Here is a 53,996-nt window from a genome sequence, read left to right on the forward strand (position 1 = left end):
GGTTTCTTCTAACCAAAGAGAATCATCAATTTCGTAGAGAGTTTTTAAGTCGGGAATAACAGTCATTTTTTATCTCCTTTATTCGTAAGGTGGTAGCCAATTAGGATCGAGAAGTTCTGCTAAACTGTAGGGACAAGTATCAGGGAAAGTAACTTTATTCTTTGTCTTTTTCCGCACAAAGAAAACTGCATCTTCATAAATGCTAGTTAATTCATTTTGTAAATAATTACGGAGATTGGTGGTTAAGCCTCTTTTTAGCTGAATTTGAAAGTTGACTATTTCTAACTCCCAGTGATCCTGATTATATTCTCTTTCCCTTGTCCAAAATTGTAATAATAAACAATGTCTGATTATTTGCTGTAAAAAACTAGCAGCACGAAACTTTTTCTCGTTTCCCAAGTCTTCTAACTCCTCGATTAAGTTTTCTAAATCTAAAGCGTCAAATCTTTTCGCTTTTAAGAGTTCGATGGTTTCTTCTAACCAGAGAGAATCATCAATTTCGTAGAGAGTTTTTAAGTCGGGAATAACAGTCATTTTTTATCTCCTTTATTCGTAAGATGGTAGCCAATTAGGATCGAGAAGTTCTTCTAAACTGTAGGGACAAGTATCGGGAAAGTTGACTTGATTATCAGTTTTTTTACGAACGTATTGCCGGGACTCAAAGTAAATTTGCTCAAATTCCTGTTCTAGATATTTGCGAAGATTTGTGGTTAAATAGCGCTGTAACTGATATTGAAAACTTATTATCTCTGCTTGCCAATGAGCCTGATTATATTCTCTTTCCCTTGTCCAAAATTGCAGTAACAAAGCATGACGAATAATTTGCTGTAAAAAACTAGCAACACGAAACTTCTTCTCGTTTCCCAAGTCCTCTAACTCCTCGATTAAATTGTCTAAATCTAAAGCGTCAAATCTTTTCGCTTTTAAGAGTTCGATGGTTTCTTCTAACCAGAGGGAATCATCAATTTCGTAGAGAGTTTTTAAGTCGGGAATAACAGTCATTTTTTATTTCCCCTAGAATTGGCAATAGTGACCAGTTAAACCGATCACTACAGCTTTTATATACTAGATAATTTTAGCGGAGCGCAGACCGAAAAAGAGACCGAGGGCAATTCCGGTAAAAACGATCAGATAACCCGCTAAAGCAGCAACAGCTAACACAGACATGGTGAAAATCTCCCAAGTAATTTAATCTTTTTTAGCATTGTACCGTTATTCTTGCCCTTCCCCTTCCTCGTCTTCCAGATCTTCCCCAAAGCGCTGCTGGGGGGGAATTGCGGCGACAATTGCCTCGATTACCTTACCGACTGGAACAATTTCTAAGCCCACATCTTCGGGATAAACTTGACCTCTGGGGACAATTGCCCGTTTAAAGCCTAATTTCGCCGCTTCTTTTAATCTTAGTTCCATTTGCGACACTAAGCGCACTTGTCCGCCTAATCCCACTTCCCCGATTAAGACTGTGCGCGGATCCACGACTCGATCGCGAAAACTAGCGACAACAGCGATCGCAACTCCCAAATCCGCCGCTGGTTCTTCCACTCCCAACCCTCCCGCGGAGGCAACATAGGCATCTAATTTCGATAAGGGAATGCCGACGCGCTTTTCTAAAACGGCGAGAATTTGCTGTAATCGGTTGTATTCTATGCCAGTAGTCGATCTTCGGGGGGAAGCATAACTGGTAGGGCTAACTAATGCCTGTAACTCCACCACAATCGGGCGTGTACCTTCACAGGCTACCACCGTCGCCGTACCCGGGGAAAATTCGTCGCGATTGCCTAAAAACAATTCTGAGGGGTTTTCCACTTCCACCAAACCGTGATCCACCATCTCGAAAATACCGATCTCATGGGTTGCTCCAAAACGGTTTTTCACGGATCTTAAGAGACGATGGGAGGCATAGCGATCGCCTTCAAAATATAACACCGTATCGACCAAATGTTCCAAAACTCGCGGACCTGCGATCGCCCCTTCTTTAGTCACATGACCGACAATTAATAAAGTAATATTCTCCCGTTTTGCCACCTGCATCAAGGCGGAGGTACATTCGCGAACTTGGGCGACGGATCCCGGTGCGGAAGTTAACGCCCCAAAATAAAGAGTTTGAATACTGTCAATTACCGCCACCTGTGGGCGTAGAGATTCTAATTCCCGCAAAATTTCCTCTAAATCGGTTTCTGGCAGAACATAGAGATGATTATCGAGTTCTGCGGTTGATTCAGAGGCTTTGTTCTCCTTGCCATTGCCATTATTTTCCGACTCCACGGGAACCACTCCCACCCCCAAACGGGCAGCCCGCAGTTTAATCTGTTGTCCCGATTCTTCGGCGGAAACGTAGAGGATGCGCGGTAATCTTTGGGCGAGTTGGTTGGTAACTTGCAGTAAAAGCGTCGATTTGCCGATACCCGGATCGCCGCCGATTAGTACAAGAGAACCGGGGACGATGCCACCACCGAGAACGCGATCGAATTCCCCGTAACCAGAGGGAAAACGTTCCTGTTCATACTGGGTAATTTCCGAGAAGCGCACCGAGATGCGCGGTTGCGGGTTGCGTTGCCCTTTGCCGTTATTTGGGCGACTATTTTGCCATCCTGGGCGATTTCCCGCCGGATTATTGCCACCAGCCATCACTTGTTCTTCTAGCGTCCCGTAGGTGTCACAACTGGGGCATTTTCCCAACCATTGGGGAGATTCCGCCCCACAAGCGCTACAGATATATATTGTTCGCGATTTCGCCATGTTTTTTAAGAAAAGTTGAAGAAAAGTGGTTTGAGGATCAATTCTCTTGTCAAATTTAATTAAGTATGATAGAGGGGAAGGAAGATCCTAAAGTTATTGATAATTGCCATAAAAGAAATAAAATAAGAAATTTAGGCTTAATGATAACGGCCAAAGGATATTCTATAAACAGGAACGCTCGTTATTTAACTTTAAAATTCATCACACTATTTAACTAAGGAGTGTTAATTCAGTTGGAGAACCAGAAGGAAAAAATTCTCGTTGTTGATGATGAAGCCAGCATCCGTCGTATCTTAGAGACTCGTTTGTCGATGATTGGTTATGAAGTCGTCACCGCCGCCGACGGAGAGGAAGCTTTAGAAACCTTCCGCACCGCCGAACCCGATTTAGTGGTTTTGGATGTGATGATGCCGAAATTAGACGGTTACGGTGTCTGTCAGGAACTCCGCAAAGAATCGGATATTCCTATCATTATGTTAACCGCTTTGGGGGATGTGGCCGATCGAATTACCGGGCTAGAATTGGGCGCGGATGACTATGTAGTTAAACCTTTTTCTCCCAAAGAACTCGAGGCGCGGATTCGTTCGGTGTTGCGTCGGGTAGAGAAAAATGGCGCACCGGGAATTCCCAGTTCTGGTGTGATTCATATCGGTTCCATTAAAATCGATACCAATAAACGCCAAGTTTATAAGGGGGATGAACGCATCCGTCTGACCGGTATGGAATTTAGTTTACTGGAATTATTGGTTAGTCGATCGGGAGAAGCTTTTTCCCGCTCGGAAATCCTTCAGGAAGTTTGGGGTTATACCCCCGAACGTCATGTGGATACGCGGGTGGTAGATGTGCATATTTCCCGTTTACGAGCCAAATTAGAAGATGATCCCAGCAATCCTGAGTTAATTCTCACCGCTAGAGGTACAGGCTATCTTTTCCAGCGGATTTTAGAACTAGACGAGGAATAGTTTTCAGCTATGGCACCAGCTGATCCCAATCGTATTTTAAGACTGTTACCCCTGTTCGCCGGCATCGTCGGGGGTACGGTATTAATGTTTAATCGTTTTGCCACTGCCGATTTAACCCCATCGCAAGCGCGTTCCGATGTGATGGGAGTGATTTTGAGTGGGGTTTTAATTTTGGTGGGTTTAATCTGGCAAAGAGTTCAACCCCGCTTACCGGATGCTGTGGAATTAATCGGGCGCGAAGGTCTGGAATTTGCCCCAGATTTGCCAGAACCGGTTAAAATTGAGCTTGCTTGGGCTTCCCATTTACTTTTAACTAACACCGTGACAAAATCTCTGATCGTTTATTATCGGGGAGAAGTTTTATTACGTCGCGGTATCTTAAGGGAGAATTCTGAAGTTAAAGTTAGTAATATTATCAAAAGAGTTTTAGAAACCGGTAAAGCCGTTTATTTAGTTAATTTAAATTTATATCCCGCTAAAATCGAGTTTGACTATTTGCCAGAAAACACCCAAGGCTTAATCTGTCAACCCATCGGTAAGGAAGGGGTGTTAATTTTGGCGGCAAATTCACCCCGCAGTTATACTAAACAAGATGAAATTTGGATCGAGGGAATTGCTGATAAATTAGCCAACACTTTCAGTCAGTTTTAGACGATTTCAGTTGAGTAGGGAAAAAATACACCCAGAATCCAGTTTAGCGATCATGATATCTGGTTGTAGGGTGATTTTGTCCAAAATTGGCACAAAGTAAGAGAATTGCTTGAGTATCGGCGGCTAACATCTAAGAATCTCCCCAGGAATTCATCTACTTTTGATCGCTTGATTACCCACGGGGAAAATCTCGAGGCGGTATTAGCGATCGCCATAGTAACCACTTCTATTCAGATTCTACCAGTTTATTTTCGCTTGATCGCTCCAGCATTTATGCTAAATTTACTGGTAGAATACTGGGGATTTGCCCCGCCCACTTCAGTCTGTTAAACTCAACTGTTCATAGCTCTGAAAATTTCACGAACAGAGATTTTTTCGAGCCAACAACCTATAAAAAAGTTGTCTAGCCGTAATTCCTATAATTCAATTACACCTGCTATTAATTTCCAGCAGGGAGCTTCTCCTTCCCAATTTGCCGAAGATATCCAAGGCAGACTAAGACTGACGGTAACAAAACAGTTTTGCTGAGGTTGATAGCCTGTATTTAATTTCTCGACAAATACGGGATCAGTTATCTTTGCTTCTGTCAAACTGTTACCATTCGCTGTTGTAATTGTGCCACGCCACTCAAAATTTCCTTTTGATTTTTCTTTTTGATATACTCTAAAACTCTGCACATGAATCAACTGGAGAGTATAACGTTGATTGAAATTAAGGTTTTTCAAATAAGAAGGATTAACATATTTAATTGAATTGTGCAGTATTTTTGTTGGGGTTCTACAATACTTTCCCAAATCATTGATATTGAATCTACCTACACATTTCCATTCACCGGGTAAAACGGAAAGATTTTCCGATTCAAACCCAAAATCATTGCCAGTATCAGCAAGGGGAATTTCGAGAATATCTAAAACTTTTGGTTCTTTACCAGAAATTAGTCTAACTGCTCGTGGAACCCTGCCATCTTCTGGATAAAGAGAATCACACACAGGACGAACCCAATTTCCTGAACTAATATCAATTCCAGCGATACAGCGTTCATTTAATTTCCATGAATTAGCAAGACAGACAATTTTTTTCAGAGATGACATATATTGACATTCCCCCATTTATCCTTTAAATATTCGGCCACTAAACGACGGTGACAATTATGAGGTTTTGCCTCACTACAGAGTAAACAAGCGTTATTAATTACATCTGGAGAAACTTTTGTTTCAATGCTACGGCTACTAATAAGTTGTCTAAATTTTTGTTCGTATATTGTCCAATCAACTTTTTTCTTTTTATATTCATCAAGAATATCTTGAGTTGGAGCTAAGTCTAAAACATGAACATAGTCAATTCCACCGATGACTTTTAAAAAATATTCCAGGTCAGCTTTTTTACTAAATCCTGCTAACTGGGAAACATTATTTAAACGAGTATCTATAACTCTCTTAACACCAGCTTTTTGTAAGTCATCAAAGAACTTCTGTGCAGTCTTTTGAGTAAAGCCGATTGTAAAGAGATTGATTGTCCTGTTCATCATGATTACCACTTGTTTCTATATAAGCAATTGCATCACCCTGAAGCTTATAAGCTTTCTCCAAACATTCTGCTTTTGTGAGAAGATTGCTATTTGGCTCGACAAATAAAGAAAGCTGAATTTCTTTTTGACTACTTGCTGAAAAATCGGTCAAACTATGTTTGAACAGCATTCTTTCTTCCAGATGGTCATGAGATTCCAAGTCACCATTTTTTAGAATATGATAAATATCTAAATCGCAATGACGTAGATGTTGACAAACCAGAATCGCTCTATGACATTCAATCGGGTCTTTCTCCGCACACATAAGGGCAATTCGATGTTTTTTCACTCCCTCTAAAATTCGTTCAATTCCATGATTAAAAGCTGATGTTTTAGCAATTTTTTCGTATAAAGCCTTACCATTGACATAACATTCTTCGCTGCTCGGTCTGGCTCCTAATTCCTTGCCCAAAAACACATAGTAAATGCCTTCACTTTTTAAAGCATTTGACAATATTGACTGATTAAAATGCTTGAGAAATCGGCTATAAGGATGAGAACGAACATCAGCAAGGGCAGTTATATTATGCTTCTTAAGTAGAAGCATAAATGAGGCAATTTCGTGATTAGAGTGACCGATGGTGAATAACTGCATCAATATTATTATTCCTTCGATGAAAGCCTACAATAATCATTGTAGATCAACCATTGCCTAGAGAGGGGAACACCATCGGGCTAGAAGTGACTCTATAGGCAGAATATCCCAACTTCTAACCCTGATTATCGGTCAGGGGTCGATGTTTCTCGATCAAATCGATCACTTGGGTGACACTTTCAGGGAAAATTACCACTAAACCACCCTCAGAAACCGTACTTAAAGCCTTCTCTAAAGCTTCCGTTTCATCGAGAATAACTTCTGGCCGCAAACTGGCATTTTCTTGGCTAATTCCCCGGAGAATTAAATCGGCCACTTCCCCCCGGCGGCGACCGCGAGTATCGTTATCTTCCTTAACAATAATTCGATCGAACATTTGGGCCGATAATTTCCCTAATAAAATTAAATCATCATCGCGTCGATCGCCCGGCCCCCCAACCACGCCGACTTTTTCCCCGGACCAATTGCCGACAAAACCGCCGACGGCTTCGTATCCGGCGGGATTATGGGCATAATCGATTAAAGCGTGATGGTGTCCCAAGTCAAACAGGTTCATCCTGCCGGGGGTCTGGGCCACGGAAGGTTTAAAAGTCCGCACCCCTTGGCGAATTAACTCGATATCGATACCCTGCACAAAAGTGGCTAAACAGGCGGCCAGGGCGTTAGCAATCATAAAAGGAGCCATTCCCTGCATAGTCACGGGAATATTGACTGCTTCCTCGATTCTCAGTGTCCATTCTCCCTCTAGAATCGACAGATAGCCATTCTCATAAATGGCGGCCATGCCACCGCGACGGATATGGTCGTGAATAATCGGGTTATCGGGACTCATGGAAAAATAAGCGACTCTTCCCTTGACTTTTTCGGCCATACTAACGGTCAAGGGGTCATCGGCATTTAAAACCGCGTAACCCTCGGCGCTAACCACCTCGGCCACAACGCTTTTTACCTTCGCCATTTGTTCGATGGTGTCGATATCACCGATACCCAAATGGTCGGCGGCCACATTTAACACCACCCCCACATCGCACTGATTAAAGGCTAAACCCGATCGCAGGATACCACCCCGGGCCGTTTCTAACACAGCAATCTCTACTGTGGGGTCCTTCAAAATCATACTGGCGCTGTAGGGACCGGTGTTATCGCCCTTTTCTACCAGATAATCATCGATATACACGCCGTCCGTCGTGGTAAATCCGACTACTTTCCCCGTTTGTCGGCAAATATGAGAGATTAAGCGGCTAGTGGTGGTTTTGCCGTTAGTTCCCGTAATGGCCAGAATTGGCACGCGACTGGGAGTCCCGGGGGGGAATAACATATCGATAACTGGGGCGGCGATATTGCGGGGTAAACCGCGACTGGGGGCGACGTGCATCCGAAAACCGGGAGCGGCGTTGACTTCTACGATTACCCCGTCCACTTCTTTCAGGGGTTTGCGGATATCATCTGTGACCACATCGATCCCGGCAATGTCCAAACCGATTAATTTTGCCACTCTTTGGGCGATCCAGACGTTTTCGGGGTGAATTTCGTCGGTACGATCCACAGCGATGCCGCCGGTGCTTAAATTAGCCGTGGCTCGCAGATAGGCGATCTCTCCGTGGGCTAAAATGCTGGTTAATTCATAGCCCTGTTTTCCTAGCACATTAAGGGCGGTTTTGTCAATAGTTATTTTAGTTAAAACGTTGGCATGACCGTCACCCCGGTTGGGATCTTGATTAGTAATTTCGATTAATTCTTCTATAGTTGAGCGTCCATCACCGACGACGTGAGCGGGAATCCGTTCGGCCACGGCGGCGACTTTGCCGTTTATGACTAAAATTCGGTGATCACTGCCTTTATAGTACCTTTCCACGATCACGCTGCGGGTTTTCGAGGCGGCACTGGCCAGATCATAGGCTTCCTCTGCTTCCTGTTGATTTTTGATGTCGATGCTGATGCCCCGGCCGTGGTTGCCATCGAGGGGTTTAATCACGATGGGAAACCCTCCCACTTCCTCAATTGCCGCTGACAACTCATCCAAGTATTGAATCACCGTACCCCGGGGGACGGGAATCCCACCATCCTTGAGGATAGTTTTCGTGCCTTCCTTGTCACAGGCCAACTCAACGGCTAAAATCCCCGAAAAACTGCTTAAAGTGGCTTGAATGCGCTTTTGGTGAACGCCATAGCCCAATTGCACCATGGCACGAGCGCTCAGGAGTAGCCAGGGAATATTTCTAGCTTGTGCTTCTTTGACGATGGTTTCGGTACTCGGACCGAGGGCGGCATTATTGCATAAATCGCGTAAATCGGCTAAATCCTGGGCCAATTCTTCCTTAGGATAGGTTCCCGTATCGACAATCGATTGACACAAACGCACGGCAGCCCGACCCGCATAACGTCCCGCTTGCTCCTCAACGTACTCAAATACCACGTTATAGACTCCGGGGGTGGAGGTGCTTCTAGTGCGACCAAACCCGACGGGAGTTCCCGCCAATTCCTGCAATTCTAGGGCGATATGTTCGATGATGTGGCCCATATAAGTGCCAGTGCGGACTCGTTCAAAGAAACCGCCGCGATAACCGGGCGAGCAGTAATGTTCGACTAAACTGGGGAGAACGTCGATTAATCCCTCGTAAAAGCCGGGGATTTCATTCGATGGCTTCTCTGCGAGATCCTCGAGATCCAGACGCATAACAATGAGCTTGTCGCGACGAATACTCCAGTAGTTGGGACCGCGCAGGGTTTGGGTTCTGAGAATTTTCATGATGCTGGTGTTCGCTGTTGAGAAGCACAAAGAAGCCGTTGTTTATTGTCTGGTTTTCCGAGATGGGTAAACTGTTCATCGTGAACAGTTTTTCAGGAGTTTTTTTACCCCAATTTAGCGATCACTTGCTGTTTTTTGAGATGATAGCCATCACCGTAGGAAAGAATATGCACCCGCAAATTATGCAGACTCAGGGGTTCGTTAGCGGTGACGTGATGGTGGTTGGTGTGGGACATTTCCCTAGCATCAATTACCGTCACTGTACCGCAGCCGATTACTGTCATCGTGCCATCCCGTTCAAACATAGCGCAGGTATCCTCATCGATGCCAATTCCTAAACGTTCGGGATAACCAGAGATAGCGCTCATTAGCCGGGCCATGCGGTTGCGATTGTGGAAGTGTTGATCGACAATGACTTCAGGAATGAGACCTAATCCCATGGCCATATCCACTAGAGCGCGATTGGGTGCTTCCCCGCTGCTGCCCCCAGCAATCATGTGATGACCCATAACGGCGGCCCCGGCGCTAGTTCCAGCCAAGGTCAGTTCTCCCTGTTGCACTCTTTGTCTGATCCTTTCCATCAGGGGGGTATCGGAGAGCAAACCGCATAAACGCAGCTGGTCGCCTCCGGTCATAAATACACCTGTACACTCTTCGATGTAGGCTTGGAATTGGGCATCTTCTCCCTGCACACGATCGCGAATATCGATAACTTTGACGTATTTTGCCCCCATTTCCTCGAAAATCTTCTGATAGCGATCGCCGATTAAAACCGGTTCTCTGGAAGCGGAGGGAACAATAGCGATCACTGCTTCGCTACCCCCAGCGCGATTCCAAAAGGTATGCAGTATCTCTTTACCGTGGACTTTATCCTCGGCACCTCCAATGACTAAAATCGCCGTTTTGAGAGATACGGGGGTAGGATTTTGGTGGTGTTGGGTTTCTAGCTCGATGATCATGTCACTGAACGAATAGACATTTTTAGGGATGGAAGGTTTTTCGGGAAGATGTACAGGTATCTTGATGTTATTTTCCCTGAGCGGTTGACGGAAAAAAATGCGGTTTAGGAATATTTTTCGGGACATCAAGCAATAGTAGAGGCGATTTTAGCAATTTTCTTCGATCCACTGGCAATGACGGACTGTTAGTTAACTTTTAGTCTAGGCTAGACTTCGATCACTCAAGCTAGAGCCAGAAAAACCCCTAGACAGTACAGCATAGTCTATCATGTTATTGAGATAGACTGGCGCAAAATTAGCAAGATTTTAACTGATCGATCCGTGACACAATGATACATTAAACACTATCCCAGTCTAGGCCTTAATTTTCCCCGTGCAGTTTGACATTATTACTCTCTTTCCCGATTTTTTTACTTCACCGCTGCAGTCGGGGTTGTTGGCAAAAGCTCTCGAACGCGACATCGCTAGGGTAAATTTGGTCAATCTTCGGGATTTTGCCCACGATAAACACCGTCGTGTCGATGATGAACCCTACGGTGGTGGTGTGGGAATGTTATTAAAACCAGAGCCAATTTTTGAGGCGATCGAGTCTTTAGAGATTTTACCACCCCGGGAGATTGTGCTGATGACTCCCCAGGGGGAACCTCTCAATCAAGCTTTACTGAAAACCTGGGCCAGTAGTTATCAGCAGTTAATTCTCATCTGTGGGCATTATGAAGGAGTAGATGAGCGGGTTTGTGAGCATTTGGTGACTAGAGAGGTATCTTTAGGGGATTTTGTCCTAACTTGTGGGGAAATCCCGGCTTTAGCCATTATTAACGGGGTGACGCGGTTGTTACCCGGGACGGTAGGTAAAGCAGAATCGTTGAAATTGGAGAGTTTTGAGGCAGGTTTATTGGATTATCCCCAATATACCCGGCCGCCGGTCTTTCGCGGTTGGCAAGTGCCGCCGGTTTTGCGATCGGGTAATCATCAGGATATCGCTGATTGGCGCTATCAACAACAACTCGATCGCACGAAGGAACGTCGTCCGGATCTCTGGCAAAAATGGCTAGAGGAACAGGATTAATCGCCAAAAATGCTCCCGTGGGAAGTGGGGTGTGGGGTGTGGGGTGTGGGTACTTAAAAATCAAAATCACCGGTAAAGGAACGACGGATGGGATAGGAAACAGATTTATATTCTGTAAAATGGGAAGTATTGGTCAGTTTTTCTTCTAATCGTAATAATACCTCTTGATTATTGATATTATTCCCTTGACTGGTTAGGATAAATCTTACTGGAAATTCTCGCTCTCTTGGATTTTCCGATGGAGAATCAAAAGTCAGTTCGTGGAGATCAGAAATTAACTCTCCCATGGGTGTATAGATGCCAGCTTTTAGCCTACGAGGTTGAACTTTATCGGTGACGGGTTTTTGTTGATAAAAAGTAACAGCTAGTTGCCCTGATGTAATGGTTGAGGTAGAGTTACGAATAATTTCCACTTCCACGGTAGAAAGATCCCCTCGTCTTTTTTTATTAACTTTAACAATGGGAATAATAATTTCCTGTAAACTTGCGCCACCATGAACAAAACGACTTCCCGATCCTTGGATTCGTAAACGACTAATAGATTTGGGAATTTGGATTTCTAGTTCTCCCGTTAAACCGATCTGTTGTGCTTTAAATTTTTTGAGTCTATCGGAGTCTTCTAGTGCTTTACCGATCAGAAAACGCCTATTTTTTTTGATGATTTTATCCCCTAGTACTTCCACGGTGGAAAAATCACTATTCTCGACATCACTATGTTGGTAAATGAACCCATGATCTGCCGTAATCAATAGGTTACTGGCATTGGCTCCCGTCAGTTTTTTAATGAGCTTATCGAGTTCAGAAAAGGTGTTTTCAACCACCTGAAAAACTTGTTTTTCTGTTGCTAATTTATCTCCGATCTGATCAATTTGATTGTGATAAACATAAACCACATCGTGATCTCGAAATAGGGAACGACTTCGATCCTGGTTTAATTCTAATAGTTCTTTGGCTTGAATAACTGTTGCTTTTTTTTGTATCTTTTGAAAGGCTTTTTGGATAATTTTACGCCGATTTTCTGTTCCTTGAGAGTCTTGTTGATCTACATAAACAGAATCATCAATTATTTCTAGTGTCTGATTAGGCAAAAGGGCAGCCATTCCCAGTGCAGTATAACTGGGTAAGAGAGTGATAGCAGCTTCTAGGGTGGCTTCATAACGATCCTCTTGACGAATTAAACTGACTAACTCATCCCCGATTTCATAGCGGAGAGCGTCGGAAATAATGACACAAACTTTTTTATCTTTTTTCAAAAATGGTTCTACCCATTTGCTAAAAAATGACCTTTGTGAAGAGAATTCTATCTTGTTCCATTGGGTGACACTATCAACAAAGACTTGCCAAGAACTATTAAGGTTTAAAAGATAGGAATTTACATAACGGTTTTCAATTTCTTGACTAAGTTTTTCTGTCAGAGTAGGTTGAGCAGCCGCCACCAGATGATAAATAAATTTACGGTAGAGTTGATCAATTTTAAACCAAGATTGACAATATTTTTCTAAGCCATCTTTGAGGGATTCGATGGATAAGTTAGCTTCATCTAAGACTTGAATAAACTGTGAGGCATAGTTAACAACTTCGTACAAATGTTTAAATTTTCGATACCAGTATCCTTGTTGACGCTGACGCACAATATTAATAACTTCATGAGTCGCAATGGTTCGATTACTAACCGCTTGAATGAGATCATGAATTATTTTTAGGTCAATTAAGCTAAAATAATCTATTGAGATAAGTTCTTGATAACGTCGCTGGTTGAGTTTTTCCTTAATATTGAGAATTTCAGCACAATGATCGGATAAGCTTTCAAAAGATTTTTCAAATTGACGGCTATCTTTCCATCTGTTGAAAAAAATCAGGGCATCTTGTGTTAGTGTTTCCTGTCCTTCTAAGGCGTAATTATAACAGGATTGAAAGAGTTGTATGACAAAGTCTTTGATACTTAACTCTGAGGAACGATAACCATAAACTTGTTCCATTTGTTGCCAAAGAAATTTAGTTAAACCAGTGCGATCGCAGAGTTTAAATTTTTCGTCTTGTTGTTCGGCGTGTTCTTTTAAGAGTTGTTCTACAATGGAATCTAAACGGGGAGGTGCGGCAGTACAAACCGCCAACATTTTTAGGCGAATATTGGTTTTTGTGTCATGGGGTTGAAGTAATTGTTTTAGGGATTCTCGGCGTTTATTAGACAGAAAAAATTCACGATGAGGAGCAAGCACATCGGCAAATTCTAGCCCTATTTCTAATTCATTTAGCCAAAGAGAAACTTGATCGCTGCTGAATTTTCCCTGTGCTAACTCCACATCTAGTAACCAGTTATCTAAATATTCTGGTTCTTTGCCTTCATGGTATAAGAGGAATTTTTGTTGAGGTTGTTCTTTTAAAATTCGGTATTTTAATCCAAATTCGTTATTTTTTATCTCTATTTTTTCAATGTTTTCTAATTCTAATCTCTCGAAATCTGAGCGTAACTCTTTTTCGGTGTCATACCAAAAAACAATCCGGTGACGCTCAAAAAGTTTAGTTAAGACTTGTTTAATCTGCTGATTCAAGGGGTTAACCTCCAAAATTAATAAATTATACAAAACTCTTTAATCTTTAATCTTTAAAAATTTCTAAGTAGGGTGCATAAGAAAAAGCCCGATTTCTTTTTTGTCCCGTGATTTCTTTTAAAAGTCCTAAATAACAAAAATTTTTAACTAAAGTATTAGCATTAGGATAGGATAATTGAGTAATTTCTTGAACATGATCGATAGAAACAATCGGGCGAAAATAAAGGTTTTCAAGTAAAGCGATCGCATTACCAGATCTTCGTCCCATTTTCTCAAGTAAGAGTTGACGATGGTTTTCTTTCATAGTTACAATTGTTCTCGCTGTATTAGAGGCTTCCTGAGCAACTTCATAAATTCCTTTGAGAAAGAATTTTAGCCATATTTCCCAATTGCCAGTATCCCGAACAGCTTGAAGATAATCATAATATTGAGAGCGATGTTTTTTAAAATAATAGGAAATATAAAGTAAGGGTTGTTTTAAAATATTTTGTTCACAAAGTAGAAAAGTAATTAATAAACGTCCCACTCTACCATTACCATCAAAAAAAGGATGAATAGTCTCAAATTGAGCATGAGCTAACCCAATTTTAATTAAGATTGGCATAGGTTTTGGATCATGTAAGAATTTTTCCAAGTTATCCAAGGCGGTTTTCATGTCTGAGGGCGGTGGAGGTATGTAGGTTGCTTCTTTGAGAGAACACCCTGCAAAACCAATCCAATTTTGTTGATCTCTAAATTCTCCCGGTTTACGTTCTGAACCCCTAGCATTTTGCAGGAGTTTTTCATGAATTTCTCTAATTAATCGTAAGGAAACAGGTAAGGTTTCTAACCTTTCTAATCCATAGTTAAGGGCAGCGATATAATTGACTACTTCTGCCACATCTTGAGGATTTTCGGGTTCTAGGGTTTGAGATTCAAATTCGAGGACATCTATGAGAGATGCTTGTGTACCTTCGATTTGACTAGATAAGACAGCTTCTTTCCGCACATACATAAATACAAAGAGATCGGGGTTGGGTAGTGCATCGGTTGAACCATCTAACCGCCCCAATGCCCGATCAGCTTGGGACAAAAGTTGCCACATTTCCTGATCCATGGCGATTTCAGGAGATGGTGGCAGAGGATTAGGAATGAAAGCCTGATATCCTTCTATTTGCGTTATATATCTACCTGCTCGTGTCTGGTTCATCGTTGTTATTGTTTTCGTTAATACTGAGCCATGATTAGAGTCTTATTATCAATATACCCCTCTTTTCGTTAATAACGTGGGAAGTGGGTAGTGGGAATCTGGAGGCTCTCTTGGATTTGGTGGGTAAAATGTGTTCTAAGATACAGTCCTTTTGGCGACGGAGTGGAACAAACCACAAAGACACAAAGATTGAGCGATCATATTGTAAGTTAAACTTATCACACAGAAACTAGAAGAGCCATCTGGATAATCTTCTAAAACTTTAATAATGGCTTGTTTAAGATGAATTTTGGTTAAGTAATCCATACTTTAACCTAATCCTGTTATATTTTTCAGGGCTTTACCTAATTTAGTATAGTTGACTTTTACCCCATCATCAAGATCTATTTCCTTCTGGGCGATGGCTAAAGGATAGAGGGTTTCTTGTTCGTAGGTTTCTAATTCTCCGATCATTTTTTTGATTTGTTCGCTTTCTCGTAGGGCTTTGGTTTTTTCGGTTTTAGTTGCACTTGTACTAATTTCTATTTGTTGGAAGGTGTCTAGTTTTACTTCTAGTTTAAGCCGAAATTCCCGCAGATAGCTATTAAGGACGATATTAACGGTATCAGGGCGATAACGATGGAGATAAATTAGGGCGTTAAATGTTCCTTTTGGGCTACTAAATAACCAATATATGGGACGTTTTTTATAACGTTTAGTGTGGTCATCATAAAAGTCTTTGAGAAAGTATTTTTCTAGGGATTTCCCGATCGCTTCTTCGATAAAGTTGAGGTTTTGTTGATAGTTTTTCTCCCCAAATGTGAGCCGCAGAAATTGCCAGAATTTTTCGGTTATATCATCACTAAACCAGTCCCCCTCAAGGATGGGGATAACGTTGGTTTCTGTTGGGGGAAAGGTGGGGTTTGGAATCTGTTTAAGGTAGTCTTGCAAGGTTTCCCCTTGGTTGGCTAAAATTAAGCCTTCTTTATCAAGAGAATAACGTCCAAACATACAACCCACCGAGTAGGAGATAAATTCTTTGATAGTATCTGCTAATAATCGTTTTTCTAAGTCTTCATCTATGGGAAAGTGGGTAATATTTTCCTCTTTATTTCTCACTTCCCACTTCTCACTTCCCACTTCTTTCTTATAACGATAATGGGGGTTACAGGTTAAGGTGATTTCTTTTAAGAGAACTTCGGGGGTTAATTCGTCTTGTAGTCCATAAGCTTCGATAAATATACTGTTATTTTCCTCCTCTAGTTTCTGCATTTCTAAGGTCATTTCTTGCCATTTCTGGCGTAGGTTTTGATAGGTTTCTTTCAGGGAAGTGGAAAGTGGAAAGCGGGGATTTTGTTCTAGGTTTTCACTTCCCACTCTCAAAAGTGGAAGGGTGGTAAAATCCCACGAGGTTTCGTATGAGTTCCAGTCTTGGCGACTTAAACTAATACTTTTAAACCCCACAGTTTCTATTAAAGAGTTATTATTTTTTACAATGGGAATACTAGCAACATTTCCTACTTGAAAATTTAAGGTAGGATTCATAATTTTCATCAAATCAAAGGCAATTTTTGAACATAAAAGAGAAGTTAAAAACATCATATTTTCTTGCTCAGTAAATAATGATGATCCACCAACATCAAAAATAAAGCCTTTAGGAGAAAACCTAACACCAAAACAGGATGAACTAACAAAAGACCATGTTATACTTTCTTGAAAATAATAACTAGGATTTCTAATAACTGCTCTTGGTTTAAAATTTGCTATTTCTTGTCCATCATTTTCCCAATTGACTAAATACTCTTGATTACCATACCATTTTCTAAACTCACCACCTTTGTTATAGGGAAACCATTTTTTCTGAGACTCTTGAGCTTGTTTTCTATTTTCTAAATTAAAACCAATATTTTGATACTCAACTTCAAACCATAAACGCAAAAATCGATCATTATCACCAGTTTGTAACCCCACAACTGCTTTAGCAATATTTTCTAACTTTTCTGAAGTAGCAAAAATTTCTAAGACTCTATCACTCACCCAATAAGCGATCGCATTTCCTGGAATCTTCTTAAAATCACTAGCAGAAGCGCGGTAAAACCAACCACAATTAGGATTTTTTATTGCTTCTAATGCTTTAACGGGTTGAATATCTACACCATAAAACTGCTGTAAATCAATAAAAGCTCCTTTATAATTGGGTAAAAATTGTTGATATAAAGTAAAGGCACAAATAGGAACATAAGCAGACTCAAAAAAAGCATGATATTCTGGTCTAACTAAAGAAGTAATGGTACTTTTACTTAAAATGCGTGTGCGTAACTTTTCATAGGAACTTAAAAACATCCAAGTAAAAGGAGTCATAAATCCTGTAAACCCGTTATTTTTACATAATTCTAAACAACGCACCATAAAAGCAGAAAATAGATCCGATTTTACCTCACTATAATTATCCTGTAAAAAAGCCTTTAACCGATTATTCATCCCCTTGTTACCCATATAGGGGGGATTCGCCACAACAATGTGATACTTAGGACTTAAAAAATCCGCCATATTTAACACATCCATTACCTTCTCGTGGGTTTTATATAACAATAACTGACTAGCGACATTGCGCTCATTTAATAACCCTATCATCCCCTGTACATCCGTCACCGTAGGACGAATTAACGCCCCAAAATTATCCGCCTCCTTAAACTCATGTAGTGTTTCTAATAAAGGCGCAGTAAACAAATCGCGCCCGACAAAATCTAGATAAGGCTGTAGCTCTTTTTCAGAAAACTCAACTTTTTTCAACACACAAATATTAGGCTGGATGGGTTTACGAAAAAATCGTCTTTCCTTTTCCCTCGCTTTCATGGTTAATGCAAATGCTGCCAAACTTCCCGCCCGTTCATCAATTTCTATGCCATAGAGATTATGGGTTAAAATCTTGCTAGGAATCTCATTTGCTGTATAACCTTCTTCCTCATATATTGCATAAAGTAAATCAAAAGCATAGACTAAAATATGTCCCGAACCACAAGCAGGATCACAGATTTTTATATCTTCAGGCGAGTTGATTTTTAAGTACCCATCTCCCACTTCCCACTTCCCACTATCCACATAATAGGACATTGACTCAACTAACCGAGACTGAGGACGGTTTAACATCCATAAACGCCCCAGGGAATTTTCTACTAAATAACGGACAATCCAATGAGGAGTAAATAACTGAGTTGCCGCTGGAATATTCTGGGGAGTGATTTTTTTATTATTTTTTAGTCCCTCAAAAACTTCGTCTTTTTTCTCAGAGATATAAAACTGATATAACCACCCAATCACCTCCACACTCTCACAATTTTCTGGAGTCATTGCCTCGCGAGTATAGGCTAAAATTGAATTACCAGATAATAAATCATCGGGCATCAATAACTCGGTATAATCATCAATTCGTTCAAATAAATAGGGCATCAACTGATGATAATAATTACACACTCCTACAATTAATAAACGATAGGCTTCCCCTTGAGCATCATAACTCGGTGCAGTTCCGCTTAATAAATCAAAAATCTGCTTTCTGACCTGTTTATTGAGCATTTCCTCGTCAATATGTCCCGTTTTCGCCTCAGCCAAGATTTCTGGCTGAAACTGCCCCTCAGCAGCGGACACAACCCTAATGGAGTGATAGCGGTTGCTATCCATAAACCGCAAGGCACAAAAACGGTTAAACCAAGTATAGGCAACCTGTTCAATAAGCTGTTCTTTGCCTAAAAATTCGATTTTTTCGGCTAACTTGCTGATAGCTTTGGGATTTTCTCGTCTTGCGGCGCTATTTTCAGCTAAGACCACTTCTAACTTAGTCGTCATCTGTTCTCTGAGATAACGACGGGCATACTGAGCGAATTTTTTAAGTCTTGATGTATCCATAAGACAATTTTATCCTAAAAAAGAAAACTTCTCAAGACAATCTTATTATCGGCCATGCTGTAAATTGCTGATTCCAGATGGCAAAATTAAGCACAATGCAACTATTACAAATTTCTTGACTCCATCTTTTTCCTTTTTGACCAATAGGGATTTGTTGGCGTAATTCCTTATTCATACGAGATAAAAGAGGAGTATCTAATTCGAGTAAACAGAGATATTTAATCGGTTTATCAATTTTATTTTCACACCAACGATATAACCAAGAATCTCGATATTTATGTTTAAGAGTTTCTCGCAAATTATTAAAATAGCTAGAGTCTTGATACTGTTCGGGTTTATGGAAATTTTTAACTTCAATAAACAAATAAAAATCGGTCAACTCAACGATAATATCTACTGCTTTCATCGCATGACTTAACCCATGATAATGAAGTTTATTGGTTTCTTTTTCATCAAAAATAAAAACATCTAAAGCATTAGGAAAATCAAACTCAAAGCCATCACATTCAATTTTCATTTCCCCAAAACTCCCATAGTTTTATCTATTTCATTATTGATTAAAGCCTCAAAAGCTTCATCAATTGGGTTCGGGTAAATTTCTAGATATTCATGGGTGCTATTAACCCTTAATTGATTATTTTCCTGTTCCCGATAAAGACTATGATAAGTAATCTTATCATCTTTCTTTTCATCAATTAGTAAATCAAACCATTTTAAAAAAACATAATCATGAGTAGCCACTATAACTTGTTGACCATTACGAGATAATTCTAGTAAAATTTCTACCAATAGCCTCATTAATTTAGGGTTAATATTTCCTTCCGGTTCATCCCAGAATAATGTCCCACTCATCCCCGGTTGAATTGCACCCGTTTCTAATAACCTAGATAATACTCCCATCTTGCGAAAACCTTCAGCGATTGCATTAACAGAATATTCTATATTTTTGACTTTAAAATTTACCCTACCTCCTCCATAAAAGATAAATTTTCCCCCACAAATATTTTTAATTTCTTCCATCGCCCATTTAGATTTTTCCTGAAGATTTTCAGAACGGATAACAGGTAAATCTAGCAGTGACCATAGATCTCGATAGGTTTCATCAAAAGTCATTTGATACCTATCGTAGAGACTAAGCATTCCCTCCATAAAAGATAAAGATTCTTGAGCAGGAATAAAAACAGGAGTTTGTTGGTATTGCTCATAATTTTTATTCTCGATAATATGCACAGATTGGGAACTCTTAGAAAAACTAATTTTCAGCATTTGCTCTAGGGAAAAGTTAATAGTACATTCTGCCCTTTCTTCTGCTCCCGTGTGATGAAGTTTTCCTAATTTATTATTTAAAGGAAGAAAAAGACGAATTAACCGCTCGGTTAAAAAATCCCTTAAATCAGACTCCTCCATCTCCGATGGCTGTTTAAACAGTTTATACCCAGAACTAAGGGCATAAGCAACTTTTAACAAATGAGTTTTTCCTGTCCCATTTTCTCCAATAATGACGTTAATCTTCGGAGAAAAATCAATTTTTAAACGTCGAAAAGCTGTAAAATTTCTCAGTTCTAATGATGTAATCATCTTTTCATCTCAATCAAGAAATCGGTAATCTCTATATCGTGGTAAATAGTTCCCACAACCCCACACCCCACTTCTCAAATTTGAATCCGTTTACCTTCCTTAATTTCTGCCATTAAAGCCTCACGCATTGCCGAGAGATACTCCTCCACATCCGCCTCATCTGCCAGCCATGCCTTGCCAAAATTAACCTTAATTGTCTGACTGGGTATATATTGAGTTTCTGACTCCTTAACCCGACGGGTTGCTTGGGAAGAAACCCCATCAACCCCCGTCAACTTAGTCATTTTTGAGAGTAACCGAGGATAGGTATCCGTTTCAAACTTCTGACGGGTACTGCGAATCATAGCAATCAAATCTTCTTGAGCAATAGAATCACAACAATCCTGAAAAGATTTCAGAATTTCCTGCTGTTGCACCGGAGAAAGTTGGGAAAACTCGGCCATTTTACCCATTCGCTCTTGTAACAACCCGATTTCTTCCTGTGCTTGTTCCACTTCCCTGGTAACTTCGCTAGAAATTTCTGCCTCTACCGACTCTATTAACCCCTTTACCTGCTGCATCCGGCTTCCTTTAAAGCATTGGGTATCCGTGAGAACTGTTCTCAGTTGAGATAGATTATCGCTGTTGATATAACTAAAATTGGGCTTTTGAGTCTCTAATAACAGTTTAGCCCGATCATAAATCCGTTTTTGTTCCCCCTGCATAAAACTCAGAATCGGCTCTATTACATCCTCTTTAATATCTAATAACTCATCCTCTCGTTCGGTTAAATCGGTAAGATACCAATCATAAGGCTTATTACATACATCATTCAGGGTTTGTCGAGCCGGTTCTAAAGCCGATAAAAAAGGATATTTATCCATTTCTGAGAGTGTTTCTTGAATCGATTGGCTGAGTTCCTTAAATGCTGCTTGCGTTTTCTGATAAATAGCTTTAGGTTCATTATCTCCACAGGGTTGAGCAAAAAATTCCTCATAAAAATCCTTAAGTTTTCGTACCTGTGAAGAGGTAAATTTCTGTTGTGGCTGTAGTAAAATATTACTATAATTACGAGAGTTACAAATAGCCTCAACTAATGCCCCTCCTTCTAACAAATTGCCCTCTCTTTCCACTTTTAGCTTACCTCTGGCGCACAGTTTGGCAACCATACATAAAATCGCCCCCTCACTCCACCCATAGGGTTTACGTTGAAAATTATCGGTTAGAGACTTCATAGATGTCCTTAACCCCTTTTCTTTATCCTTTTGAGTAAAGTTAAAAACCTCTTTTTCTGGTTCACTTAAATCCTTGACATCATTACTAAATAAACCCTCTTGAGACGGTTCTAAAAAGTGCTTAAATTGTTCGACTTTATAAGTCACTCCCCCTAACATTTGAAAGTTATGATACACCTCGGCAATTAATTTCTGAAACCCTAAAATAATTCGGCTTTGAGCATCACTACTGCTAATCTCTAACTCTCTTCCCGATACAAATAACTTAGCCTGTACTAATAAACTTTTCAGCCTGTTTTTAATCTTTTCGTAATTTTGTTGATTGCTTTGATTTTTTTGATTCAAAATACTTTTAACTTCTTCCTGATGAGTGACAGATATATTCTGTTGAACATACTTTTCTGTTCTTTTATACATGGTTAAATCTTTTATTAAAAGCTGATCAGAAGGGATAATAACTAATAACTCATCCCGTCCCATATTCTCCATCTGTAGGGCTTTTTCTTGCTCATGTTGCCAGAAAAAAGGAGTGATGATTTGAATACTTAACTCGTATTCTCGTTTATAAAGTATTCCATCAATCTTACGGGAGAATTGATAATCTTGTGTCCCCTCTTGATTGCGAATTTTTGCGGTTTTGAGAATCTCCTCAAAAATTAAATTATTTAAGGCATCTAAAATCCTATTATCTTCTAATTCTGTATTTTTAATCTCCTGCTCAATGTCTTTTTCCTTGTCCGTTAAATACTCATACAAGTCCCCCGTTCTCTGAATGTAGGTTTGATGTTCAAGCAGGTTTAACCCTTCCTGAACTCGATTTTGTAGGTGGGAAATATCCTGTTCAAACTCTTCTAACATCAGGATAGATAAATTCTGTAAATTAGCCTTAAATCCCTCTACATATTTAACTAGAAATAATGCCTTGATAAGACGCACGGCAAAAGGATTATTAAGGTTATCTTCCGCTAAAGTAATACCACTCTGAATATTAGATTTCAACGTTGATCGAATTCCTTGAAACATTAAATCAAATGTAGCTAGATGACCAATTTCTTGCCCCTCAATTGCTATTACCACCTTACGGAAAACCGCCAACATTGAGCGTTCCCCTACCGAACTATGTTTTCCTTCAAAAGCACTATGTATAGATAATCCTCTAATAGCAGACTGGAAAAGGGTAAACTGATAGGGAATAAAAGGATAACAATCGATAAAATGGTTTCTATCTTGGAAATTACGGAAATCCCTTGAGCCATCGGAAAAGCGAAATAAGGTAGGTAAATTATGCCGTTGTTGCTCATAAATCTGCCCGAGTATTCTAACACCATCCTCATTTTTTGTCAGCAGACGTTTCTGAATAACTTCCGCCACATCCCGGCTGGTTAATTTCATGCGATTAGCAAAACGATCTTGAATTTTAGAAAAATCCTTAGTTCGATGATTTCCCATTTCTCCTAATACCGTTTCCATATCTTCCTGAGCGGTGACAATCACCCAAGAACGTCCCTGACATTTTGTTGCTAAACTCTCGGCAATGGTTTGTAAATTGGTCATTAATTTAACATTATCCGCAATGTATTGTCCCACCTCATCCACAAAAAAGTTTAGTCTAAAATTAGAGGTTTTCTGTTCAATAAATGCTTTTACCTCTTGGGAAAAATCATCAATGGAAAGTTTATAATCCTGACGATATAAATCGAGAATATTGGTGGAATTTTCCACCGATGCACCGGTCACTTTTCCATAGGCGATCGCAATATTTTTTCTTTCTAAAATGACTTGTTCCCGTCCCCTTTCCCAGGGTTTACCAGCAACGGATTCATACTCAGTTTTAAAAGCAGTATATAACCCCCGCTCATCTAATTCTTTTTCAAACTGAGCAATATAGCCCTGTTTTCCATAATAACCCCGCGCTTCATTGAAAACCTTGCTAAAAACCGATAATAAAGCATCAAATTCTGTTTTACTGGTGACATCCGCCTTTTGATCGATATTAAATAAAATACTTTGAGCAGGAATAGCAACAGCTTTCCTCAAGTCTCTTTTAAGAATTTCATTGTTCCGACATTTGGGTAAAAATTTTTCAATTGCTTGGCTATTTTCGAGCCTGCGATCCTCTAACAACAGGGCCAATATTTTTAATAAATGGGACTTACCAGAGCCAAAAAATCCCGATATCCAAACCCCATTAACTCCTGTATAATTGTTATAAGCTGACAAAAACTCCTCTAGGCGTTTTTCAACCTCGCAGGTAAGCACATATTCTTCTAGTTCAACGTGCAGACTCGCCTCATCATTGGCATCCGCTTTGATTACCCCTTCCATAGGACGACTAACTTGTTTCTCAAAAATTCTACTTAACTGCATAATTAGTTCTCCCTTAAACTTGGTACTCGTAAATGTTAAAAGCTCGATAATATTTGTCATCTCGTAAGAGTCCAAATAAATTGAGAGAGGCTCCCGACTCTAGGGAATAGGTGTAGGCCCCCGGAAAAAACATTACCGTCGGTTGGTTGTTGTTCGTGGTTTGGAGGTTATTAAGAACATTATGGGAACGAATATAGGGAAAAATTTGACCAACACCCCATAAAAACAAGATATCAAACGGATTTTCGGCAATTTTTTCGCCTAGGGCTGGAATTAAATGACTCTCCGAATCTAACACATTTTGTAAAAGCTCTTTCAGTTCCCCTTTAGATATGGAGGATTCTATATCGAGAATTTGCTCAAATATCTGCCGTTCCCTCAATAATTCAAGACAGAGATCATAAAGATTGATCTCTAATATGCGAATCCCTTTTTGATGCAACTGACTAACCAGTTGCTTTTGCAGACGTTCCATTTCAACACTGTCTTGAGGTGGGTAAGGACAGATAAAAAAAGGAACTTCATTGCCAATTCCCTGTTTTTTGAGAAATCGCTCTGCTGACAAGACCGATAATAAATATTCAAATCTTTGGTTGATTGCTATTGTTTCAAGAGAAGACATCCAAATTTCGCCCATCTTGTCAATAATATTAGTATGCCCATTTTATCTGAATAAGAGTCAAAATCTTTCCCCCCACTTCCCACACTAAGGGCTAGAGGAACAGGATTAATCGCCAAAAAGCTGGCTTGCTGCCTACAATTTCAGGTGATTCAGGGCTAAATTTCGTTGTTGGAGAGCAAATTGATGGCTAGGCTCTAGTTGTAGGGTTTGGTTAAAGGAAACCACTGCTTCCGAGAAACATTTTAACTTGTAGAGACAACAACCCCGTTGATACCATGCCTCAGCCTTTTGGGATTGTAACTGTAAAGCCTTATTATAAGCGGCGACCGCTTCACTGAGTCGTTCTAATTCCCGTAAAGCTTCGCCTTTGCTAAACCAAACATTAGCATCGGATTTAATGGCCAGGGCCTGATTATAAGCCGCTAGACCTTCGGCATAACGTTGCATCCGACAGAAAATCATGCCTTTGTAATGCCATGCTTCCAGATAATCTGGCTGCAGTTGAATCGCCTTATCCAAAGATGCGATTGCGGCGCTGATTTGTCGTAAATTAGCTAAAGCGATGCCGCGATAAAACCAAGCCCGAGCATTATTAGTCTCTAATTGAATTACCTGATTAAAAGACCCTAAAGCTTCAGGAAAACGCCCTAATCGTTGCAAGGCCAGACCGCGATTATACCAAGCATTGACAAAATTGGGCTTTTTCCGCAGGGACTGCTGATACAATTGAACTGCTTCGCGATTCTCCCCCAAATCGAGATGCGCGTTACCGCGATAAAACCAATCCTCTGCTGAAATTTCCCGCACTAAAGCTTGTTGTTGACGCAATTGCAGTAACTCTTTTATGGCATCTAAAACTTCTGCTGCCGAGGGAAAGCGTTGGCGCCAGTCATAACGGGTCATTTTATCGATAATAACTGCTAGATCATCTCTAACATCGGCATGATTGCGCCAAGCGATTTCTCCGGTTTCGGCATCTTCGGGAAATTGCATCGGTTTGAGACCGGTTAAGGCTTGAATAGCGATGATTCCCACGGCATAGACATCGCTAGACAATCGCGGTTTATTTTGCGCCTGTTCACTAGGCATATAACCAGGGGTACCAATCCCAATGGAAACACTGCTCTGTTTTGCTTTTAGCCATTGAGTCCCCACTTGTTTGACTCCGCCAAAGTCGATTAAAACTAGCTTGCCCTCTTGGCGACGGATAATATTATCGGGTTTGATATCTCGGTGAATAATGTTATTTTGATGGACAAAAGCGAGAACTTCCAAGATATCCTTTAATAACTGAATTACCTGACTCTCTTCTAAACGCTTACCCTTAGAGATTTCCTGACTAAGATCGTGACCATCGATAAATTCTTGAACGAGATAAAAAGACTTCTTTTCCTGAAAACTGGCGAAAAATTGCGGTATTTGAGGATGATGGCCGAGTTTTTCTAAAGCTCTGGCCTCACTCTCAAATAATCCTATAGTAATTTCGTTAACCACTTGGGGGATTAACTGTTTGACCACACATTGAGGACGGCCGGGGCGATAGTTATCTTGGGCTAAAAAAGTTTGACCGAAAGCCCCTTGACTTAGAGGTTTAATAACTTGGTAACGTCCCCCGATAATTAGTTTCATGGTAGCGATAGCATTATCTTTGCCCTAGAGCAGCTTGATGGGACGGTTAACAGCCAAAGGGGTTAACTTGACCAAGCCCATCTTGCCAGTTAATTGATATATTACCAAAAAATTGGGTTTAAAGCCTCGCCCTTTTAGGGCGACTTGATCTGATGTATGATACTAAGAATAGGGGGCCGGGTAAGCAACCGCTTAAAAAACCCAGTCATCAACCGATGAACGCACCTGGAAAACTAGAGTTATGGGGTTCTATAGGGGAATGCTCCTATAGGTAAAAATTCTCAGCACCAAGTACCAAAGAAACCAATTATTTTAGAGGTTTTGAACTGTATCGTAGGGTCCCCCGAGAACAGGCTTCTGTAAGGGAGCGAAAGTCTGAGGAGAGAACCACCCAGAGGTGGGATTTCGCCAGGAATCTAATTCAAGTGGACTCGTTGAGCCATAAATTCACAGCAGTGATGCTAGAAGAATCCACGTCCGTTTACGGCGTGGGGTATGTCAAATCAATTGTCGTCAGAAGCGGGTAACGCGACTCGAACGCGCGACATTCACCTTGGGAAGGTGACGTTCTACCACTGAACTATACCCGCAAAAGTCTCCCTAATCATAGCATTGACCCCCCAGCCAGAGCAACTAACTACCCTAGGCTATTTTCCATCACCGCACCAGTGCAGTTTGTCGGCAAAACTGGCCCGGTCGCAATTTAACATTTTTTCCTGACAGGACAGCAGGACTTTTTCTAGCTGTTGATCGGCATTTTTTCGGCTTTCTAGCGGCTTTTGTTGATAAACCCCAAAAATAACATCTAAGCCCCCCCAAGCACGACCAAGGGCAGGAAAACCGTGGTGGAGAACATTTTTAGATCGCTTGCCTCGCTCGCTGCTGTTGGTAAAATCCAGTCAACCATCGCTCATAGCTGACTAGCACAGTAAACCGCCCCCATTAGTCCCACTTGAGCATTAAGGACGATATGGACGGGAATATTGCTTAATAACTCCGTCATCCGACCTTTAGCGCGAAAAGCCTTCATAAAGCTACCCTCGGTCATTAGAGGAAGATTTTTGGCCGCAATCCCCCCCGCTATGTATAATCCTCCGTAGGGAAGCAACTTGAGGGCTAAATTGCCCGCTTCCGCACCGTAGGCCTCGACAAAGATTTTCATGGTTTGATAACAAAGATGATCCGAGTTATCTTGGGCAAAACTGGCAATTTTAGCCGCTAAATCGACGGTTTTTTGCGGTTTACCCATTTCTTCTAACCAAGTGCGGTAAATTTCCGCCATGGCCGGCGAGGACTGACTATAGTTATTATCGTGGAGAAATCGATAGATAGAAGTGATTCCAGGGCCGGAAACCACTCGCTCCACCGAAATGCGCTCGATATTATAGAGTTCCAAGAGATAATTTAATAGTTGATATTCTAAACTCGATCGAGGGGCAAAATCGGCATGGGAACCCTCACTAGCAAACACCCGATATTTACCCTTCGAGATAGGAATCAAAAAACCCTCTCCTAACCCCGTTCCCGCACCAATAACCGCAATCGGGGCCTCTGGTACTGCTGGGGCCGACTGTAGATTGTGCAGCTCCTCTGGGGCTAATCCTAACACCCCATAACCGATCGCCGCAAAATCATTAATTAATTTTACTCGCTCAATCTGCAGCTCCTGGCTTATGCGATCGCCAGTGAGAGACCAACTTAAATTAGTCAATTCGGAACTATTGTTAACCACAGGACCGGCAATACCGAAACAAGCTTTTTCCACCGGGGGAATAGTGGTTTGTCGGGCCAAAAACTGCTGGACGATCGGCACCAGATCGGGGTATTGTTCACTAGGATAAATTTCTTGATCGAGAGTAGTTAGCAGGGGTTGGGGACTATCTGGTGAGTTTTGGCAATCCACTAAACGCAGGATTGTTTTAGTTCCCCCGATATCTCCCCCTAAAAGAATCGTCATGCTGGTTGTCCCTCAGTTTGTCCCCATAATTATAGTTTTTTTACCGCTTCTCCCCAGCAAATTTAAGGGCAGTCAATTCTATACTATAGTGAAAGATGGTAATGCCTAAGCCCTAATTAAGGATTGATTAATCATCGCTCCGGGGTTTGCATGGGGATTGGCTAGAGGACAGAAAGAGGGAGAAATTAGCTTGGGTGTAGAACTTCGCAGTTACGTTTATCTTGACAATTTACAGCTTCAACACGCCGCTTACATCGGTACAGTCGCCCAAGGATTTTTACCCTTACCCGGGGATGCTTCCCTCTGGATTGAAATTTCCCCTGGCATCGAGATTAATCGCATCACCGATATTGCCCTCAAATCCGCCGTGGTTCGTCCGGGGGTTCTATTCGTAGAACGACTCTATGGACTGCTAGAACTCCATTCTAGCAGTCAGGGAGAGGTGAGGGCGGCCGGTCAGGCAATTTTGCAGTATTTAGGCGTTAGTCAGCGCGATTGTCTGAAACCGCAAATTGTTTCTAGCCAAATTATTCGCAACATTGACGCTTACCAAGCCCAATTAATTAACCGGAGTTCTCGGGGTATGATGTTAATGGCGGGACAGACTTTGTACGTTTTAGAAGTGCAACCAGCTGCCTACGCTTCCCTAGCCGCTAATCAGGCCGAAAAAGCTGCTTTAATTAATATCCTACACGTTACTTCCGTGGGCAGTTTTGGCCGCTTATATTTAGGGGGAGAAGAACGGGATATTATCGCCGGTTCCCGAGCGGCAGTTTCAGCTTTAGAAAATATTCAAGGTCGAGCTTTTCCGGGTAGCGACAAAAAAGAATAAGCTAACAAAGGCCGGAGGCAAAAGGCAAGAGGTGGTTAGATATGTATAATTAGGGCTTGCTGAATAAATGTGAAATGTAGGCAAGGTAAGGGTTTTATGGCTTTTCTCGCGAAACAGGTGCAAGATTTTGAGAGAATCGTCGTTAAAAACCTTGCGTCTTCATCAGCCCGAGTCCTGTAGGGGCGAAGCATTCGGGCAATAACCTATCGGTGAAACCGGAGATTTTCTATCCGAATGCTTCGCCCGTACTTTTTGCCGCAAACCCTAATTAATTGTGTCTAGCTACTTACTAAATCCCGTTTAAAAGGTATAGGATAGTGGGGAGTGGGAAGAAGGGAGAGGAAGTTTGAGCATTTGTACTAAATAGCTAAAAAAGTAATTTCGCCCTATTGAGGAGATTCAAAAATTAGTTCGCCATTATTCATTTTTTCAACGACTAAATGGCGATAGAGTGTCACTTGCCGGAGGATTTGGTCGGGATTATTTTTCTTATTAGAAAACATGATAGTTTTAATCGATTCAAATTCTATTCTTGTGATTACACCATCTTTGATCGCTCGTTCAATTGTAACTCGTAAATATTCTAATTCTTGGCTTTCCTCTGGGGTAATTTCCAGACTGTTAGGATGTTCTATTTTCATGATCGATTGTTCTTACCGGCTAACTGATAACTAGATAATCACGGCTATTTTTTTCAGACTTTCACAATCGGTGGAGAGAGAGTTTCCGTCTGGTTAGAAACGGCGAGATTATTATTATTTTGGCTGTTATTTTGCGGCAATTGTCCCGAGGCTAAATTCTGCCCCTCTCCCGTAATCAAACGAGCGCCACGACCGCGGGTAAAATAATTCCAACCCCATTGCACCATCACCACTAATTTATTATCAAATTCGATCAGATAGTAAATATGGGCCCAAACCCAGACTAACCAAGCGATGAACCCAGAAAACTTGACAAATCCCAAATCAACCACGGCCGCATTTTGGCCGATCACTGCCAGACTACCTCGATCGATATAATGAAAAGGTTTAATACTTTGCCCTTTTAGGCGAGAAATTAATAAATTCGCCAGATATTCGCCCTCCTGCATGGCCACGGGGGCAATTCCGGGTAAAGGTTTATCTCCCTGATGGGCAAAATTAGCCAGATCCCCGATCACAAAAATATTGCCATAACCGGCGATACTTAAATCGGGTTCGACGATTACCCGGCCGACGCGATCGAGATTTACCCCGGTTCTTTCGGCCAAAATTCGCCCCATTCTCGATGCTTTTACCCCCGCTGCCCATAAAATTGTCTCGGCAGCGATTTCTGTGGTTTTTTCTCCCTGACGGACGGTGACACAACCTTCCACAATATTGGTAACGATGCTGTTAGTTTGCACTGTCACCCCTAATTTTGTGAGAGAAGCGGCAGCTTTAGCGGATAAATCGGGTGAATATGGGGGTAATACTCGATCCATCCCTTCTAAAAGCAAAATTTTCGCTTCTGTGGGGTTAATCTGGTGGAAATCAGACCTAAGCGCACCGTGGGCAATTTCTGCGATCGCTCCTGCTAATTCTACCCCCGTCGGTCCGCCACCGACAATAACAAAAGTTAATAAAGCTTGCCGCTTTTCGGCATCAATTTCTTTCTCGGCCTTCTCAAAAGCGAGATAGATGCGACGACGCATTTCTACTGCGTCTTCAATGGTTTTTAACCCTGGAGCGTAGGGCTGCCATTGATCATTGCCAAAATAGTGATGACTGACTCCCGTGGCAATAACTAATTGATCGTAGGCGATCGGCGGGTGATCTTCCAAGATCACTTCTCCCTTAACTGGATCTATATCTATGGCATGATCGAGGAGAATATCTGTATTGTCATGACCCCGTAGGATTAAGCGCAAAGGTGAGGAGATATCGGCCGGAGACAGCGCCCCAGTAGCGACTTGATAGAGGAGGGGCTGAAAAAGATGGAAATTTCGCTTATCGATGAGGGTAACATGAACGGGGGCGTTTTTTAGGGCTTTGGCCGTGTATAAACCCGCAAATCCGCCGCCGATGATAACAACTCTTGGCTGTTTTTCAGTCATTGCTTAACAATAATTCATAAATTTTTCCCTAGTGTAGTCCGGATTGTCACAATTTAGCGGTGACAAGCGTTACCGAAAACAGTAGTCTTTAACCTAGAAAAAAATATAGATAAGCTGCCCGCGCATTTAAATTGCTTGTTGAGATGAGGCACTCTTGCACTCTTGCAAGAGTCAACAGAACGTAGGTTGGGTTGAAGCATGAAACCCAACGCCTGCTCATGTTACGCTACCGCTAACCCATCCTACAAATAATTTGCCTCCCTACTTAAGCTGTTGACTATCTAAATTACTCGTTAAGATTGCAGGGGAGCAGGGAGAGGTAGTTTGAGCATTTGTACTAAAATTTCCAATACGGAGTTTAAATTCAGTACAGCTTACAGTGCTTATGCCCAGAATTTGGACTATATATGCTCGAAAAACTTGAAAAGACCGCTACGCCGTTTTACCTAAGTTTATGACCTGGGTTAACCAGGTGGGAACTTATATTCCGCATTTCTGTTTCCGAGTACAAGCTCGGTTTACTACCACACGGATTGGTTATTTGCTCCCTTATCACAATCAAGCATAGATCAAAAAACTTGAAAGGCAGTCACCAACGTAGAAGCCTGATTTGTTTTCATCATAGCATTTTTTTTTCTCAGAGGCAAGAGGGGAGATTCAGTGATCAGATTTGAGTTTTCAGGTTACTGTTTACCGATCACAGCCAAAAAGCCTGCCAAAACCCAGCAATTCCCAATTCAAACGGTAGCACAGAATACAGAACCAGTCTTACTCTTGCCTTTCAAAATGGAGTGAAGGGTTTGAACAGTGGGTTTCGGGGGAATGGAAGTCAAACAACTGGGTTTTCTGGGGATGCTGAGCTATTTCCAGGTAGTCATCCCTGGGATAACTGACCCTCGAAGTGCCAGCAATGCTACCCGCTACAGTCTGAAAGACGCAATATTAGGGGCATTCGCCGCCTTTTTTCGCCAGAATGAATCATTTCTAGAATATCAGCGTCAACTTAATAGTCGTTGTGGACGAGATAATGCTCAAAGTCTGTTTGGTTTGGTCAATATCCCGACAGTAGAGCAGATGCGGAACATCCTCGATGGAATAGCCGCAAAGCATCTTTTTCCCCTGTTCAGATGGATTGATCAAGGTCTGGGAGACCAAGGCTATTTAAGGCTGTTTGCAGCCTTGGATGGCAACTTACTCGTCGCCCTAGATGCTACTCAGTACTATAGTTCAGAGAAAATTAGTTGTCCTTGTTGCTCAAGCCGCACCTCAAAACAGGGAAAGATAACCTATCAAATCAGGAGAAAGGTAAAATTGGCTAAAGATTTAGTTTATCAAGCAGCCAAAAACGCTTTGATCAAAGATAATTGGTTAATTACTCATGACCTTTATACGATAAGTTTTGGAGGGGTGAATATGGCTGTCGATTTAGGCGCAGAAAAGCTGATTGCTGCGACTAAAGATCATCAAAAGATTGCCGTAGAAATTAAAAGTTTTTTAGAGGGGTCTTCAGCGATCTCAGAATTTCATACTGCTCTAGGACAATTTATTAATTATCGGGCGGTTTTAAAGAGAAAAGACCCAGATAGAGTCTTATTTTTAGCTATTCCTAGTTTTACTTACGACACTTTTTTCTCTTTAGATTTTACCCAATTGATGATTAGAGAAAACCATTTAAAATTAATCATTTTTTCGCCAAGTCAGGAGGTAATTTTAACATGGATAAATTAGCAAAATATCGTCAATTAGTCAAAAATATTCTCTCAGAATATACTCAATATAAACCCACTTGTAATGATTTAGAGATTCAAGCTATTTTTGATGAACAAAAAGAACATTATCAGGTCGTTACTTTTGGGTGGGAAGGCGAAAAATATGTACATTATTGTCTCATTCATATTGACCTCAAGTCTGATAAAATTTGGATTCAATGGAATATGACAGAACAAGATATTGCTGAAGACTTAGTTAAACTAGGTGTTCCTAAAAAAGATATTGTCATTGGCTTTCATCCTCCTGTACTTCGTCAATTGACCGATTATGCAGTAGGATAAATTAATTTATCCTACTGCAATTGATCCCAGTTAGCTGTCTGGTTCTTGGGGGTTATCTGTGGGTGACTTTGCTTTTTTTGATAGGACACCTTTTACTTTTGTTGCCGCTAAACCTAATCCTAGTAATCCTAGACCGAAGATGTTAGAAGGTTCAGGGACACTTTTGGGGGGCTGTGCGACAGATTTAATTGCAAGATGATCAAATTCAAGTACATCTTCTGTAGATGGAGTTGCCGTTATATTTTCAAATCCTATCGAGGAAATCGATTCTCCTTGTAGTGCATCAATACGCAAGTAAGCATTACGTTGGAAGTTAGCTGACTTCCAATTTACTCCCGCAAGCTGTTCGATTGTTTGTGAAAAAGGTATGCCATTGATGAAGAGGCGATGATCTGTTATTGGATTATCTGGTGCAGATGGTGGGGGATTTAAAGATTGAAACCCTGACAGCCCAATTCCCACTGATATAATGCTACTGCTAAAATTAAGTGTAGTAAGTTTTGCACATTCTGTACTCGGACAAAACACACTATTACTCAATTGATTACTAGGAATATTAAATAATGTGTGTTGACCATCCCAGCTTTGAGAAACTTTATTTGAAAGATTAGGAAGACTTGTAATCGTTGATGTAGAAACTCCTCCAGAATAAGTAATACTTAAACCAGGAATTAGAGTTTTGTCTTCAAAATCCTCAATTGTATATCCTGTGATGCCTACATTTTGATTGAGGATTGTAGGGTCAGATGAGAATACAGTAGATGGAAAAAATGTAATGCTTACTGCTTGAGCAGAATTTATTCCGATGAAGGATAATAGCGCAGCACCAGTAACAGTCGTAATTGATGCGTGAAAAATTAGACGATTCATGATAAATTTTCTCCTTAATTTGATTACTTCAAAACTTTAACAATCGAACTGAAACAGATTACTCTTCAAAAAACTCAGCCCTAATTAAATTTGAGACCTTAATTGTGGAGGACTGATTTTCTCAAGATATGCTGGCAAATTATCCAGAGAAAGCAATGTCAAAAAACTTAACTTAGTTTCATTGACTTTCTCCAAAAAACCCAACACCTTTCCCTCGGACATCTCAGCATTAATCTCAACAAAAACATAACCAATTCTGTCTGATAAAACCTCCTCAGAAATCTCGACAAAATCCTCACCCGGCATCACAGAACAACACTCTACTTTCCCCTTACCCCTCACCACCAAATCCGCTACCATTAAACGCGATCGCATGATGGGATTCCAGCTATCACTCGCTTCCAAATCTGTGGCAATACCCAGAGACCGTAAGCAACAGTTGACCGCATACACAGCCAAAGTATTGAGATAGACTTGTTCAGCTAGAGCAAAATCAGAATGTTGTTGACAAAAATAATCCGCGATTTCATGGGCTTCCCTTCCTAGAGCAATCAAAAATACAGAACTATGATTAATTCGTGTCGGCATTATCTTGATTTCCCCCCATTGGAAGCTTAAATTTTCCACAAAAATCCCTGCAAACTCAGCCAGTGAGTTTTTCAAAAGCTATTCACCTCCTCAAAAAATTACAAATAAGACAGAATTTCCTGTCCAATTAAAGGCGCAACCGTCTTCATCTGGCGCGAGAAAAAATTCTTCACCACTGCCACAGTCAAACTAAAAGAATCCGCGATCTCCTGCCAAGATCGCGCCTCCAATCGCGCCCTCAAAATTGCCTTCAAAGTCGCCTTCGGGCAATTATGGACATGATGGCGAGACAACAACTCCGGATCAGACTCAATATACTCAGCGATCAACTCCGACAAACAAAGCTGCTCCACTGGTTGAGCCAAATTCTCAAAGACAACAGACTCACCGCTCACCTGCTGTAAAGGCGATACCGATAACGTTGCCCTTGCCAGATCCAGAAAAACGCGATCGCCCAAAGCCCGATTAGCCTTTCTTAGCCCAGATAACCGACAGAGAACCGCCAACCAGACAAAACTTTGTTCATCAATCGCGATCCCTTTAACCTGTAACCTTAACCAGAAACCCAGCCCAACCTTAGCGACTAGACTAACCATTGCCGTCAGTTGGTACTTGCGACGAATCAATTGCTGCTTCTGCGCCCTGACCAGCGGGTCAAGCGTTTCCGCATACGCCTCTCGCAACAGAATATCCAGCCGATAGTTGACCCAAGCCAGAAAACTGCCCCGGTCAGGATCGAACTGGTCGAGGTGGAAAGCAACCCAACATAACGTTCGATTAACCGCATCCTCATAGACCTCTACCGAATAATGACCTCGACCCCGTAGCCGACCCGAAAATCGCAGAGCATCAAGTAACCGAGCGATCGCAGCTTGCTGCTGCAAACCCACTGTCCCAGTATAGGAACGCGCTTGCAGGGCGAGGTATTGCAGGTCATCATCATCGGTTTGCTTCAGGGAAGTTCCGCGATCGCGATGGGAGACAATGGAATTCAGACGAACTTCAGAAGAGGAGAAACAGGGTTGGGTTAACGGCATAGATGATGTTCTCAACTGCTTTCATAAAAGAAATCACCTCAAACTCCTGCGAACGTCTCAAGTTGTCACAAAACTTTATATTTTAGAAATTTAAATGACGGTCAACCCCCTGATTGACTAAAGCGATTTCTTGGAATGAATATCCCGGCAGCCTCCATTAACGGTGCGTTCACTGGCGCTAGCGACACCCTACCTCGATCAATTTTGCTACATTCTGAATTTGGAATTGCTGGCCAACACCTGATCTTGTTGGCTCCGTGAAAGTCTGGGACTACAATAGAGAAAAGTGACAATTTTTGCCAGAGTGATCACCGAGGACTAATAAAGAATGACGGCTATCCTAGGGAAACCTGCCACACTTAACACTCCGATTCTGCACCGTCTTGCCAATGGTTTAACGATTATTGCCGAAAGTCAACCGGTAGAAGCGGTTAATCTCAATGTCTGGCTGCAGGTCGGCTCGGCCTTAGAATCGGATCAGATCAATGGGATGGCTCATTTTCTCGAACACATGGTTTTTAAGGGAACCCGTAACTTAGACAGTGGTGAATTTGAACGGGCGATCGAATCGAGGGGAGCGGTGACTAATGCCGCTACTAGCCAAGAATACACCCATTATTACATTACCACTGCCCCGCGGGACTTCGCCCATCTGGCCCCGCTGCAGCTAGAAGTGGTTTTAGAAGCTTTAATCCCCGATGAAGCTTTTGAGCGGGAAAGACAGGTTATTTTAGAAGAAATTCGTCGTTCTCAGGATAATCCCCGTCGTCGCACTTTTTATCGCACCATGGAGACCTGTTTTCAAGTTTTACCCTATCGTCGTCCGGTGTTGGGTCCGATGGCAGTGATTGAAAATCTTACTCCTCAACAAATGCGCGATTTTCATCGGACTTGGTATCGTCCCGAATGGATGACGGTGGCAGTGGTGGGTAATTTGCCTGTAGATGATTTAATGGCTATTGTGAGCGATTCTCTAGATACTTTAGGCAGTAAGGGCAATTCTGGGCTGATTTCCCATCCTATCGCCCATCTAAAGCCCGAAGCTCCTTTTAACGAGATTATCCGTCAAGAATACGAGGATGAAAATTTGCAGCAGGCCCGCTTAATCCTATTTTGGAAAGTGCCGGGGTTGAGAGACTTAGAAAAAACCTATCCTCTCGATGTTTTAGCGGCTATTCTGGGTCAGGGCAAGGTATCGCGATTATTTCAATCTCTGCGCCAAGAAAAGGGCTTAGTTTCCCAAATAACTGCCAGTAATATGTCCCAAGCAGTGCAAGGGGTGTTTTCCGTGTCGGCCCAATTAGCCTCGGAAAATATCGAGCAAGTGGAGAGAGAGGTGGTAGCACAGATTGGACAAATTCAACAGGAAGCTGTGACAGTTTCTGAACTGGAACGAGTTAAAACCCAAGTGGCCAATCGGTTTATTTTTAGCAATGAAAGACCGAGCGATCGGGCTAACCTTTACGGTTATTATCATACTCAGATCGGTGATTTACAACCGGCTTTTTGTTATCCCCAACACATTGAAGCTCTCACTTTAGAGGATATTCAAAATGCCTGTCAAGAGTATTTAAATCCCCACGCTTACGGTGTGGTTGTGGTAAGACCAATTCAGTAAACAGGGAATGGGGAAATGGGGAAATGGGGAAATTTCAACCAAAACCCTAACACCCTAACACCCTAACACCCTAACACCTGATTCCCGACTCCTGAATTCTGATAACCTATGTGGACTCAAATTGCCCGACATATTACCCAAACCACGGAAAAACCTTTTGAAATTGAGAAAAGTCATCCCGTTAGTGGTGGCTGCATCAATCAGGGTTATGCGGTCAGTGGCAATGGTTTAATTTATTTCGTTAAGATTAACCAAGCGAACCAAGAGGCCATGTTTGCGGCCGAAGCTTTAGGATTAAAGCAAATTCACGCCACCAAGACTATCAGGGTTCCAGAGCCAATTTGTTGGGGAATTGCCGAGAAATCTAGTTATTTAGTGCTAGAGTGGCTAGAATTCGGCGGTGGCAATAGTCAAAGCTGGGAAAAAATGGGGCAAAATTTAGCTCATTTACATCAAGTTTCCCTATCCGATCGCTTTGGTTGGCATTGTAATAATACCATTGGTTCTACTCCCCAGATCAATACCATTAGTAACAATTGGGCGGATTTTTTTGCTCATCAGCGTATTGGCTATCAATTAAGACTTGCGAAGGAGCGAGGCGGCAATTTTCCCGACGAGGATCAAGTTATTCCCGCTATTAGCGAGATTTTGAGTCAGCATCAACCCCATCCCTCCCTCGTCCACGGTGATTTGTGGTCGGGAAATGCGGCAATTACCGTCGATGGGGAACCAGTAATTTTAGACCCTGCCACCTATTGGGGAGACCGGGAGGTAGATTTAGCCATGACGGAACTTTTTGGCGGTTTTCCGGCGGCTTTTTATCGGGGTTATAACGATGTTTTCCCCCTCGATGCCGGTTATCAAAAGCGCAAAACTCTTTACAATCTCTACCATATTCTCAACCACTTTAATTTATTTGGTGGTGGTTACGCTTCCCAGGCCAATCGGATGTTACAGGAAATTCTTTAAGGGTTTTACTTGTGAATCTTTACCGAGGATAAATTATGTCTGTTCGAGAAACTACTGTGATGAAAACTCCAGAGACAAAAGTATGGACTGATGCAGAATTTATGGCGTTACCTGACGATGGTAATCGTTACGAATTGGTCAAGGGAGAGTTAATTAATCTGGGAAATTCTGGGGCTTTACACGGTTATATTGCCATTATTTTAAGCGCTGCTTTATTCGCTTTAGTAACATCTCGAAAACTAGGGGTATTATTGGACTCCAGCACTGCTTTTACTATGAAAAATGGCAATAAACGTTCTCCCGATATAGCCTTTTTTGCCAAGGAACGTCTGCAAGGATTGGAAGAATTACCGACGGGTTTTTTAGAAGGTGGACCCGATTTAGTGGTAGAAATTCTCTCTCCAGGGAATACAGTGGCAGAAATCGAGGACAAAATTGCCGAATATTTTGCCAATGGGACTCGTTTGCTCTGGGTTATCAGTCCAGGTCAACACTATGTTTTAGTTTATCGTTCCGGGTACGAACCGCAGGGATTATTAATATCAGGAGATTTTTTGGAGGGGGAAGATGTGGTTCCGGGGTTCACTTTTCCCGTGGCTGATTTGTTTCAAAAACTATCTTTTTGACTCTTTCTTCTCAACAAATCGGCTAATAAATCGGCACTATCACTAATAGCTAGATGAGAAGCTTGTCGGGCCATGGCGGCTAATTTTTCGGGATTAGACCATAAATCGAGGACTAATTCGCTTAAAAACTGAGCAGTTAACTCATTTTGACGGTAAAGATAAGCGGCTTGAGCTTCAGCGAAAACTTTGGCATTATAGAACTGATGGTCTTCGGCAGCAAAAGGATAGGGAATTAAAATCGAAGGCGTACAAGTGATCGCTAATTCTGTTAAAGTGCCGGCTCCGGAGCGACTGATAGCCAGATTAGCTCTTTGCCATAATCCCGCCATATTGTCGTAAAAAGGCCGGGAAAAATAGTTAGAATGGCGCAAACTATCCGCTTCGGGGTCGTTTTCTCCCGTGAGATGCACGATATAAATGCCTTTTTCTAACCATTGGGGAGCGCTTTGTCGGACAATTTGATTAAGAGCCACGGCCCCTTGAGAACCACCGGCAACGACAATCAAAAAAGCATCCTCTGGAATCGGTAAATCTAGGGACTGGGGAATGAGAAACTGCTCTCGTACAGGCGTACTAGCCCAAGTGGTGCGAGTGCCGGGTAAATAGCTGGCGGTTCCCTGAAAACCGAGGGCAACCGTATCGCACCAGCGACCGAGAACTTTCGTGACTTTGCCCGGTATGTAGTTAGATTCGTGTAGGATGACGGGAATATTGGCTAAACGAGCCGCTAAAATGGTCGGGCCTGCGATATAACCCCCAGTGGTAAAAACTGCCGCTATCTGACGTTTTTTGATTAAACTACGCACTTGCCAAATGGCCCGCAGTTGACTGAACAGAATCTTGAGAGTTTTTAACCCCAAACGGGTTTGAAATCCCTCAATGGGGATGGTGTGCAGGGGATAGGTTTTTGGAACTAAGGACTGTTCCAGACGGTCTGGAACTCCTAACCATTCAATCTCGTAATCCGGCAAGCGCTCGGCCAGGGCCAAAGCGGGAAATAAATGACCACCAGTACCACTAGCGGCAATCAAGAGACGGGTTGGAGTGCGTGCCATAATTCGAGAGAGGGTAAATTCAGTCCTAGAATGAAATAATCTACCATAGTTATCGATCGATCCTTACATAAACTATCACTAATGCGTAACTTGAACACAATCCCCGATAAATTTTTTCGTCAATCCCTCAATTTTTCTCTATCGTTGCTGTTAGGTTTGGGGTTAACTTTTACCCTTGCCACCAGTTTGCGGGCCGAAAAGCCAGAAACTGCTCCAGCTAATTTAAAAACCCTTATCTCCAAAATCGAAACGGCGGCTAATGAGCGGGATATCAAGCAATTAATGGAGTTTTATAGTCCGAAATTTACTAACTCCGATGGCTTGACCTACGAAAAAACTAAAAAGGCTTTAACTCATTTTTGGGAACGTTATAACAATCTACAATACACCACGACTCTCGAATCTTGGAGTCGTTCCGGGGACAAGTTAACGGCCAATACAATTACTAAAATTACCGGGACAGGAAAGGTGCAGGGACGAGCGGTGGGAATGAATGCTACGATTCGTTCTCGTCAACAATTTCAGGGGAATAAACTGGTTTATCAGGAGATTTTAAGCGAGAGGGTTGAGTTAAGCACCGGCAAAAATCCCCCCAGTATTCAAGTGAGAATTCCCGAAAGGGTGAAAGTGGGTGAAGAATTTGATTTTGATGTGATTGTCCGCGAACCTTTAGGGGATGATTTATTGGCCGGAACGGCGATCGATGAGAAAGTAGATATTGAGCGTTATATTAATACAAAGCCTCTAGAATTGGAATTATTACAGTCCGGCGGTTTATTTAAGCGGGTAAAAGCGCCGGCAACACCGGAAAATCGTTGGTTATCGGCGATTTTAATCCAAGGAGATGGGATTGTTGTCGTTACTCAACGGGTTAAGGTAGAAAAGTAATTTTTATCTAAGTAGGGTTTGCTGAAAAATCTTGTTGGTGGGGTGTGGGGTGTAGGGTTTTATTCCCCCCGTTCACTCCAATGGCTGGCACTTTCAGGCAATTTAATCCTTATTTTTGCCGTTTTTGAACCCTCAAAAATTAATTATGCAAGAGGTTTAATAAATACTCTGATTAAGCATAGAGGTGGGAAACATCGCTCGTCCATACTTTAAAATTTGTTAAATTTACTTGACCAAAAGAAGTTGTTAGGGCAGCATCGACGGCATCTAAGCCGCGAGTCATTAAAATCCGCCCGATTCTGGGGGTGTTATGACGAGCATCAAAAGTGTACCATTGATGGTCTAAATAGACTTCAAACCAAGCACTAAAATCCATCGGTAGGGGTTGGGAAGAAATACCGATATCTCCGAGATAGCCGGAGGCATAACGGGCAGGAATATTTAGGCAACGGCAAAAAGTCAAAGCTAGATGGTTAAAATCGCGACAAACCCCCGTTCTTTCCCGATAGACATCATAGGCGGTTTTCGTCACCCGCGCGTATTCGTAACCAAAACGAATGTGACTATGAACCCAATCACAAACCGCTTGTACCCTTGCCCAACCGGGGGGAGTTTGTCCGAAAAGTTCCCAGGCAATTTCCGAAAGCAAATCCACTTCACAATAACGGCTACTCATTAGGTAGGGAAAAACTTGGGTTGGTAACTCTGCTAGAGGAATTTCTTGGGCATTCCCATTAACTATATCCGGTTTCCATTCATTCTCGATAACTGCTTCATTGTGAATGCGAATCTGTCCGGCGGGTAAAATTAGACGACTGGTTCGATTACCGAAGCTATCTAAAAATTCTTCTATTTTTGTTGCCGGTTCCACCCGCAAGTTTTCCGATTGTCTCACTTGATCTAAAATTGAGGGGTGTAGATAAAGTTTTAACAACATGACCACGGGTAAGGGTGTATCAAAGCCAAATTCATAACCAACATGGATTAACATTAGTCCTCCTATCTAGATGAAATTTTGTCAGGATTGGTAGAGATGAAACGCCAATAATCGCCAGACTGATAAAAAGTTAGGCCTGACTACTTGGTTAAAAGTTTGAGGAGAAAGTAATAGCCAAGCTGAAAACCGATAAGCTTTGTACAGAGTTTTTTTATTGTAAACTGCTTCAAATAAAAGCTTTGTAACTTTGAACACAAGCCATCGGCAGGATTAGAGCTATCGAAAAGAGTCCGGGGTGGATGGTTCCTCTAATAGACGAATTTCAATGGGGATGTAGGCCAGTTTAGCAAAAATCTTTTGTTGATGACTGACGGGCCACCATTCGTAAAGAAAAATTTCTAAAGGTCGCCAGAGGGCCACCCAACCACTAATTAATAGTCCTTCTTCTAAGAAGTGAATAAATGTATCGCTGCCAAAACGACCAATTAATTCGCTGAGACTCAAACAAACAAAAAGAAAGGAGAGACCAATTATCAAAGATATGCGTCCCTGTCGCCAAATTGTGCGTAATTTTCTTTGTTCTCCCTGTTGGCGATAGTCAAAATAATTATGTAAAGCTGAGGGTAACAGATGTCGGGCGGTGTTTTGTTCTGTACTGGGAAGATAAAAGACTAATTTAAGGGGGGTATTGAGGGGAAATTCATCCACAGAGTTAATAATATAATTTTCGGCATTATCGTCTAAATCTCTATCTAAAAATGGCGAAGGATCGAGAGAATTAAAGACTTGCTGTAACTGATTAAGTTTAATTTCAATTAAGTAAGTTCCTTCCTCCTCTCGATAATAGGATTGTAATTGATTTACCAGTTTAGACATTAGTTATTAATGTTAAGCAAATGGGGTGAACTGATACAACTAAAATCTACTAAGTAGGTAGGCACAATTATTTGTAGGGCGTTGGGTTTCATGCTTCAACCCAACCTACGTTCATCTTATATTTAATTCCACCCACCCACTTAGAAGTTACTTCATCTTGCTCATTCAGGCTGAAGATTGAACTATCTGTGGGAATATTTTAGCTGTATCAGTCCCAGAACATTAATTTAATTTAGCGACCAAAACCAGCGTACCAAAAATAGGTGACCATGGGGATTACTGTAGCTAAAACCAGTAAAACTATCACCCAAATTGTGGCATTTTTATCGTCAGTTTCTTCTGCGGTAGTAAAGGTACTTTCGATATTAATTGTCGCTACTTCTGGGGGTCCGGGATCCGCTTCTCCAGAAAGTACCGCCGTTAGACGACGACTAGCATCGAGTAAAGCTTGATTATATTTTCCCCCATCTTTGAGGGGAACTGCCATAGTTTCCGAGAGGATACTATCAGCAATAGCATCGGTTAATAAGGGTTTTGCTTCCTCGCCAACCCGAATAGCAGTTTTATTGGTTAAAGTATCAAGGACGATGATAGTTTGATTAGTGCGATCTTCAGGATTAGGATACCATTCTCTCAGGATATCATCGGCTAAATTGTCAATTTTTTGACCGTAATCCAAGCGCCGGACTACCACCATTCTCACTTCTTGGCCAGTTTTTTCGGCGAGATTTTTCAGGTCTTTATTTAATTTTCCCTCGTTAGCGGCACTAATGGCCGAAACGGGATCGACCACATAAGTGGGCGCTCCAGAGCTTAAAATGGGGAGGTCATAGACTCCCATGGCAGCAGCCGGTGACAGGGAAACAGCCAAGGCTACACAGCAGGAGAGAAGGAGAGAAGCTAATAATTTGAGCATATTGATTCGGTAAAATTCCTATAGAACATAATAGGGGAAAAGTTTACTGTTTTTTGAGTCGGGAGACAGGAGATGGGAAGTGGGGAAGTGGGGAAGTGGGGAAGTGGGGAAGTGGGGAAGTGGGGAAGTGGGGTGATGGGGAAATTCAACTAATACCCTAAAACCCTACAACCCCCAAACCCTTTTAACTGATAACTGATAACTGATAACTGATAACTGATTATGAGTGATTTTGAGGAACTAGAGTCTAAAAAACGGGAAAAAGCCCTAGAAATGCAGGCCCATCGCGATAATTTGCTCTCGCGGGTGACAAGATTACTAATTTCTCAAGATATCCACTTGGCGATCGATCATACCCTAGAACTGCTCTGTCAATTTACCCAGAGCGCTCACTGTTACATTATTCAATATTCCACCTGTCGTCAGCAGTGGAGTATGGTTTATGAATACTGTCACCCCGACTATCCGCAAGTTGTCCCGATTCGGGAACAATCACAAAATCTCTCGACGGAAACCTTTCCCTGGTTTTCGGAACAATTATTAAACGGTATTCCAGTTAAAATAAACTCTTTAGACGATTTACCCGCTACTGCTATCCCTGAAAGAACTATTCTCGCTCATAGTTCTACTCCCTGTCTCTTAATCGTTCCCATGTGGGATAGTTGCGGGATAACGGTGGGTTATCTGGGATTGGATGCAAGTGCAGAAAAGCAATGGACAGGGGAAGATGTCACCTTTGTGCGGTTGCTGGGAGAATTAATTGCGATCGCACAAAGTAGATATGAAGCAGAAAAAGAATTAAAAGAGGCTAAAGAAGCGGCAGTTAAGGCAAATAAAGCTAAAAGTGAGTTTCTAGCTAACATGAGCCACGAATTACGCACTCCCCTTAATGCTATCTTGGGTTTTACTCGCTTAATATCCCGGGATAGCAGCATCAGCAGTGAATATCGGCAATATTTGGAAATTGTCAATCGTAGCGGGGAACATTTATTAGAGTTAATCAACGATATTCTAGAAATGTCGAAGATAGAAGCAGGAAGAACGGTTTTTAACCCTAGTAATTTCGATTTATACGCTCTTTTAGATAATATTGCCGAAATGCTACGCTCACAAGCGCAGGCAAAAGCTTTAAGCTTAATTTTTGATCGCAGCTCCGATCTGCCCCAATATATATGTACTGATGAAAGTAAATTGCGACAGGTGTTCATCAATCTCTTGGGTAACGGATTGAAGTTTACCGAGTCGGGAGGGGTAACTCTCCGGGGAAAAGTAGGGGAGAAAAGAGGAGATTATCAGCGATTGCTCTGGGAAATTGAAGACACAGGCCCAGGAATCGCCCCAGAGGAGATTTATAAGCTATTTCAACCCTTTAACCAAACGGAAACGGGACGAAAATCCCAACAGGGGACAGGATTGGGTTTACCTATCAGTAAAAAATTTATTGAGTTGATGGGGGGTGCGATCGGAGTTAGTAGTATTCTGGGTCAAGGAAGTGTTTTTAGTTTTGATATTCAGGTGGGTTTAGTGGGGGAAAATGAGATTAAAACCGAAACCAATAGGGCAAAAGTGATCGCTTTAGCCGAAAATCAGCCTAAATATCGCATATTAGTCGTCGATGATCGACCAGAAAGCCGTTTACTGTTGCTGAAACTCCTGACTAGCCTAGGATTGTCCGTGCAAGAGGCTGCTAATGGTCAAGAAGCGATCGCAATTTGGCAAGCATGGCAACCTCATCTTATCTGGATGGACATGAGAATGCCAGTGAAGGACGGTTACGAAGCAACTAGGGAAATTCGGCGGTTAGAGGCTGATAATCGCGGAAAAACGGTAATAATTGCCCTAACTGCCAGTGCTTTTGAAGAGGATCGCGCCTTGGTTATTGCCGCTGGTTGTGATGATTTCGTGCGTAAACCTTTCCGAGAAGAAGTCATCTGGCAAAAAATGGGCGAATATTTAGGATTAAAATATATTTATGCCGATAATGAGCCAAATCAGCCCAATTATTCGCCAGTTTTCCTCGATTCCCTGCAATCCCTATTAAAATTAATCAATCCCGACTGGATTGGACAATTGCAACAAGCGGCGCGAGAATGTGATGATGAAAAAATTATCGCCCTAACCGCAGAAATTCCCCCCGATTATGCTAACCTTGCCCAAGGTTTACAACAGTTAGCCGGAGAATTTTCCTTTGATGCGATCGAAACCATAATTAAAGATTTAAACATATCTTAAGAGAGTATTTTATCCATACCTCAAAAACGTGATATTCTAAAGGCATAAATCCCTAAATATGGCAATTTTAAAGGATGAAAATGTTAAAAATGCTCATCGGTACTTTCTTAATACTACCGATTTTTTCCGTTCATGCTCAAGTCCTCTCGCTTCCCCCAATTAAGCAAAATTCCCCCAATCTTGGTGACATACCGAATAATCCCACCCAGCAGAGAAATTGGGTTTGTAACCAAGGAGATCAACGCATTGCCGTGGCTGCCAAAGAAGTGCAAGGTTGGAAAGAATTAATTGAAAAACAAGGTTGGCAATGTGATGAAGGAAATACCGATATACCCGATCAAACTCTCAGCTTTTCCTGCGAACCAGAACAAACCATCGGCATCTTGACAGTTTACTGGTTAAATGGTAGTAATGGTCAACAACAATTAAGCCAATGGCGAGATAAATTAGCAGCACAACAGGGGATGGTTTGTACCATTAATAACGTGCGGTTATTCGATACTCAAGAAAATATACCCAACCCATCACAACCATGATTAAATTAGCAGTTTTGCCTCAATCTATCCTCCTGGGTATCGGTTTACTATTAAACAATTCTCTGCCCTTACTTGCCCAATCTACACCCCTAAGCGTCGATAATTTAAGAAACACCGTCTATAACATTCCCAATCGGGGTTCCGTAATTGTCAGCGATGGTATTTTTCAATCCAATGAGGGACAAATTTTAGGAGTACAAGTCAGTCGAGAAGCCTTGATGGGGGACTATAATAATGATCAAAGGACTGATGGTATTGTCGTGTTAAGAGTGATTACTAGAGAGCAACAGCAATTACATTATTTAGCCCTAGTGATTGATAATAACGGTACTGCCACTAACACCGATACTGTCCTGTTAGCCGATCGAGTAATTGTCGATAATCTGAGTGCTAAAGATGGTACGATCACCGTCAACATGAGAAGATTTCTCCCCCGGGATCCTTCCTGTTGTCCGTCGGGAGTTATCACCCAACAATTTGCGATTAATCCTAGTATTAATCAATTGACTTTACTGAGTACCAACGAAAGTCAACCCACCACCCCCAATGTGCAGGTAGTACCCGCTTCTCCCCTGAGAATTAATAATAGTAATCTCCCCTTTCAACCTCCTGCTGGGGCCATCCAAATCCGCTTTTAACTCTGTTTTTGGTGCGTTACGCTGTGCTAACGCACCCTACCTTTTTACTTAACAAAAAATGCCCTACAAATATCCCATCCAACGCTGGTACATTGCCGCAACTAATCCCGAAAAAATTGAGGGGTTAGCGCGGGAAATGGGATTATCATCCTTATTAGCAACTATCTTAATTAATCGCGGTATTGATACCCCCGAATTAGCTAAAACTTATATAGATCCTGAAGCGGATATCTTACCCTCTCCCCTGGGAGAATTTCCCGACTTAGAAAAAAGTGTCAATTTATTAGTAAAAGCGATCGCCTCTGGCGACAAAATTGCTATCTGTGGGGACTACGATGCCGACGGCATGACCAGTACATCTTTACTACTAAGAGCCTTAAGACATCTCGGTGCTAGGGTAAATCATGCCATACCCAGTCGCATGAAAGAGGGATACGGAATTAATCAGCGCATTGTGGAAGAATTTGCCGAATCGGGAGTCGGATTGATTCTCACCGTTGATAATGGTATTTCCGCTCACGAACCGATCGCCCTAGCGATAGAATTAGGATTAAAAGTTATTATCACCGATCATCACGATCTGCCGCCAATTTTACCAAATGCCTCCGCTATTCTCAACCCGAAATTATTAACCCCGAACTCTCCCTATCAGGGATTAGCGGGGGTGGGAGTTGCCTATATTTTAGCGGTGACAACTGCCCAAAAAATGGGTAAATTACAGGGATTAACCGAGTCATTATTATCATTATTTACCCTAGGCACTATAGCAGATTTAGCCCCATTAATTGGGGTAAATCGTCGCTGGTTAAAACGGGGGTTAAGAAAATTACCCAAATCCCAATTAGTCGGGATTCAATCCCTGATGCAAATAGCGGGAATTAGTGAGGAACAAAAGCAATTACAACCGGATGATATTGGCTTTAAATTGGGACCGAGAATTAATGCCATTGGCAGAATTGGAGAACCCCAGATAGTTATTGAATTATTAACCACCGATGATGCGGGAATTGCCTTAGAAAGAGCGATGCAGTGCGAACAAATTAATCGTACTCGTCAAGAATTGTGCGAAAAAATTGAAGAAGAAGCGATTAAATTAGTGGAAGAAACCCCGATTCTTTGGCAAAAAGATCGAGTTTTAGTCTTAGTCGAAAAAGATTGGCATCATGGGGTAATTGGTATTGTAGCATCCCGTTTGGTGGAACGCTACGGAGTGCCAGTTTTTATCGGTACTTACGAGGAAGAAGATGCGAGTAAAATTCGCGGATCCGCCAGAGGAATTGAAGAATTTCACGTTTTTGAAGCCCTGCAATTTTGCCAAGATTTACTAGGAAAATTTGGCGGTCATAAAATGGCGGGGGGTTTTAGTTTACCCACAGCTAATTTACTAGCATTTAAACAAAGATTAAGTCAATTTTCTCACAAAATTTTACAAATAGAACAATTAAAACCTTTAATTAAAATTGATACTATCATCGACTTTAAACAAATTACCTTGGAACTTTTTCAACAAATTGATAGTTTGCAACCCTGGGGAATTGGCAATGAATTACCCGTTTTTTGGACTCCTAACGTGCGCGTAGTGGAACAGAAAACTATCGGAAAAAATCATTTAAAATTATTGCTGGCTCAAAGGGATGATACCAGAATTAAAGCCCTAGCATGGCGTTGGGGCGAATATTGTCCTTTACCAACTCGTTTAGATATTGCCTATAAACTCAAAGAAAATACTTGGAATGGTAATACAACCATAGAAATTGAATTAGTGGGAGTGCGATTACCCCAAGAAAATGATAGTATTAAAAAAGCAATTTTTATGCACGCTGATAAAATGTATCAATGTAGTTTTTGGGGTGATTTAAACGAGATTCGCATCAAAAATGAACAGGGCGATATTTTAGTCGTGCAGAAAGGGCAGCGCATTGGTTTATTAGGCAAAAATCGGCAACAAGCTAGAGAAGTCAACGTGACTGAACCCCGTTTTTATACTTTAATTAAAGTTGCCATCAAAGCTTTGGCTATCTAGCAAAACCTCCAAAAAAAGCGCCTTGACGATGAACCAAACCATAGTGATCAAAATCGGTACTTCCAGTTTGACCGATAATGAAACCGGTCAATTATCCCTCTCCACGATCGCCGCTTTAGTGGAAGTCCTCACCCGGTTGCGTGCCGCCGGTCATCGGGTGGTATTAGTATCTTCCGGGGCCGTCGGGGTAGGCTGCCGTCGTCTGGGAATACAGGAAAGACCGAAAAAAATCGCCCTCAAACAAGCGATCGCCGCCGTCGGACAAGGTCGTCTGATGCGCATCTATGATGACCTCTTTACCAGTCTTGGTCAACCGATCGCCCAAATTTTGCTCACCCGTCCCGAATTGATGGAACGCACCTGTTATGTCAACGCCTATAATACCTTTCAGGCATTGTTTGAATTAGGGGTGATTGCCATTGTCAACGAAAATGATACGGTGGCGATCGATGAGTTAAAATTCGGCGATAATGACACCTTATCAGCCCTTGTCGCCAGTTTAATCGAGGCTGACTGGTTATTTATCCTCACCGATGTGGATCGCCTCTACAGTGCCGATCCGCGGCTATTTCCCGAAGCAGAGGCCATTGCCCGAGTTACTTCCGCGCAATTAGCGCAACTATCGATCGATGCCGGTAGTAGTGGCAGTCAGTGGGGGACTGGGGGTATGGCGACTAAATTGGCCGCGGCCCGGATTGCCACCAGTGCCGGGGTAGAAATGGCGATTACTAGGGGAAGACAGCCTAGCAATATCTTAAAAATTATGGCAGGAGAGGCGATCGGAACCCGTTTTGAGGCCCAAAAACGTAGTGATAACGCCCGCAAACGCTGGATCGCCTACGGACTAATGCCCATGGGTAAAATCTATCTCGATGCTGGGGCGATTCAAGCCATTTGTCAGGGGGGAAAATCTCTCCTAGCGGCCGGGATCACCAAAGTGGCAGGGGAATTTAGTGCCTCGGAATCGGTGCAATTGTGCGATCAAGAAGGCCGGGAATTGGCCCGGGGAATTGTTAATTATAGTAGTGAGGAGATCGATCGAGTGAAAGGTCAACATTCCGAGCGTATTGCCAGTTTATTAGGTTATATGGCCGCAGAAACCATTATTCATCGGGATAATCTCGTTATTTTGAGTGCCTCGTCCACCACCTCGACTAATAAGGGATAATTCCGCCACTCAGTGCCGGTCCAGCCAATGCCTTAAATGTAAAGAAATGTCTCAAAAAAACAACAAATTGTTAGACAAGCAAGAGAGTTAGACTAGGGATGTCCCCCGAAGTTCAACCCTGTGAGATTATAAATAAAGCGAAACTCAAAAATGTCTTTATTGCTGTTGGGAGAAACTTAATAATGCGAGACGCGGTAACTAGCCTGATTAGAAAATACGATGTCACCGGACGTTATCTCGATCGAGATGCGATCGATAATCTTAAACAATATTTCACCTCGGGAACTGCCCGTCTAGCTGCCGCCGCCCTAATTAACGCTAATTCGGCGGCGCTCGTGCGTGGGGCGGCGATTCGTCTATTTGAAGAAGTTCCCGAATTGATCCGCGCCGGGGGTAATGCCTACACCACCCGTCGTTATTCTGCCTGTCTGCGGGATATGGATTACTATCTCCGCTATGCCAGTTATGCCCTAGTAGCTGCTGATACTAATGTTCTAGATGAGCGGGTACTGCAAGGACTGCGGGAAACCTATAATTCCCTCGGGGTTCCCATCGGTCCGACGGTGCGCGGTATCCAAATCATGAGCGAAATGATTCAAACCATGGCCACTGAGGCGGGTATTGCCGACACCTCTTTGATCGCTGAACCCTTTGATCATCTCACTCGCGAATTAAGCGAAGTGTCTATCTAAATTCAGTTATCAGTTATCGCTTATCAGTTCTGTCCGTTCAATTTTTGATGGAACGAACCCGCATCAGTACCCACTCTCAGCCTAGGGGAGTGGGGAAGGTGCAGCAAGGGGAACCATTGAGCGGTTCTCCCGGTGCGGAAGTCTGAGGCAACCGCCATCGACGAAGAAGCGTCAGAAACTTCCCACTCAGCCAAGGGGTGGGGAACAGTTCATTAAAACATTGTCCAGCTTTCTTTGACCCATGACTCTCTCCTCGGATTTTCCCCCAGAACCACCCGCTACCAATAAGGAGTCCCATCGTGATTATCGCGGACTCGATCGCAGTAAACTCACCCCCATGTATCAGCATTATGTGGAGGTAAAAGAAACCTATCCCAATGCTCTTTTACTCTATCGTGTGGGCGATTTTTTCGAGTGTTTCTTTCAGGATGCGGTGATTATCTCCAGAGAATTAGAATTAGTTCTCACCAGCAAGGAAGGGGGTAAAGGTATTGGGAGAGTCGCCATGACTGGAGTTCCCCACCACGCCCTGGAGCGCTATAGTCGTTTATTGGTGGAAAAAGGCTATGCGGTGGCGATTTGTGACCAAGTAGAGGATTCAACGGAAGCAGCCGCCGAAAAACGGCTAGTAGAACGCGCTATCACCAAGCTTCTCACCCCCGGAACCCTCACCGATGAGGGAATGTTAAATGCAAAAAAGAATAATTTTCTGGCTGCAGTGGTGATTACCGGAGAAAATTGGGGATTAGCCTATGCAGACATCTCCACCGGAGAATTCTACACCACCCAAGCCAGCGATTTAACGGCTTTAAGCCTAGAATTAACCCGTTTACAGCCCTCGGAAATCCTTTTTCCCATCAATGCCCCCGATTTAAACCGTATTTTGCGCCCCGGGGAAAAATCCGACCATCTCCCCCCCTGTTTACCCGATAGTTTTTGTTATTCTCTCCGTCCCCAAACTATCTTTACTCTCACAGAAGCGAAAAATCGTCTCCTAATCACCTATAAAATGCGTTCCCTAGAGGGGATGGGCTGCGAACATTTACCCCTTGCTATTCGCGCCGCCGGAGGCCTATTAGAATACATTGAAGATACCCAAAAAGCCAATCAAGTCCCCCTACAACCTTTAAAAACCTACTCTGTCTCGGAATTTTTGATTTTAGATGGGCAAACCCGTCGTAACCTTGAAATTACCCAAACGGTGCGCGATGGTAGCTTCTATGGTTCTCTATTATGGGCGATCGATCGCACTTGTACGGCCATGGGTAGTCGCGCTTTACGTCGTTGGTTACTGCAACCTCTCTTAGATTCTCGCGGTATTCGCGCCCGTCAGGATACTATCCAAGAGTTAAAGGATAATCCCTCCTTACGCCAAGATATTCGGCAAAAATTAAGGGAAATCTACGATATAGAACGTTTAAGCGGTCGTGTTGGCGCAGGAACGGCTAATGCCCGCGATTTACTTTCCCTAGCGGCATCCTTAGTCAAATTGGCCGATTTAGCGGCTTTGGTTGCTTCGGGAAATTCGCCCTATTTGAAAGCTTTACAGCAAATTCCCGCCGATTTGGAAAAATTAGGCCAGCAGGTGATAGCGCATCTGGTGGAATCTCCTCCGCTGCACCTCAAGGAAGGGGGGGTGATTCGCGAGGGAATTGATGCCCAATTGGATGCCCTGCGGCGCGACTATCAGGAAGTAATCGATTGGTTTAAGAATCTGGAGACGACAGAGAAAGAAAGAACGGGTATTAGTAATCTTAAGGTTAATTATAACAAAACTTTCGGTTATTATATCAGTTTACCCCGCAGTAAAGCCGATTTCGCCCCAAAAGAGTATGTGCGTAAGCAAACTTTAGTCAATGAGGAACGTTATATCACCACCGAGTTAAAGGAGAAAGAAAATATAATTCTGACGGCAGTAGATGAATTAAATAAATTAGAATACGAGATTTTTAGCGATTTACGCCGTCAAGTAGCCGAATTTTCCCCAGAAATCCGGGAAGTGGCCACAAAAGTCGCCGCTTTGGATGTGCTGGCCGGATTGGCAGAAATCGCCGTTTATCAGGGATATTGTCGCCCAGAAATCGCCGATGGTCGTCTTATCGATATTAAAGATGGTCGTCATCCCGTGGTGGAACAATCCCTTGGGGCCGGCTTTTTTGTGCCGAATTCGATTAATTTGGGCAATCAGGAGGGTTTAGAATACCCTGACTTGATTATTCTCACCGGTCCCAATGCTAGTGGCAAAAGTTGTTATCTGCGACAGGTGGGATTAATTCAATTGTTGGCCCAAACCGGCAGTTTTGTCCCGGCAAAGTCGGCCAAAATCTCCATCTGCGATCGCATTTTCACTAGGGTGGGGGCTGTGGATGACCTCGCTACTGGCCAATCCACTTTTATGGTGGAAATGAACGAAACCGCCAATATTCTCAATCACGCCACGGAGAGATCATTAGTATTATTAGACGAAATTGGCCGGGGGACAGCCACTTTTGACGGTTTATCCATAGCTTGGTCTGTGGCGGAGTATTTAGCCACGGTACTGCAATCGCGGACGATTTTCGCCACTCACTACCACGAACTGAATGAATTAGCCTCAATCTTAGAGAATGTAGCTAATTATCAGGTAACAGTCAAAGAATTACCCCATGAGATAGTATTTTTGCACCAAGTACGACCGGGAGGTGCGGATAAATCCTATGGTATCGAAGCGGGGAGATTAGCCGGTTTACCAGCTTCTGTGATCGATCGTGCCATGCAGGTGATGGGTCAAATCGAAAAACATAGTAAAATTGCGATCGGTTTGCGTCAAGGAATTAAGAAAATTAAACCAGTTAAGTCGGATAATTCCCCCTCTCTGCAGCAGTTAGATATTTTTGATGACAGTAAGTAGGGTTTGCTGAATAAATGTGAAATGTAGGCAAAGTAAGGGTTTTGGGGCTTTTCTCCCGAAACAGGTGCAAGATTTTGAGAGAATCGTCGTTCAAAACCTTGCGTCTTCATCGGCCCGCGTCCTGTAGGGGCGAAGCATTCGGGCAATAACCTATCGGTGAAACCGTAGATTTTCTATCCGAATGCTTCGCCCGTAC

45 protein-coding genes, 1 tRNA gene and 1 other RNA gene are annotated in these 53,996 nt (G+C 42.2%); 17 read left to right on the forward strand and 30 right to left on the reverse strand.

Annotation, left to right across the window (positions count from 1 at the left end; all coding sequences use genetic code 11):
• Positions 1-78: 78 nt before the first annotated feature.
• The 4 genes from O9324_RS01280 to radA all read right to left on the reverse strand — a co-directional run bounded on the left by O9324_RS01280 (position 79) and on the right by radA (position 2,739).
• Positions 79-534, reverse strand: coding sequence for a DUF29 domain-containing protein (locus O9324_RS01280; RefSeq protein ID WP_287627932.1), 456 nt, complete (start codon positions 532-534; stop codon positions 79-81).
• A gap of 12 nt (positions 535-546) precedes the next feature.
• Positions 547-1,002: a DUF29 domain-containing protein gene (locus O9324_RS01285; RefSeq protein WP_288139266.1), complete on the reverse strand. Its 456-nt coding sequence runs from the start codon at positions 1,000-1,002 to the stop codon at positions 547-549.
• A 63-nt stretch (positions 1,003-1,065) separates the two neighbouring features.
• Positions 1,066-1,167, reverse strand: a complete 102-nt coding sequence (gene petL / locus O9324_RS01290) for a cytochrome b6-f complex subunit PetL (protein ID WP_002752397.1) — start codon at positions 1,165-1,167, stop codon at positions 1,066-1,068.
• A 45-nt stretch (positions 1,168-1,212) separates the two neighbouring features.
• On the reverse strand, positions 1,213-2,739 hold the full coding sequence (radA, locus tag O9324_RS01295; RefSeq protein WP_002766575.1) for a DNA repair protein RadA: 1,527 nt from the start codon (positions 2,737-2,739) through the stop codon (positions 1,213-1,215).
• 233 nt (positions 2,740-2,972) lie between these two features.
• On the opposite strand from radA, the gene rpaB reads away from it, so the two are divergent.
• Complete coding sequence (gene rpaB, locus O9324_RS01300) at positions 2,973-3,701, forward strand: response regulator transcription factor RpaB (RefSeq protein ID WP_002734727.1); 729 nt, start codon at positions 2,973-2,975, stop codon at positions 3,699-3,701.
• Positions 3,702-3,710: 9 nt separating this feature from the next.
• On the forward strand, positions 3,711-4,352 hold the full coding sequence (locus tag O9324_RS01305) for a cofactor assembly of complex C subunit B (RefSeq protein WP_288139267.1): 642 nt from the start codon (positions 3,711-3,713) through the stop codon (positions 4,350-4,352).
• A 416-nt stretch (positions 4,353-4,768) separates the two neighbouring features.
• Here O9324_RS01305 and O9324_RS01310 read toward each other — a convergent pair whose 3' ends face one another.
• The 5 genes from O9324_RS01310 to O9324_RS01330 all read right to left on the reverse strand — a co-directional run bounded on the left by O9324_RS01310 (position 4,769) and on the right by O9324_RS01330 (position 10,222).
• Entirely contained in the window at positions 4,769-5,443 is a 675-nt protein-coding gene (locus O9324_RS01310; RefSeq protein WP_288139268.1) for a dual OB domain-containing protein, read from the reverse strand.
• On the reverse strand, positions 5,431-5,877 hold the full coding sequence (locus O9324_RS01315) for a DUF488 domain-containing protein (RefSeq protein ID WP_288139269.1): 447 nt from the start codon (positions 5,875-5,877) through the stop codon (positions 5,431-5,433). The genes O9324_RS01310 and O9324_RS01315 overlap by 13 nt, the downstream gene beginning before the upstream one ends.
• Positions 5,813-6,514 carry a DUF488 domain-containing protein gene (locus O9324_RS01320; protein WP_288139270.1) on the reverse strand — a complete coding sequence of 234 codons (702 nt, stop codon included), beginning with the start codon at positions 6,512-6,514 and terminating at the stop codon, positions 5,813-5,815. Before O9324_RS01320 ends, O9324_RS01315 begins: the two co-directional genes overlap by 65 nt.
• 115 nt (positions 6,515-6,629) lie before the next feature.
• Positions 6,630-9,263, reverse strand: a complete 2,634-nt coding sequence (cphA, locus tag O9324_RS01325; RefSeq protein ID WP_288139271.1) for a cyanophycin synthetase — start codon at positions 9,261-9,263, stop codon at positions 6,630-6,632.
• A gap of 104 nt (positions 9,264-9,367) precedes the next feature.
• Positions 9,368-10,222 carry a cyanophycinase gene (locus O9324_RS01330; RefSeq protein WP_043996481.1) on the reverse strand — a complete coding sequence of 285 codons (855 nt, stop codon included), beginning with the start codon at positions 10,220-10,222 and terminating at the stop codon, positions 9,368-9,370.
• Positions 10,223-10,595: 373 nt separating this feature from the next.
• On the opposite strand from O9324_RS01330, the gene trmD reads away from it, so the two are divergent.
• Positions 10,596-11,291, forward strand: a complete 696-nt coding sequence (gene trmD / locus O9324_RS01335; RefSeq protein WP_130756548.1) for a tRNA (guanosine(37)-N1)-methyltransferase TrmD — start codon at positions 10,596-10,598, stop codon at positions 11,289-11,291.
• Between the two features lie 53 nt (positions 11,292-11,344).
• Here the strand turns inward: trmD and pglZ are convergent, their stop codons facing one another.
• From pglZ to O9324_RS01390, 11 genes are all read right to left on the reverse strand, one after another.
• Positions 11,345-13,843 carry a BREX-1 system phosphatase PglZ type A gene (gene pglZ / locus O9324_RS01340; RefSeq protein WP_288139272.1) on the reverse strand — a complete coding sequence of 833 codons (2,499 nt, stop codon included), beginning with the start codon at positions 13,841-13,843 and terminating at the stop codon, positions 11,345-11,347.
• 46 nt (positions 13,844-13,889) lie between these two features.
• Positions 13,890-15,032, reverse strand: coding sequence for a Fic family protein (locus tag O9324_RS01345; RefSeq protein WP_288139273.1), 1,143 nt, complete (start codon positions 15,030-15,032; stop codon positions 13,890-13,892).
• A gap of 135 nt (positions 15,033-15,167) precedes the next feature.
• On the reverse strand, positions 15,168-15,338 hold the full coding sequence (locus O9324_RS01350) for a hypothetical protein (RefSeq protein WP_288139294.1): 171 nt from the start codon (positions 15,336-15,338) through the stop codon (positions 15,168-15,170).
• Positions 15,339-15,341: 3 nt separating this feature from the next.
• Entirely contained in the window at positions 15,342-18,917 is a 3,576-nt protein-coding gene (gene pglX, locus O9324_RS01355) for a BREX-1 system adenine-specific DNA-methyltransferase PglX (protein WP_288139274.1), read from the reverse strand.
• Positions 18,918-18,948: 31 nt separating this feature from the next.
• Positions 18,949-19,434, reverse strand: coding sequence for a hypothetical protein (locus O9324_RS01360; RefSeq protein WP_002766562.1), 486 nt, complete (start codon positions 19,432-19,434; stop codon positions 18,949-18,951).
• Positions 19,431-20,495, reverse strand: a complete 1,065-nt coding sequence (locus O9324_RS01365) for an AAA family ATPase (RefSeq protein WP_002766560.1) — start codon at positions 20,493-20,495, stop codon at positions 19,431-19,433. Before O9324_RS01365 ends, O9324_RS01360 begins: the two co-directional genes overlap by 4 nt.
• A 74-nt stretch (positions 20,496-20,569) precedes the next feature.
• Complete coding sequence (gene brxC, locus O9324_RS01370) at positions 20,570-24,076, reverse strand: BREX system P-loop protein BrxC (protein WP_288139275.1); 3,507 nt, start codon at positions 24,074-24,076, stop codon at positions 20,570-20,572.
• 13 nt (positions 24,077-24,089) lie between these two features.
• The gene (locus O9324_RS01375; RefSeq protein ID WP_228020846.1) at positions 24,090-24,698 is read right to left on the reverse strand and encodes a DUF1788 domain-containing protein; all 609 of its coding nucleotides are present in this window, start codon (positions 24,696-24,698) and stop codon (positions 24,090-24,092) included.
• A gap of 132 nt (positions 24,699-24,830) precedes the next feature.
• Entirely contained in the window at positions 24,831-26,327 is a 1,497-nt protein-coding gene (locus tag O9324_RS01380; RefSeq protein ID WP_288139276.1) for a serine/threonine-protein kinase, read from the reverse strand.
• 518 nt (positions 26,328-26,845) lie between these two features.
• Positions 26,846-26,917: transfer RNA gene (locus O9324_RS01385), tRNA-Gly, on the reverse strand.
• A gap of 320 nt (positions 26,918-27,237) precedes the next feature.
• On the reverse strand, positions 27,238-28,284 hold the full coding sequence (locus tag O9324_RS01390; RefSeq protein ID WP_288139277.1) for a glucokinase: 1,047 nt from the start codon (positions 28,282-28,284) through the stop codon (positions 27,238-27,240).
• Positions 28,285-28,474: 190 nt separating this feature from the next.
• Between O9324_RS01390 and ccmP the strand changes: the two genes are divergently transcribed.
• On the forward strand, positions 28,475-29,116 hold the full coding sequence (gene ccmP / locus O9324_RS01395; RefSeq protein WP_002766539.1) for a beta-carboxysome protein CcmP: 642 nt from the start codon (positions 28,475-28,477) through the stop codon (positions 29,114-29,116).
• Between the two features lie 386 nt (positions 29,117-29,502).
• Here the strand turns inward: ccmP and O9324_RS01400 are convergent, their stop codons facing one another.
• From O9324_RS01400 to ssrS, 3 genes are all read right to left on the reverse strand, one after another.
• A complete protein-coding gene (locus O9324_RS01400) occupies positions 29,503-29,757 on the reverse strand; it encodes a hypothetical protein (RefSeq protein ID WP_002731866.1) in 255 nt (84 codons plus the stop codon).
• 53 nt (positions 29,758-29,810) lie between these two features.
• Positions 29,811-31,190, reverse strand: a complete 1,380-nt coding sequence (locus O9324_RS01405) for an NAD(P)/FAD-dependent oxidoreductase (protein ID WP_287627951.1) — start codon at positions 31,188-31,190, stop codon at positions 29,811-29,813.
• A 422-nt stretch (positions 31,191-31,612) separates the two neighbouring features.
• Positions 31,613-31,800: non-coding RNA, 6S RNA (gene ssrS, locus O9324_RS01410), on the reverse strand.
• Between the two features lie 212 nt (positions 31,801-32,012).
• Between ssrS and O9324_RS27100 the strand changes: the two genes are divergently transcribed.
• Together O9324_RS27100 and O9324_RS01420 are read left to right on the forward strand one after the other, a co-directional pair.
• Positions 32,013-32,918 (forward strand): element excision factor XisH family protein, encoded by a 906-nt coding sequence (locus O9324_RS27100; protein ID WP_353851664.1) that lies wholly within the window; start codon positions 32,013-32,015, stop codon positions 32,916-32,918.
• Positions 32,906-33,241: a XisI protein gene (locus O9324_RS01420; protein WP_190718574.1), complete on the forward strand. Its 336-nt coding sequence runs from the start codon at positions 32,906-32,908 to the stop codon at positions 33,239-33,241. The genes O9324_RS27100 and O9324_RS01420 overlap by 13 nt, the downstream gene beginning before the upstream one ends.
• 30 nt (positions 33,242-33,271) lie before the next feature.
• On the opposite strand, the gene O9324_RS01425 is transcribed toward O9324_RS01420, so the two are convergent.
• From O9324_RS01425 to O9324_RS01435, 3 genes are all read right to left on the reverse strand, one after another.
• Entirely contained in the window at positions 33,272-34,111 is an 840-nt protein-coding gene (locus O9324_RS01425) for a PEP-CTERM sorting domain-containing protein (protein WP_288139278.1), read from the reverse strand.
• A gap of 84 nt (positions 34,112-34,195) precedes the next feature.
• Positions 34,196-34,774 carry a DUF1822 family protein gene (locus O9324_RS01430; protein WP_288139279.1) on the reverse strand — a complete coding sequence of 193 codons (579 nt, stop codon included), beginning with the start codon at positions 34,772-34,774 and terminating at the stop codon, positions 34,196-34,198.
• 23 nt (positions 34,775-34,797) lie between these two features.
• A complete protein-coding gene (locus O9324_RS01435; protein ID WP_002802801.1) occupies positions 34,798-35,736 on the reverse strand; it encodes a hypothetical protein in 939 nt (312 codons plus the stop codon).
• A 328-nt stretch (positions 35,737-36,064) separates the two neighbouring features.
• Here O9324_RS01435 and O9324_RS01440 point away from each other — a divergent pair, with 328 nt between their 5' ends.
• From O9324_RS01440 to O9324_RS01450, 3 genes are all read left to right on the forward strand, one after another.
• Positions 36,065-37,354, forward strand: coding sequence for a M16 family metallopeptidase (locus O9324_RS01440; protein ID WP_288139280.1), 1,290 nt, complete (start codon positions 36,065-36,067; stop codon positions 37,352-37,354).
• 108 nt (positions 37,355-37,462) lie between these two features.
• Positions 37,463-38,323 carry a fructosamine kinase family protein gene (locus O9324_RS01445; RefSeq protein ID WP_288139281.1) on the forward strand — a complete coding sequence of 287 codons (861 nt, stop codon included), beginning with the start codon at positions 37,463-37,465 and terminating at the stop codon, positions 38,321-38,323.
• A gap of 35 nt (positions 38,324-38,358) precedes the next feature.
• The gene (locus tag O9324_RS01450; protein ID WP_288139282.1) at positions 38,359-38,949 is read left to right on the forward strand and encodes a Uma2 family endonuclease; all 591 of its coding nucleotides are present in this window, start codon (positions 38,359-38,361) and stop codon (positions 38,947-38,949) included.
• On the opposite strand, the gene murG is transcribed toward O9324_RS01450, so the two are convergent.
• Positions 38,931-40,004 (reverse strand): undecaprenyldiphospho-muramoylpentapeptide beta-N-acetylglucosaminyltransferase, encoded by a 1,074-nt coding sequence (gene murG / locus O9324_RS01455; RefSeq protein WP_288139283.1) that lies wholly within the window; start codon positions 40,002-40,004, stop codon positions 38,931-38,933. The two genes, O9324_RS01450 and murG, sit on opposite strands and share 19 nt — an antisense overlap.
• A gap of 81 nt (positions 40,005-40,085) precedes the next feature.
• Between murG and O9324_RS01460 the strand changes: the two genes are divergently transcribed.
• A complete protein-coding gene (locus tag O9324_RS01460) occupies positions 40,086-40,892 on the forward strand; it encodes a DUF8623 domain-containing protein (RefSeq protein WP_288139284.1) in 807 nt (268 codons plus the stop codon).
• A gap of 172 nt (positions 40,893-41,064) precedes the next feature.
• On the opposite strand, the gene O9324_RS01465 is transcribed toward O9324_RS01460, so the two are convergent.
• The 3 genes from O9324_RS01465 to psb32 all read right to left on the reverse strand — a co-directional run bounded on the left by O9324_RS01465 (position 41,065) and on the right by psb32 (position 43,621).
• Positions 41,065-41,883 carry a transglutaminase-like domain-containing protein gene (locus O9324_RS01465; protein ID WP_288139285.1) on the reverse strand — a complete coding sequence of 273 codons (819 nt, stop codon included), beginning with the start codon at positions 41,881-41,883 and terminating at the stop codon, positions 41,065-41,067.
• Positions 41,884-42,105: 222 nt separating this feature from the next.
• Positions 42,106-42,705, reverse strand: a complete 600-nt coding sequence (locus tag O9324_RS01470) for a hypothetical protein (RefSeq protein WP_288139286.1) — start codon at positions 42,703-42,705, stop codon at positions 42,106-42,108.
• Positions 42,706-42,937: 232 nt separating this feature from the next.
• Positions 42,938-43,621 carry a photosystem II repair protein Psb32 gene (psb32, locus tag O9324_RS01475; RefSeq protein ID WP_002766515.1) on the reverse strand — a complete coding sequence of 228 codons (684 nt, stop codon included), beginning with the start codon at positions 43,619-43,621 and terminating at the stop codon, positions 42,938-42,940.
• A 222-nt stretch (positions 43,622-43,843) separates the two neighbouring features.
• Between psb32 and O9324_RS01480 the strand changes: the two genes are divergently transcribed.
• From O9324_RS01480 to mutS, 7 genes are all read left to right on the forward strand, one after another.
• A complete protein-coding gene (locus O9324_RS01480) occupies positions 43,844-45,853 on the forward strand; it encodes an ATP-binding protein (RefSeq protein ID WP_288139287.1) in 2,010 nt (669 codons plus the stop codon).
• A gap of 74 nt (positions 45,854-45,927) precedes the next feature.
• Complete coding sequence (locus O9324_RS01485; RefSeq protein WP_353851665.1) at positions 45,928-46,389, forward strand: hypothetical protein; 462 nt, start codon at positions 45,928-45,930, stop codon at positions 46,387-46,389.
• Complete coding sequence (locus O9324_RS01490) at positions 46,386-47,027, forward strand: LppP/LprE family lipoprotein (RefSeq protein WP_288139289.1); 642 nt, start codon at positions 46,386-46,388, stop codon at positions 47,025-47,027. The genes O9324_RS01485 and O9324_RS01490 overlap by 4 nt, the downstream gene beginning before the upstream one ends.
• Before the next feature lie 58 nt (positions 47,028-47,085).
• On the forward strand, positions 47,086-49,050 hold the full coding sequence (gene recJ / locus O9324_RS01495) for a single-stranded-DNA-specific exonuclease RecJ (protein ID WP_288139290.1): 1,965 nt from the start codon (positions 47,086-47,088) through the stop codon (positions 49,048-49,050).
• Between the two features lie 28 nt (positions 49,051-49,078).
• The gene (proB, locus tag O9324_RS01500; RefSeq protein ID WP_288139291.1) at positions 49,079-50,218 is read left to right on the forward strand and encodes a glutamate 5-kinase; all 1,140 of its coding nucleotides are present in this window, start codon (positions 49,079-49,081) and stop codon (positions 50,216-50,218) included.
• 182 nt (positions 50,219-50,400) lie between these two features.
• Entirely contained in the window at positions 50,401-50,910 is a 510-nt protein-coding gene (apcB, locus tag O9324_RS01505; protein WP_043995782.1) for an allophycocyanin subunit beta, read from the forward strand.
• A 241-nt stretch (positions 50,911-51,151) separates the two neighbouring features.
• The gene (gene mutS, locus O9324_RS01510; protein ID WP_288139292.1) at positions 51,152-53,800 is read left to right on the forward strand and encodes a DNA mismatch repair protein MutS; all 2,649 of its coding nucleotides are present in this window, start codon (positions 51,152-51,154) and stop codon (positions 53,798-53,800) included.
• Positions 53,801-53,996 lie beyond the last annotated feature (196 nt).

Source organism: Microcystis sp. LE19-84.1B (assembly GCF_027531875.1).
GTDB classification, from domain to species: Bacteria; Cyanobacteriota; Cyanobacteriia; order Cyanobacteriales; family Microcystaceae; genus Microcystis; species Microcystis panniformis.

Bases quoted from the DNA above. Each gene is read 5' to 3' on its own strand.
- O9324_RS27100 (WP_353851664.1), top strand. From the start codon at position 32,013: ATGGAAGTCAAACAACTGGGTTTTCTGGGGATGCTGAGCTATTTCCAG.
- O9324_RS01470 (WP_288139286.1), bottom strand. From the start codon at position 42,705: ATGTCTAAACTGGTAAATCAATTACAATCCTATTATCGAGAGGAGGAA.
- psb32 (WP_002766515.1), bottom strand. From the start codon at position 43,621: ATGCTCAAATTATTAGCTTCTCTCCTTCTCTCCTGCTGTGTAGCCTTG.
- O9324_RS01320 (WP_288139270.1), bottom strand. From the start codon at position 6,514: ATGCAGTTATTCACCATCGGTCACTCTAATCACGAAATTGCCTCATTT.
- O9324_RS01435 (WP_002802801.1), bottom strand. From the start codon at position 35,736: ATGCCGTTAACCCAACCCTGTTTCTCCTCTTCTGAAGTTCGTCTGAAT.
- O9324_RS01305 (WP_288139267.1), top strand. From the start codon at position 3,711: ATGGCACCAGCTGATCCCAATCGTATTTTAAGACTGTTACCCCTGTTC.
- O9324_RS01380 (WP_288139276.1), bottom strand. From the start codon at position 26,327: ATGAAACTAATTATCGGGGGACGTTACCAAGTTATTAAACCTCTAAGT.
- O9324_RS01405 (WP_287627951.1), bottom strand. From the start codon at position 31,190: ATGACTGAAAAACAGCCAAGAGTTGTTATCATCGGCGGCGGATTTGCG.
- O9324_RS01375 (WP_228020846.1), bottom strand. From the start codon at position 24,698: ATGTCTTCTCTTGAAACAATAGCAATCAACCAAAGATTTGAATATTTA.
- petL (WP_002752397.1), bottom strand. From the start codon at position 1,167: ATGTCTGTGTTAGCTGTTGCTGCTTTAGCGGGTTATCTGATCGTTTTT.
- O9324_RS01485 (WP_353851665.1), top strand. From the start codon at position 45,928: ATGAAAATGTTAAAAATGCTCATCGGTACTTTCTTAATACTACCGATT.
- recJ (WP_288139290.1), top strand. From the start codon at position 47,086: ATGCCCTACAAATATCCCATCCAACGCTGGTACATTGCCGCAACTAAT.
- O9324_RS01365 (WP_002766560.1), bottom strand. From the start codon at position 20,495: ATGATTACATCATTAGAACTGAGAAATTTTACAGCTTTTCGACGTTTA.
- O9324_RS01490 (WP_288139289.1), top strand. From the start codon at position 46,386: ATGATTAAATTAGCAGTTTTGCCTCAATCTATCCTCCTGGGTATCGGT.
- O9324_RS01480 (WP_288139287.1), top strand. From the start codon at position 43,844: ATGAGTGATTTTGAGGAACTAGAGTCTAAAAAACGGGAAAAAGCCCTA.
- O9324_RS01285 (WP_288139266.1), bottom strand. From the start codon at position 1,002: ATGACTGTTATTCCCGACTTAAAAACTCTCTACGAAATTGATGATTCC.
- mutS (WP_288139292.1), top strand. From the start codon at position 51,152: ATGACTCTCTCCTCGGATTTTCCCCCAGAACCACCCGCTACCAATAAG.
- proB (WP_288139291.1), top strand. From the start codon at position 49,079: ATGAACCAAACCATAGTGATCAAAATCGGTACTTCCAGTTTGACCGAT.
- O9324_RS01420 (WP_190718574.1), top strand. From the start codon at position 32,906: ATGGATAAATTAGCAAAATATCGTCAATTAGTCAAAAATATTCTCTCA.
- O9324_RS01345 (WP_288139273.1), bottom strand. From the start codon at position 15,032: ATGAACCAGACACGAGCAGGTAGATATATAACGCAAATAGAAGGATAT.
- O9324_RS01390 (WP_288139277.1), bottom strand. From the start codon at position 28,284: ATGACGATTCTTTTAGGGGGAGATATCGGGGGAACTAAAACAATCCTG.
- O9324_RS01425 (WP_288139278.1), bottom strand. From the start codon at position 34,111: ATGAATCGTCTAATTTTTCACGCATCAATTACGACTGTTACTGGTGCT.
- O9324_RS01445 (WP_288139281.1), top strand. From the start codon at position 37,463: ATGTGGACTCAAATTGCCCGACATATTACCCAAACCACGGAAAAACCT.
- brxC (WP_288139275.1), bottom strand. From the start codon at position 24,076: ATGCAGTTAAGTAGAATTTTTGAGAAACAAGTTAGTCGTCCTATGGAA.
- O9324_RS01450 (WP_288139282.1), top strand. From the start codon at position 38,359: ATGTCTGTTCGAGAAACTACTGTGATGAAAACTCCAGAGACAAAAGTA.
- O9324_RS01400 (WP_002731866.1), bottom strand. From the start codon at position 29,757: ATGAAAATAGAACATCCTAACAGTCTGGAAATTACCCCAGAGGAAAGC.
- O9324_RS01460 (WP_288139284.1), top strand. From the start codon at position 40,086: ATGCGTAACTTGAACACAATCCCCGATAAATTTTTTCGTCAATCCCTC.
- O9324_RS01440 (WP_288139280.1), top strand. From the start codon at position 36,065: ATGACGGCTATCCTAGGGAAACCTGCCACACTTAACACTCCGATTCTG.
- O9324_RS01350 (WP_288139294.1), bottom strand. From the start codon at position 15,338: ATGGATTACTTAACCAAAATTCATCTTAAACAAGCCATTATTAAAGTT.
- O9324_RS01280 (WP_287627932.1), bottom strand. From the start codon at position 534: ATGACTGTTATTCCCGACTTAAAAACTCTCTACGAAATTGATGATTCT.
- murG (WP_288139283.1), bottom strand. From the start codon at position 40,004: ATGGCACGCACTCCAACCCGTCTCTTGATTGCCGCTAGTGGTACTGGT.
- pglX (WP_288139274.1), bottom strand. From the start codon at position 18,917: ATGGATACATCAAGACTTAAAAAATTCGCTCAGTATGCCCGTCGTTAT.
- O9324_RS01360 (WP_002766562.1), bottom strand. From the start codon at position 19,434: ATGAAAATTGAATGTGATGGCTTTGAGTTTGATTTTCCTAATGCTTTA.
- cphA (WP_288139271.1), bottom strand. From the start codon at position 9,263: ATGAAAATTCTCAGAACCCAAACCCTGCGCGGTCCCAACTACTGGAGT.
- O9324_RS01465 (WP_288139285.1), bottom strand. From the start codon at position 41,883: ATGTTAATCCATGTTGGTTATGAATTTGGCTTTGATACACCCTTACCC.
- radA (WP_002766575.1), bottom strand. From the start codon at position 2,739: ATGGCGAAATCGCGAACAATATATATCTGTAGCGCTTGTGGGGCGGAA.
- O9324_RS01330 (WP_043996481.1), bottom strand. From the start codon at position 10,222: ATGATCATCGAGCTAGAAACCCAACACCACCAAAATCCTACCCCCGTA.
- O9324_RS01310 (WP_288139268.1), bottom strand. From the start codon at position 5,443: ATGTCATCTCTGAAAAAAATTGTCTGTCTTGCTAATTCATGGAAATTA.
- apcB (WP_043995782.1), top strand. From the start codon at position 50,401: ATGCGAGACGCGGTAACTAGCCTGATTAGAAAATACGATGTCACCGGA.
- O9324_RS01315 (WP_288139269.1), bottom strand. From the start codon at position 5,877: ATGAACAGGACAATCAATCTCTTTACAATCGGCTTTACTCAAAAGACT.